Annotated in this window: 54 protein-coding genes; 21 read left to right on the forward strand and 33 right to left on the reverse strand. The window is 72.5% G+C overall.

Annotation, left to right across the window (positions count from 1 at the left end; all coding sequences use genetic code 11):
• The first annotated feature begins 83 nt into the window (after positions 1 to 83).
• The 3 genes from Sco07f_RS32580 (at position 84) to Sco07f_RS32590 (ending at position 3,149) form a co-directional block, all read left to right on the forward strand.
• Positions 84 to 1,010: an ABC transporter ATP-binding protein gene (locus Sco07f_RS32580; RefSeq protein WP_007389932.1), complete on the forward strand. Its 927-nt coding sequence runs from the start codon at positions 84 to 86 to the stop codon at positions 1,008 to 1,010.
• Positions 1,007 to 1,846, forward strand: coding sequence for an ABC transporter permease (locus Sco07f_RS32585; protein ID WP_007389933.1), 840 nt, complete (start codon positions 1,007 to 1,009; stop codon positions 1,844 to 1,846). The genes Sco07f_RS32580 and Sco07f_RS32585 overlap by 4 nt, the downstream gene beginning before the upstream one ends.
• 115 nt (positions 1,847 to 1,961) lie before the next feature.
• Positions 1,962 to 3,149 (forward strand): ParB/RepB/Spo0J family partition protein, encoded by a 1,188-nt coding sequence (locus Sco07f_RS32590; RefSeq protein WP_054102560.1) that lies wholly within the window; start codon positions 1,962 to 1,964, stop codon positions 3,147 to 3,149.
• Between the two features lie 229 nt (positions 3,150 to 3,378).
• Here Sco07f_RS32590 and Sco07f_RS32595 read toward each other — a convergent pair whose 3' ends face one another.
• Positions 3,379 to 4,218: a helix-turn-helix domain-containing protein gene (locus tag Sco07f_RS32595; protein ID WP_159107004.1), complete on the reverse strand. Its 840-nt coding sequence runs from the start codon at positions 4,216 to 4,218 to the stop codon at positions 3,379 to 3,381.
• Between the two features lie 197 nt (positions 4,219 to 4,415).
• Between Sco07f_RS32595 and Sco07f_RS32600 the strand changes: the two genes are divergently transcribed.
• The 3 genes from Sco07f_RS32600 to Sco07f_RS32610 are packed head-to-tail and all read left to right on the forward strand — an operon-like array spanning position 4,416 to position 5,961.
• On the forward strand, positions 4,416 to 4,838 hold the full coding sequence (locus Sco07f_RS32600; protein ID WP_007389938.1) for a VOC family protein: 423 nt from the start codon (positions 4,416 to 4,418) through the stop codon (positions 4,836 to 4,838).
• Between the two features lie 14 nt (positions 4,839 to 4,852).
• A complete protein-coding gene (locus Sco07f_RS32605; protein ID WP_108989949.1) occupies positions 4,853 to 5,323 on the forward strand; it encodes a helix-turn-helix domain-containing protein in 471 nt (156 codons plus the stop codon).
• A gap of 5 nt (positions 5,324 to 5,328) precedes the next feature.
• Complete coding sequence (locus Sco07f_RS32610) at positions 5,329 to 5,961, forward strand: VOC family protein (RefSeq protein WP_108989950.1); 633 nt, start codon at positions 5,329 to 5,331, stop codon at positions 5,959 to 5,961.
• 124 nt (positions 5,962 to 6,085) lie between these two features.
• Here Sco07f_RS32610 and Sco07f_RS32615 read toward each other — a convergent pair whose 3' ends face one another.
• Positions 6,086 to 6,502, reverse strand: a complete 417-nt coding sequence (locus Sco07f_RS32615; RefSeq protein ID WP_007389936.1) for an enediyne antibiotic chromoprotein — start codon at positions 6,500 to 6,502, stop codon at positions 6,086 to 6,088.
• Between the two features lie 781 nt (positions 6,503 to 7,283).
• Between Sco07f_RS32615 and Sco07f_RS32620 the strand changes: the two genes are divergently transcribed.
• Both Sco07f_RS32620 and Sco07f_RS32625 read left to right on the forward strand, forming a co-directional pair.
• A complete protein-coding gene (locus Sco07f_RS32620) occupies positions 7,284 to 7,904 on the forward strand; it encodes a hypothetical protein (RefSeq protein WP_108989951.1) in 621 nt (206 codons plus the stop codon).
• Positions 7,905 to 7,962: 58 nt separating this feature from the next.
• Positions 7,963 to 8,382: a helix-turn-helix domain-containing protein gene (locus Sco07f_RS32625; RefSeq protein ID WP_007389942.1), complete on the forward strand. Its 420-nt coding sequence runs from the start codon at positions 7,963 to 7,965 to the stop codon at positions 8,380 to 8,382.
• Positions 8,383 to 8,440: 58 nt separating this feature from the next.
• On the opposite strand, the gene Sco07f_RS32630 is transcribed toward Sco07f_RS32625, so the two are convergent.
• The 8 genes from Sco07f_RS32630 to Sco07f_RS32665 all read right to left on the reverse strand — a co-directional run bounded on the left by Sco07f_RS32630 (position 8,441) and on the right by Sco07f_RS32665 (position 17,487).
• Positions 8,441 to 9,070 carry a maleylpyruvate isomerase family mycothiol-dependent enzyme gene (locus tag Sco07f_RS32630; RefSeq protein ID WP_007389937.1) on the reverse strand — a complete coding sequence of 210 codons (630 nt, stop codon included), beginning with the start codon at positions 9,068 to 9,070 and terminating at the stop codon, positions 8,441 to 8,443.
• A 262-nt stretch (positions 9,071 to 9,332) separates the two neighbouring features.
• The gene (locus Sco07f_RS32635) at positions 9,333 to 10,121 is read right to left on the reverse strand and encodes a response regulator transcription factor (protein ID WP_108989952.1); all 789 of its coding nucleotides are present in this window, start codon (positions 10,119 to 10,121) and stop codon (positions 9,333 to 9,335) included.
• A 113-nt stretch (positions 10,122 to 10,234) separates the two neighbouring features.
• The gene (locus Sco07f_RS32640) at positions 10,235 to 10,639 is read right to left on the reverse strand and encodes a GNAT family N-acetyltransferase (protein ID WP_087793191.1); all 405 of its coding nucleotides are present in this window, start codon (positions 10,637 to 10,639) and stop codon (positions 10,235 to 10,237) included.
• The gene (gene purB / locus Sco07f_RS32645) at positions 10,623 to 11,909 is read right to left on the reverse strand and encodes an adenylosuccinate lyase (RefSeq protein ID WP_108989953.1); all 1,287 of its coding nucleotides are present in this window, start codon (positions 11,907 to 11,909) and stop codon (positions 10,623 to 10,625) included. The genes Sco07f_RS32640 and purB overlap by 17 nt, the downstream gene beginning before the upstream one ends.
• 64 nt (positions 11,910 to 11,973) lie before the next feature.
• On the reverse strand, positions 11,974 to 13,494 hold the full coding sequence (locus Sco07f_RS32650) for a type I glutamate--ammonia ligase (protein WP_108989954.1): 1,521 nt from the start codon (positions 13,492 to 13,494) through the stop codon (positions 11,974 to 11,976).
• A 59-nt stretch (positions 13,495 to 13,553) separates the two neighbouring features.
• Positions 13,554 to 14,942, reverse strand: coding sequence for an amidase (locus Sco07f_RS32655; protein ID WP_007389968.1), 1,389 nt, complete (start codon positions 14,940 to 14,942; stop codon positions 13,554 to 13,556).
• A 47-nt stretch (positions 14,943 to 14,989) separates the two neighbouring features.
• Positions 14,990 to 17,149, reverse strand: a complete 2,160-nt coding sequence (locus Sco07f_RS32660) for a hypothetical protein (RefSeq protein ID WP_174855449.1) — start codon at positions 17,147 to 17,149, stop codon at positions 14,990 to 14,992.
• 8 nt (positions 17,150 to 17,157) lie between these two features.
• Positions 17,158 to 17,487 (reverse strand): 4Fe-4S dicluster domain-containing protein, encoded by a 330-nt coding sequence (locus Sco07f_RS32665; protein ID WP_007389970.1) that lies wholly within the window; start codon positions 17,485 to 17,487, stop codon positions 17,158 to 17,160.
• A gap of 268 nt (positions 17,488 to 17,755) precedes the next feature.
• On the opposite strand from Sco07f_RS32665, the gene Sco07f_RS32670 reads away from it, so the two are divergent.
• Positions 17,756 to 18,838, forward strand: a complete 1,083-nt coding sequence (locus Sco07f_RS32670; RefSeq protein ID WP_108989955.1) for a methyltransferase — start codon at positions 17,756 to 17,758, stop codon at positions 18,836 to 18,838.
• Positions 18,839 to 18,938: 100 nt separating this feature from the next.
• Here Sco07f_RS32670 and Sco07f_RS32675 read toward each other — a convergent pair whose 3' ends face one another.
• The 8 genes from Sco07f_RS32675 to Sco07f_RS32715 form a co-directional block, all read right to left on the reverse strand.
• On the reverse strand, positions 18,939 to 20,468 hold the full coding sequence (locus tag Sco07f_RS32675; protein ID WP_108989998.1) for an FAD-dependent monooxygenase: 1,530 nt from the start codon (positions 20,466 to 20,468) through the stop codon (positions 18,939 to 18,941).
• 135 nt (positions 20,469 to 20,603) lie between these two features.
• Complete coding sequence (locus Sco07f_RS32680; RefSeq protein WP_108989956.1) at positions 20,604 to 22,118, reverse strand: FAD-dependent oxidoreductase; 1,515 nt, start codon at positions 22,116 to 22,118, stop codon at positions 20,604 to 20,606.
• 1 nt (position 22,119) lies between these two features.
• Complete coding sequence (locus Sco07f_RS32685) at positions 22,120 to 23,064, reverse strand: aromatase/cyclase (RefSeq protein ID WP_108989957.1); 945 nt, start codon at positions 23,062 to 23,064, stop codon at positions 22,120 to 22,122.
• A gap of 350 nt (positions 23,065 to 23,414) precedes the next feature.
• Complete coding sequence (fabG, locus tag Sco07f_RS32695) at positions 23,415 to 24,200, reverse strand: 3-oxoacyl-ACP reductase FabG (RefSeq protein WP_007389975.1); 786 nt, start codon at positions 24,198 to 24,200, stop codon at positions 23,415 to 23,417.
• 12 nt (positions 24,201 to 24,212) lie between these two features.
• A complete protein-coding gene (locus tag Sco07f_RS32700) occupies positions 24,213 to 24,488 on the reverse strand; it encodes a phosphopantetheine-binding protein (protein WP_007389976.1) in 276 nt (91 codons plus the stop codon).
• Between the two features lie 77 nt (positions 24,489 to 24,565).
• Positions 24,566 to 24,895: a TcmI family type II polyketide cyclase gene (locus Sco07f_RS32705; protein WP_007389977.1), complete on the reverse strand. Its 330-nt coding sequence runs from the start codon at positions 24,893 to 24,895 to the stop codon at positions 24,566 to 24,568.
• A gap of 77 nt (positions 24,896 to 24,972) precedes the next feature.
• Positions 24,973 to 25,668: an antibiotic biosynthesis monooxygenase family protein gene (locus Sco07f_RS32710; protein ID WP_007389978.1), complete on the reverse strand. Its 696-nt coding sequence runs from the start codon at positions 25,666 to 25,668 to the stop codon at positions 24,973 to 24,975.
• Between the two features lie 84 nt (positions 25,669 to 25,752).
• Complete coding sequence (locus Sco07f_RS32715) at positions 25,753 to 27,240, reverse strand: FAD-dependent monooxygenase (protein ID WP_054102548.1); 1,488 nt, start codon at positions 27,238 to 27,240, stop codon at positions 25,753 to 25,755.
• Positions 27,241 to 27,405: 165 nt separating this feature from the next.
• Between Sco07f_RS32715 and Sco07f_RS32720 the strand changes: the two genes are divergently transcribed.
• Positions 27,406 to 27,873: a nuclear transport factor 2 family protein gene (locus Sco07f_RS32720; protein ID WP_054102547.1), complete on the forward strand. Its 468-nt coding sequence runs from the start codon at positions 27,406 to 27,408 to the stop codon at positions 27,871 to 27,873.
• Positions 27,874 to 27,883: 10 nt separating this feature from the next.
• On the opposite strand, the gene Sco07f_RS32725 is transcribed toward Sco07f_RS32720, so the two are convergent.
• From Sco07f_RS32725 to Sco07f_RS32735, 3 genes are all read right to left on the reverse strand, one after another.
• A complete protein-coding gene (locus Sco07f_RS32725; protein ID WP_244942183.1) occupies positions 27,884 to 28,858 on the reverse strand; it encodes a 4'-phosphopantetheinyl transferase family protein in 975 nt (324 codons plus the stop codon).
• A gap of 35 nt (positions 28,859 to 28,893) precedes the next feature.
• Positions 28,894 to 30,708: an acyl-CoA dehydrogenase family protein gene (locus Sco07f_RS32730; RefSeq protein WP_108989960.1), complete on the reverse strand. Its 1,815-nt coding sequence runs from the start codon at positions 30,706 to 30,708 to the stop codon at positions 28,894 to 28,896.
• Between the two features lie 184 nt (positions 30,709 to 30,892).
• Positions 30,893 to 31,849: an aromatase/cyclase gene (locus Sco07f_RS32735; protein ID WP_237557358.1), complete on the reverse strand. Its 957-nt coding sequence runs from the start codon at positions 31,847 to 31,849 to the stop codon at positions 30,893 to 30,895.
• 395 nt (positions 31,850 to 32,244) lie between these two features.
• Between Sco07f_RS32735 and Sco07f_RS32740 the strand changes: the two genes are divergently transcribed.
• Positions 32,245 to 33,531, forward strand: coding sequence for an MFS transporter (locus Sco07f_RS32740; RefSeq protein WP_108989961.1), 1,287 nt, complete (start codon positions 32,245 to 32,247; stop codon positions 33,529 to 33,531).
• Positions 33,532 to 33,725: 194 nt separating this feature from the next.
• Positions 33,726 to 33,950: a DUF6059 family protein gene (locus Sco07f_RS32745; protein WP_007387456.1), complete on the forward strand. Its 225-nt coding sequence runs from the start codon at positions 33,726 to 33,728 to the stop codon at positions 33,948 to 33,950.
• A 68-nt stretch (positions 33,951 to 34,018) separates the two neighbouring features.
• On the opposite strand, the gene Sco07f_RS32750 is transcribed toward Sco07f_RS32745, so the two are convergent.
• The 5 genes from Sco07f_RS32750 to Sco07f_RS32770 form a co-directional block, all read right to left on the reverse strand.
• Positions 34,019 to 34,840: an AfsR/SARP family transcriptional regulator gene (locus Sco07f_RS32750; protein WP_007387423.1), complete on the reverse strand. Its 822-nt coding sequence runs from the start codon at positions 34,838 to 34,840 to the stop codon at positions 34,019 to 34,021.
• Positions 34,841 to 35,315: 475 nt separating this feature from the next.
• Positions 35,316 to 36,146, reverse strand: a complete 831-nt coding sequence (locus tag Sco07f_RS32755; RefSeq protein WP_007387424.1) for an AfsR/SARP family transcriptional regulator — start codon at positions 36,144 to 36,146, stop codon at positions 35,316 to 35,318.
• A gap of 341 nt (positions 36,147 to 36,487) precedes the next feature.
• A complete protein-coding gene (locus Sco07f_RS32760) occupies positions 36,488 to 37,114 on the reverse strand; it encodes a ScbR family autoregulator-binding transcription factor (protein WP_007387425.1) in 627 nt (208 codons plus the stop codon).
• A gap of 13 nt (positions 37,115 to 37,127) precedes the next feature.
• A complete protein-coding gene (locus Sco07f_RS32765) occupies positions 37,128 to 38,720 on the reverse strand; it encodes an acyl-CoA carboxylase subunit beta (RefSeq protein ID WP_108989962.1) in 1,593 nt (530 codons plus the stop codon).
• A 145-nt stretch (positions 38,721 to 38,865) separates the two neighbouring features.
• Entirely contained in the window at positions 38,866 to 39,075 is a 210-nt protein-coding gene (locus tag Sco07f_RS32770) for an acyl-CoA carboxylase epsilon subunit (protein ID WP_108989963.1), read from the reverse strand.
• Positions 39,076 to 39,429: 354 nt separating this feature from the next.
• Here Sco07f_RS32770 and Sco07f_RS32775 point away from each other — a divergent pair, with 354 nt between their 5' ends.
• Entirely contained in the window at positions 39,430 to 40,359 is a 930-nt protein-coding gene (locus tag Sco07f_RS32775; protein ID WP_240469310.1) for a ScbA/BarX family gamma-butyrolactone biosynthesis protein, read from the forward strand.
• Positions 40,360 to 41,038: 679 nt separating this feature from the next.
• Here Sco07f_RS32775 and Sco07f_RS32785 read toward each other — a convergent pair.
• On the reverse strand, positions 41,039 to 41,908 hold the full coding sequence (locus Sco07f_RS32785) for an NAD(P)H-binding protein (protein ID WP_108989965.1): 870 nt from the start codon (positions 41,906 to 41,908) through the stop codon (positions 41,039 to 41,041).
• Between the two features lie 158 nt (positions 41,909 to 42,066).
• On the opposite strand from Sco07f_RS32785, the gene Sco07f_RS32790 reads away from it, so the two are divergent.
• Entirely contained in the window at positions 42,067 to 42,735 is a 669-nt protein-coding gene (locus tag Sco07f_RS32790) for a ScbR family autoregulator-binding transcription factor (RefSeq protein WP_108989966.1), read from the forward strand.
• Here Sco07f_RS32790 and Sco07f_RS32795 read toward each other — a convergent pair.
• Positions 42,728 to 44,269, reverse strand: a complete 1,542-nt coding sequence (locus Sco07f_RS32795; protein ID WP_108989967.1) for an FAD-dependent monooxygenase — start codon at positions 44,267 to 44,269, stop codon at positions 42,728 to 42,730. The two genes, Sco07f_RS32790 and Sco07f_RS32795, sit on opposite strands and share 8 nt — an antisense overlap.
• 835 nt (positions 44,270 to 45,104) lie before the next feature.
• Here Sco07f_RS32795 and Sco07f_RS32800 point away from each other — a divergent pair.
• Both Sco07f_RS32800 and Sco07f_RS32805 read left to right on the forward strand, forming a co-directional pair.
• Positions 45,105 to 45,557, forward strand: coding sequence for a MarR family transcriptional regulator (locus tag Sco07f_RS32800; RefSeq protein ID WP_007387459.1), 453 nt, complete (start codon positions 45,105 to 45,107; stop codon positions 45,555 to 45,557).
• Positions 45,554 to 45,865, forward strand: coding sequence for a hypothetical protein (locus Sco07f_RS32805; protein WP_007387460.1), 312 nt, complete (start codon positions 45,554 to 45,556; stop codon positions 45,863 to 45,865). Before Sco07f_RS32800 ends, Sco07f_RS32805 begins: the two co-directional genes overlap by 4 nt.
• A 194-nt stretch (positions 45,866 to 46,059) precedes the next feature.
• Here Sco07f_RS32805 and Sco07f_RS32810 read toward each other — a convergent pair whose 3' ends face one another.
• Positions 46,060 to 46,518 (reverse strand): iron chaperone, encoded by a 459-nt coding sequence (locus tag Sco07f_RS32810; RefSeq protein WP_007387430.1) that lies wholly within the window; start codon positions 46,516 to 46,518, stop codon positions 46,060 to 46,062.
• A 374-nt stretch (positions 46,519 to 46,892) separates the two neighbouring features.
• A complete protein-coding gene (locus Sco07f_RS40255; protein ID WP_167468294.1) occupies positions 46,893 to 47,213 on the reverse strand; it encodes an SH3 domain-containing protein in 321 nt (106 codons plus the stop codon).
• 191 nt (positions 47,214 to 47,404) lie between these two features.
• Here Sco07f_RS40255 and Sco07f_RS32820 point away from each other — a divergent pair, with 191 nt between their 5' ends.
• The 3 genes from Sco07f_RS32820 (at position 47,405) to Sco07f_RS32835 (ending at position 50,983) form a co-directional block, all read left to right on the forward strand.
• Entirely contained in the window at positions 47,405 to 47,764 is a 360-nt protein-coding gene (locus tag Sco07f_RS32820) for a hypothetical protein (RefSeq protein ID WP_244942184.1), read from the forward strand.
• Between the two features lie 1,613 nt (positions 47,765 to 49,377).
• Positions 49,378 to 50,262, forward strand: a complete 885-nt coding sequence (locus Sco07f_RS32830) for an AAA family ATPase (RefSeq protein ID WP_108989969.1) — start codon at positions 49,378 to 49,380, stop codon at positions 50,260 to 50,262.
• On the forward strand, positions 50,150 to 50,983 hold the full coding sequence (locus tag Sco07f_RS32835; RefSeq protein ID WP_108989970.1) for a hypothetical protein: 834 nt from the start codon (positions 50,150 to 50,152) through the stop codon (positions 50,981 to 50,983). The genes Sco07f_RS32830 and Sco07f_RS32835 overlap by 113 nt, the downstream gene beginning before the upstream one ends.
• A 182-nt stretch (positions 50,984 to 51,165) precedes the next feature.
• Here Sco07f_RS32835 and Sco07f_RS32840 read toward each other — a convergent pair whose 3' ends face one another.
• Both Sco07f_RS32840 and Sco07f_RS32850 read right to left on the reverse strand, forming a co-directional pair.
• Entirely contained in the window at positions 51,166 to 52,152 is a 987-nt protein-coding gene (locus tag Sco07f_RS32840; protein WP_108989971.1) for a competence protein CoiA family protein, read from the reverse strand.
• A 1,326-nt stretch (positions 52,153 to 53,478) separates the two neighbouring features.
• Positions 53,479 to 53,982, reverse strand: coding sequence for a hypothetical protein (locus Sco07f_RS32850; protein ID WP_244942185.1), 504 nt, complete (start codon positions 53,980 to 53,982; stop codon positions 53,479 to 53,481).
• Between the two features lie 175 nt (positions 53,983 to 54,157).
• On the opposite strand from Sco07f_RS32850, the gene Sco07f_RS32855 reads away from it, so the two are divergent.
• Positions 54,158 to 54,337 carry a hypothetical protein gene (locus Sco07f_RS32855; protein WP_108989972.1) on the forward strand — a complete coding sequence of 60 codons (180 nt, stop codon included), beginning with the start codon at positions 54,158 to 54,160 and terminating at the stop codon, positions 54,335 to 54,337.
• Positions 54,338 to 54,439: 102 nt separating this feature from the next.
• Entirely contained in the window at positions 54,440 to 54,661 is a 222-nt protein-coding gene (locus Sco07f_RS32860; RefSeq protein ID WP_108989973.1) for a hypothetical protein, read from the forward strand.
• A 66-nt stretch (positions 54,662 to 54,727) separates the two neighbouring features.
• On the opposite strand, the gene Sco07f_RS32865 is transcribed toward Sco07f_RS32860, so the two are convergent.
• Complete coding sequence (locus tag Sco07f_RS32865; RefSeq protein WP_108989974.1) at positions 54,728 to 55,603, reverse strand: ComEA family DNA-binding protein; 876 nt, start codon at positions 55,601 to 55,603, stop codon at positions 54,728 to 54,730.
• Positions 55,604 to 55,744: the final 141 nt, after the last annotated feature.

Genomic DNA, 55,744 nt, shown 5'->3' on the forward strand with positions numbered 1-55,744 from the left:
ACAGATAGCGATCCTGCTATCCAGGTGCCCGGGGAGTTTTCCGCCCCGGCGAAACTCTCGCAGGCCATTCAACCGAGGTGACCATGATCGAGGCGAAGAACCTCACCAAACGCTACGGCGACAAGACCGCCGTGAACGACCTGTCGTTCACGGTCGAGCCCGGCCGGGTCACCGGCTTCCTGGGTCCCAACGGCGCAGGCAAGTCCACCACGATGCGACTGCTGCTGGGGCTCGACCGGCCCGACGCCGGCGAGGCCACCGTCAACGGCGTGCCCTACCGCGAACTGGCGCGACCCCTGCGGGTGGTCGGGGCGCTGCTGGAGGCACGCGCCGTGCACACCGGCCGCAGCGCCTACGACCACCTGCTGTGCCTCGCCCAGACCCAGGGCATCGGGCGGCGCCGGGTCGGCGAGGTCGTCGAGCAGGTCGGGCTCGGGTCGGTGGCCCGCAAGCGGGCGGGCGGCTTCTCGCTCGGCATGGGCCAGCGGCTCGGCATCGCCGCCGCGCTGCTCGGCGACCCCGCGGCGCTGGTCCTGGACGAGCCGGTCAACGGCCTCGACCCCGAGGGCATCCTGTGGATCCGGAACCTGATGAAGTCGCTCGCGGCCGAGGGCCGTGCCGTCCTCGTCTCCAGCCACCTGATGAACGAGATGGCCGTCACCGCCGACCACCTCGTCGTCATCGGCCGCGGCCGGCTGGTCGCCGACTGCTCCACCGAGGAGTTCATCGAGCGGAGCACGGAGCAGTCCGTCCTGGTCCGCACGCCCGACGGGACGCGACTCGCCGAGCTGCTGAAGGGCAAGGGGGCCACCGTCACCACCACCGGCGACGGGGACCTGGACGTGACCGGGCTGGAGGCCTCGCGCATCGCCGAACTCGCCGCCGCCGAGGGCCTGGTCCTGCACGAGATCTCGACCCGCCGCGGCTCCCTCGAGGACGCCTTCATGGAACTGACCAAGGACGCCGTCGAGTACGACGCCGGCGTGCCCACCGCCGGAGGTGTGAAGTGACCACCACGACCGTGCCCGTACCGCAGGCGGCGTCGGCCGCCCAGGAGCGCCCGGCGGGCTTCGCGGGTCTGATGCTCTCGGAGTGGACCAAGATCCGTTCCGTCCGCTCCACCGTCTGGTCGCTCGCCGTCCTGGTCGTGCTCACCCTGGTGTTCACCGGGCTCTTCATGAAGATGGGCATCGCGAACTGGGACGAGACCAACGCCGCCCAGCGGGCGGAGATGAGGACGGACCCGACGGGCACCATCCTGGGCAGCGGCATCCTGCTGAGCCAGCTGGCGGTGTGCGTCCTGGGCGTGATGGCGATCGCCTCCGAGTACTCCACCGGCATGATCCGTGCCAGCCTGCTCGCGGTGCCCCGGCGGGTGCCCGTGCTGGCCGCCAAGAGCGCGGTGTTCGGGCTGCTGGTCCTGGTGGTGGGCGAGGTGACCGCGTTCGGCTCCTTCTTCGTCGGCGCGCCGATCCTCGACGGCAAGGCGCCGGTCGCGCTCGGCGACGCGGGCGTCGTGCGGGCCGTCGTCGGCTGCGGTCTCTACCTCGCCCTGCTCGGTCTGTTCGCCCTCGCCGTCGGCGCGATCGTCCGGCACACGGCGGCGGCCATCACCACCGTCGTCGGCTTCGTCCTGGTGATCACCCCGATGGCGGGGATGCTGCCGGGCAGCGTCGGCGAGCACATCCACGCCTGGCTCCCGACGGAGGCGGGCTTCATGATCACCCAGCAGCACGCCCGCGCGGGCGACCTGCTCGGCCCCTGGGAGGGCCTGGGGGTGCTCGCGCTGTGGACGGCCGCCCTGATGGCCGTCGCGGCGGTGCAGTTGCGGCGCCGGGACGCCTAGGCGGCGCCTGCACCGGACGGTCTGCTTTCCAGGCAACGTCGACCTGCTCTCCACCGGGGCTGGAGACCCTCCTGCGACGCTCTTCCGCAGCGGCCGCAGAGAGGGAGTTACAGGAATGGCTCAGAGCAACGCGCAAGCCGTCTCGATAACGAGCGCATTCAGTCCCGTCCGGGTGGAGAGCGTCGAAACGTCGGCGCACAGTGAATTCGACCCGAGGAATTTCGAGCAACTTCCGGCACGTGAAGTCCCCGTCACCGCGCTGAGTGGCGGGGTTTTCCTGCGCCAGGGCGGAACGGACGCCGCTCACGTCCGCCTTCTCGTCGACGCGGCGGAATCGGCGGAACTCCCTCCCATTCTCGTCCAGCTGGACGGCTGCCGCGTCATCGACGGACTGCACCGGCTCGAGGCCGCCCGGCTCATGGGCGACGACAGCATCCGGGCGCGGTTCCTCGACTGCTCCAACTCCGAGGCGCTCGTCATCGCCATGCGGGCGAACGGCGCGCACGGCCTGCCGCTGTCGAAGACCGACCGCGTCGCCGGGGCCCAGCGGGTCCTCGGCTCCCACCCGGACTGGTCGGACCGCGCCATCGCCGGTGTCACCGGGCTGAGCGCGAAGACCATCGCGTCGCTGCGCGAGCGGTCGGCGATCGCCACGCCGCTGGGCGGCAAGCGCGTGGGGCAGGACGGCAGGCGGCGCCCGGTGGACGCGGGCGAGGGCAGGCGGCGTGCCGCCGAGTACATCGCCGCCCACCCGAACGCGCCGCTGCGCCAGGTCGCCCGGGCCACCGACGTGTCGCTGGGCACGGTGCACGACGTCAGCGCGCGGCTCAGGCGGGGCGAGGGTCCCGAACGGGGCGGGCGCCAGACGCAGGCCGCGCGCCCGCAGCACGTGCGGGCGGTGCGTTCCGTACCGCCGCCCGGCGAGCCGGCCGCACCGGCCGAGCAGGCCGCCGACGGCACCCACCGGGCGGCGCTGCGGGTGGCCGCCGCCCCCGACGCCGCGCCGCCGCAGCGCAGGAACCACACCGACACCCCGCCCACCTGGGGAGAGGTGGTGGCCAAGATGGCCGCCGACCCCGCCGTGCGCTACACCGCGGACGGCCGCGAACTCCTGCGCTGGATGCAGGCGCACGCCACCGAGCCCGGCGAGGACTGGCGGCGGCTGGTCGACGCCGTACCGCCGCACTGGCTCGGCGTCGTCGGCCCGATCGCCGAGCACATCGGCAGCCAGTGGTGCCAGCTCGCCGAACGCCTGAAGGCCCGCCAGGAACTGTGCCGCAACCCGTCACCGTCGGGCCCCTGACACCGCCGACGGCGACGACGCCACCACCGGCCCGCGCCCCCGTCACGCCCGGCCCACCCGGCCGCCCCCGGTACGACGACGGCCCCGGAGAAGCCGGAACCGCGCCCCGAGACGACAGCACCGCCCCGAGCCGCCCACCGGCCTGCGCGCCCGGCACGGCAGCACACCCGGCACGGCAGCACACCCGGCCGCCGTACGGCCCGCCGGGGCAGAAACCGCGCCTCGGCCCTCAAGCCCCGGGCAACACCGGCGCACCGGCCTGCGCCCCCGGCGCCGCGGCGCATCCGGGCTGCGGTACGACGGTGCGCGGAGGCCGGAGTTCGGGCAGGGCGAGCAGGACCGGCGGGTCAACGGGACTCGGCGGGCGCAGTCGTACCGCCGCGCCGGTGACGGTGCCGGCGGTCACGGCGACGGTCGCGCCCGTGCCGCCGTGGCCCCCGACGAGCGTGCTCCGCCCGGCCCGCGGGTCGCCACCGCCGGCGGCGGCCACCGCCACCGCCACCGCCACCGCGAGCAGGTGCCAGTCCCCCTCGGGCACGTCGCCCAGGCGGTAGCAGGAGGGACGGTCGCTGGGCACGTCGACGAGGGCCGCGGCGACGGCCGGGTACCGGACGACGGGGGTGGCGAACGCGCCCAGGTACACGCGCGCGTTGCCGTGCCCCGGCGGCAGCCTGATCGTGCCCGCGACCGCACCGCGTTCCACGCCCGGCTGCGGCCGGGGCCCCGGCGGCACCTCCCCCGCCTCGAGGCACAGCCGACGGAACCGGCCGGGAGACAGTCCCACGGCATCCGTGAAGGAATCGGCGAACGATTCCGCACCGCCGCCCCATCCGACCGCGTCGCGGATATCGGCGAGATCCGTATCGGAATCACCGATGAGCCGCTTCGCCTCGTGAATGCGGACGGCGGCGAGGAATTTCCCGGGACTCACCCCGGTCTCCTCCCTGAACGCGCGCGAGAAGGCGAAGGTGTCGTGGATCCGGACCGTTTCCGCGACGTCCGCGACGGTCAGTGGATCGCCGAAACGCGCGCGCATGTACTCGACCGCTTTTTCCACTGCCGCGTCCACGGCGCCACCTCACACATGTCGATGCACTCAACAGGATGGCTCGCGTCCGTCGCGATCCGCTCGGACCCTGCTCGAACCCCGCTCGAACCCGGCTCGAGCCGCACCCGGACCCCGCACCGGCACCGGCAGGGGGCCACGCCCCCAAGGCGTCAGGATCGGAGAAGCCCACGTCCCGGGCCCGCGTCTAGCGTGAATCCATGGACCTCACCCTTCGTACGAGTTCCCTGCCGCACGACGATCCGGACGCCGCCCTCGCCTTCTACCGCGACGTCCTCGGCTTCGAAGTCCGCGGCGACGTGGGACGGGGCAGGACACGCTGGATCACGGTCGGCCCGGCCGGACGGCCGGACACGGCGCTGCTCCTGGCCCCGGTGGCCGCCGACCCCGCGCTCACCGACGCGGAACGCGACACCGTCCTCGGGATGATGGCCAAGGGCACCTACGGCCGGGTCGTACTCGCCACCCCGGACCTCGACACCGTCTTCGACCGGGTGCAGGCGGCGGACGCCGAGGTCGTCCAGGAGCCGGTCCGGCAACCGCACGGGGTGCGCGACTGCGCGTTCCGCGATCCCGCGGGCAACCTGGTCCGCGTCCGGGAACTGCGCGCCGACGCCGGCTGAGAGGGGCTGGACCCGTGTGTCACCCCGCATGGCGGCAGGCGCTGATCGCCGAGCAGCGCCTGCTGGACTTCGCACGCCTGCGCCGCGTGCGCGACCGGATCGACCGGGAGTACGCGCGGCCGCTGGACGTCGAGGCGCTCGCGCGCGACGCGGGCATGCCGCCCGGGCAGCTCGCCCGGCGCTTTCTCGACGCCTACGGCCAGTCGCCGTACGCCTTCGTGACCGAGCGCCGGATCGAGCACGCGATGGCGCTGCTGCGGCACGGCGACCACGGCCCGGCCGAGCTGGGCCGCGCGGTCGGCTGCCCGTCGACGGCCGTGTTCGTCGCCCGCTTCACGGAGTCGGCCGGCATGCCGCCCGCGGAGTACCGGCGCCGCGCGGCCGCCGAAGCCTCCGGGCTGCCGTGGTGGCCGCTGCCGCCGCGGCGGCGTTCAGCACCGAGCAGGATCGGAGAAGCCCCGGCGAGCACCGCGGGGCTAGCGTGAATGTCATGACTTCCCTCACATCCGTCACCCTCGAAGTGGACGACCTCGCGGCCGCCGACCGCTTCTACACCGCCGCGTTCTCCCTGGGCCCGCAGGTACGGCTGCGGGCCTGCGACACGGCGACGAAAGGCTTCCGCGGGTTCACGATGTCGATCACGGTGTCCCAGCCGGCCGACGTCGACAGCTTCATCGGCTCCGCCCTCGAGGCCGGCGCCACGACGCTGAAGCCGGCCGCGAAGTCCCTGTGGGGCTACGGCGGCGTCGTACAGGCCCCGGACGGCACCATCTGGAAGCTGGCGACCTCAGCGAAGAAGAACACCGGCCCCGCCACCCGGAAGATCGACGACCTCGTGCTCCTGCTGGGGGCCGAGGACGTCAAGGCGAGCAAGCAGTTCTACGTCGAGCGGGGCCTGACCGTGGCCAAGAGCTTCGGCGGCAAGTACGTCGAGTTCGCCTCCGACGAGTCGGGCCCCGTCAAGCTGGCGCTGTACAAGCGCCGGGGGCTGGCCAAGGACGTCGGGGTGCCCGAGGAGGGCGACGGCTCGCACCGGGTCGTGCTCGGCGGCACCTCCGGGGCCTTCACCGACCCGGACGGGTTCGCGTGGGAGCCCGCGACGGTGACGTCGCCCTCCGCCTGAAAGCCGGGGGCGGCAGAACACGGACGAGCCCACCGAGCGGTGCCGGTCGCGGGCACCGCGCGGTGGGCTCGTCCGTGTCTCCGTGCGCTGGGCGCTGGACGCTGAGCGCTGGACGCAGGACGCCTCAGCCGAAGGAGATACCGGCGCCGACCGGGCCGGTGCCGTCCTGGTAGGCGACCAGCTGGCACTGCTGCGTGGCGCAGTCCACGGTCACGGGGGTGCCGGTGCCGGTGCTCCAGTCGGTGGCGGTGAACTCCCGGCGCACGGTGTAGGCGGCGCTGAAGCCACCGTCGGCGCCGACGGTGGCCGTCACCAGCGTGTCGGTGCACGTGGTGTTCTCCCGGCACTGCGACACGGCGACCTCGGTGCCCGCCGGGAAGCCGGTGCCGGTCACGGTCACGGACTGGCCGTCGGACAGGCCGCTGCCGGGCGAGACCGCCAGGGCCGGGGCCGCGGAGGCCGGGACCGCCGAGAAGGCGAGGGCGGCAGCGGCGGCGGCGCCCAGCAGGCCGGACTTGGTCAGGCGCGAGCGGATCTGCATGTTCGTCTCCCCAATGGGTGCGGTATGCGGAACGGCGCGTTCAGATGATCACGCCTCACCCAGAGTCGACCGGAACGCATGAGACCGGCTCGAGAACCGCTTGAGACCCTGCGGACACGCGGTCGGGCCCGTCACCGCCGCCCGGACTGACACCCGAGCTTGGGCCACCTGGACGCCCGGTGTTGGCACCAGCCACAGAACGGAAGCCCCGACACGGGAGCGCCGAAACTCGACGTGCGGAGGCACCGGAGCTGCACGGCCCCCCGGGCCGGGCGGCGGAACCACCCACCGACACCAGCCACGCTTCCCTGCTTTTGATCGTCACGGCCGAAACCGCCCGAGACTCAGAGCCGCTGCTGCTGTCCACGACCGGCACCGGACCACGGCGCCGCACGCGAAGCGAGCTCAACCACGGGTATCGGTTCCCTCGTTCGGATGATTTTTCGAGTCGCCAGGCTCACTGCTGCCAGCTGCTTGTGCTGCGCACAGCACCGCAGGCCGGGAGGGTTCGGGGGGGGGGAGCCGGGCCTCTCCTTATATATAAGAGGGCCCCGCGCTAAAACCGCCTCTGACCTGGGCCGATGCAAACCCGTTTGTTCTAGATATCTAGAACAAACGCGTCCTGAGTGTTCTAGATATCTAGAACAAACGCCCCTTAAAGCTGACGGGTCGTCAGGTACCTGTGAAACAGCGTTTGTTCTGCTCTCCCAGAACAAATCGGTTCACCTGGTGCTACCGTCCCCTCGAAAACGTTGATCGTCTCCGGAGGAGGACCGTGCCGATGGAGCAGCTGCCGATCGTCCGCCCCGGCGAGTGCGTTGTGGCACGATCGGACGGCAGAGGCGGCCTGGTCCTGGGTGTGGAGAAGGTCAGGGGCCGCGAGTTCGCCGCGAGCGCGGAGTGCAGCGGCTACGTGCTGGATGCCCGGCTGCTGATGGACGTCCTCGGTGGCCTCAAGATGCCCGGCTCGTGGTTCCAGGTATGGTGCAAGCTCGTGGCGCTGCAGAACGCCAACCGCGCCGACGACCAGTTCCGGACCGCCGCTCGCGGCTTCGTGAAGACCAGCCAGCGTGACCTCCAGGAACGCTGCAAGCTGTCGGCGGCCTCCGTGAACGAGGCGTCGCGGTTCTTCGCACACATCGGCTGGATGCGCACCGCCAAACGCGGCGTCCTCCAGCTGAACCCGTGGCTCACGGTGGCCGGCACCTCCGGCGAGCAGGAGAAGTGGCAGGCGCTGTGGAACAGCGCGAAGGGCCCTGCCTGCATCATCCCGCACGCCGACTACCCCACCGAGTGGCGCCGGGCACGCGTGACGGAGAAGAAGGCCGCAGAGTCCGCTCGCCGCAAGGAGAAGGTTGTTACGCTCCGACAGCGGTGGCCCCTGCGCAAGCTGAGCGCATGACTCCGCGCCGCATATCCTCAAGACGCAGCGTCGACCCGACCGGAAGCGGTGACGCCTCGTGAGCAGCTCCTACGCACCCAGCCCTCCCACAGAGGCGCCCCTCACGATCGCTCGTGACGCCCTGCGCCTCCTGTCCCTGGTCGACATCACCACCGCCGGCCGACGCGTTCTGGACCAACTGCTGTACCTGAGTGACCCGGAGACCGGTACGGCCGGAATCAGCCAGAACGAGATGTGCGCCGAGCTGGGCGCGAGCAAGCCGACCGTCAACCGCGGCTTCAAGGAGCTCCGCGCGTGCGGACTCGCCTGGAGTCTGGAGGATGGTCTCTACCAGCTCCACCCGCTTCTGACCGGCGGCGCGATCTCCTCCCCCGTCGCACACGTCCCGGAGATCAAGGCCGCCGACCCCGGACGCTTCACCGAACAGCGACGCGCCCGCTTCGCTGCTCAGACGGCCAACCTCGCCCTCACCGGCTGAGGGGGCACCACAGTCACTCATCAGTTCCAGCCCGCAAGCTGAACCCGCCCTTGCAGCGTCACCGGCACGCCGGCGCGAGCGTGGCGATTCCCGGCCCGTCAAGATCCTCCAGCGCCACCCGTCGCCCGGAGACGGCCAGCAGCAGGGAAAGCGCGGGTCCCCTGACTTCCGGACCGTCTCCGATGGACAGGTCGGTGTCCACTGCCGTGAGCCGGACACGGGCTGTCAGCTCCTTGGCGCCGCCGAAAAACGCAGGAGTACGAGCCTGCAGGCGCAGCGATCGGGCGACAGCCTCAGGCGGGTAGGAGCGGGTGAGTCCCAACGGCCTGCGGATGTCCTCACCGTGGACGACCTCCTCGACGAGCCGGCTGTCCAGGGGCGCCGGAGGGGTCGACCTCCGCGACGCCACCTGACGAAGCCGCTGCAACGTCTCCTGCGGTGAGGCACCACGCTCACGTTCCACAACGCGTGCGTTCTGACGGTCGAAGTCGAGCCGCTCCCGGACCAGGCCGACCACGAAACCGAGGCGTGTCGTCCGAGCCGAGCCGACCAGATGGGCGGCCACGTCATGCACGGTCCACCCCTCACAAAGCGACGGCTGCCCCCAGCGCTCGTCATCGAGGTGCGCGAGGTCGTCAATCAGCGCCGCACGCTCCGCATGCACCATCGGCCAGACATCGTTGTTCATTGGCTTCTCCTTCACACACCCACAGTTCGCCCCCGTGGGACTCCCGGCAACACGGGAACTCATCGCTCGGTGACCGGGACCAAACCTCGCGCTCCTCGCGCTGATGGGGGCGTCTGCCGCAGCGTGTATCGGAGATGGGGGGCCGTTCGCCGGCAACCCACAGGCCCTGTGCCGAGCGGCTGCTCGGATTCAGGACCGTCTCACCCCGCACCGTCACCCCTCGGCAGGGGCCCCCGCAATCTGCGTCTTCAAAAGCACGCTCTTACGGATTGCCCAGCATGAAACCCACGCCCCGCACGGTCACGACCCACCCGCTGTCGCCGAGCTTGCCGCGCAGGCTGCTGACGTGGGTGTCGACGGTGCGGCGGGACCAGGAGTCGCCCCAGACCTGCTGGAGCAGCCGCTTGCGGGGGACGACCGTGTCCGGGTGCGAGGCGAGCACGCACAGCAGGTCGAACTCCTTGCGGGTCAGGGCGACCTCCTCGCCGCCGACCAGGACCTCGCGGGAACCCACGTCGATGTGCAGGCGGCCGTGCCGGATCTCGCGGGCGGCGGCCGGCTGCCACGCGGCCCGGCGCATCACGGCCTCGATACGGGCCATCAGCTCGCGCAGGCCGTACGGCTTGGCGACGTAGTCGTCGGCGCCCGCCTGGAGGCCGAGGACGCAGTCCAGTTCGGAGGCGCGGGCGGTGACGATGATGACGGGGACCCGGCTGACGGCGCGCAGGGCGCGGCAGACCTCCAGGCCGTCCAGGTCGGGCAGTTCGAGGTCGAGGAGGACCAGGTCGGCGTCCTCGTGGACACGCAGCACGTCCTGGCCGCGCCGGACGCCGAGGGCCTCGTGGCCGTGCCGGCGCAACTGGGTGACCAGGGAGTCGGCACAGGCGGTGTCGGCGTCGACGACCAGGACCCGCCGGCCGGAGGGCATCGGCACGGCCGCGCCGTGACCGGTGACGGCCGGCTCGCGCTCCCCCGCGGGCCGCGGGACGGCCGGGGCGGACCCGGCGGGCGGGCGGACGTCGAGCAGCGCCTGTGCCGATGTGTGGGTCATGCCCTCCCCCGTGGTCCGGTCCTCGGCGCGGGCCCGGAGCCCGCCCCGACAGTGAATCTAGGCAAGCACGGTCGAGCCCCGGTACAGCCGTGCTGACCCGGCGGGGCCGGTGGCTACGGGTTGCGGACCCAGGCCGACTCGTGGCGGGTGAAGCCGATGTGGGGGTAGTAGTCGACGGCCGCCGGGGCCGAGAGGAGGACGAGTTTGGCGGCCGGGGCCTGGTCGTGGGTGGCGTCGAGGAGGGCGCGGCCGATGCCCGAGCGCTGGTGCTCGCGGACGACGGCGATGTCGGAGACGTAGGTGACGTAGGAGAAGTCGGAGACGGCGCGGACGATGCCCAGCAGGGTGCCGTCGTCGTCGCGGGCGACGAGGACGAGGTTGGCGTTCGCGACCATGGCCGCGAACCTGTCCCGGTCCTCGACCGGGCGGCGTTCGCCGAGGCCGGAGGCGTGGTAGACGCCGAGGACCTCGTCCAGGTCGAGAGCGGCGCCCTCGACGCGCTCAGTCTTCCAGCTCACGGAGCTTCTCCAATCGGGTGCGGATCACGTCGTGGTGGACCAGGAAGCGCTCGGGGCCGAGGCGGGCGGGGGCGATGCCCTCCTTGGCCAGGGACGCGCCGAAGTGCTCGCCCGTCGCCAGCGTACGGTTGGCCGCGGCCTGCACGCCGCGGTAGGCGCGTTCGCGTTCCATGCCGCCGCCGAGGAGGTCGGCCAGGACCGCGGAACTGTGCACGAGCCCGTCGGTCTGGTCGACGTGGGCGCGCATCCGGTCGGCGTCGACGCGGAGCGAGGCCACCAGGTCGGCCGCCCGGGTCACCTGGAAGTGGCCCGCGCAGAGGCTGTCGGGCAGGATCACCCGCTCCACGGACTGGTGGGCGAGGTCGCGTTCGTGCCAGAGCGCCACGTTCTCCAGGGCGGTGTCGGCGTAGCCGCGCAGCAGCCGGGCCAGTCCGCACAGGCGTTCGCTGGTGGTGGGGTTGCGCTTGTGCGGCATGGCGCTGGAGCCCTGGTAGGCGCCGGTGCGCCGCTCCTCGACCTCGCGGACCTCGGTGCGCTGCAACAGCCGCATTTCCAGGGCGAGTTGTTCCACGCAGGCGCCCAGCACGGCCACCGCCTGGAGGAGCTGGGCGTGCCGGTCGCGGGCGACGACCTGGCTGGGCGCGGGCTCGGCGGCCAGCCCCAGGGCGGAGAGGACGTGCTCCTCGACCCGCGGGTCGATCAGCGCGTAGGTGCCGACGGAGCCGGAGACGGTGCCGACGGCGACGGCCTCGCGGGCGGCGGCGAGCCGGGCCAGCGAGCGGTCGACGGCGAAGGCGTGCCCGGCGAGCTTGTGGCCGAAGGTGGTGGGCTCGGCGTGCACACCGTGGGTGCGGCCCACCGTCACGGTGTCCCAGTGTTCCAGGGCCCGTTCGGTCAGGACCCGGCGCAGCCGCCGCGCGGCACCGGTGAGCAGGTCGGCGGCGCCGGCCAGGGTGTGGCCGAGCGCGGTGTCGACGAGGTCGTAGCTGGTCATGCCGTGGTGCACCCAGCGTGCGGAGGACTCGGGGATGTCCTCGCAGTAGGCGGCGAGGAACGAGAGCACCTCGTGGTCGCGTTCCCGTTCGATCTCGGCGACCCGCTCCGGGTCCGGGACGCGGGCGCGGCGCATGTCCTCGACCGCCTCGTGCGGTACGTGGCCGAGGGCGGCCTGCGCCTCGGAGGCGAGGATCTCCACCCGTACCCAGGTGGCGTAGCGGTGCCGGTCGGTGAAGAGCGCGCCCATCTCGGGCAGCGTGTACCGGGGGATCATGCAGGGCCTTCCTCGGTGGGAGGGGGCGGGGCGGGGGCCTCGGCCGGGTCGGTGGGCGCCGAGGTCAGTAGGCGCCGAAGTACTCGCGCTGCTCCCAGTCGCTGACCCGTCCGGGTGTGGGCGGGGCCTGGAGGCACCAGGCCTCGTAGCGGCGCAGTTCGCTCTCCTTGAGCTTGGCCAGGCAGGCGGCGAGCGGCTCGCCGAGCAGCCGGGCGGCGCGGCCGGCGCGGAAGGCGTCGAGGGCCTCGCGCAGGTGCTGCGGTACGAGGCCGGGGGCGCCGCCGGGCGCGGGGGCGGCGGCGGTGGCGGCGTCCTGGGGCTCGGGCCGGGCGGTGAGGCCCTCGAGGCCCGCGAAGAGCTGGGCGGCGACGGCGAGGTAGGGGTTGGCGCAGGGCTCGCCGATCCGGTTCTCCAGGTGCGCCCCGGCGCCGTGGCCGACGACGCGCACCATGGCGCTGCGGTCCTCCTCGCTCCAGCCGGGCCGGGTGGGCGCGAGGGTGTGCTCGGCGGCGAGCCGCCGGTAGCCGTTGACGGTGGGCACCGAGAGCAGGCACAGCTCCCGGGCCCAGTCCAGCAGCCCCTCCGCGTACGCCTTGCCGTGCGGGGACAGGCCGCCCGAAGGGCCCTCGGCGCCGAACAGGTTGAGACCCGAGGCGAGGTCGGTGACCGACTGGTTGAGGTGCCAGCCGCTGGGGTCGGCGGCGTCGAGGAGCGGCTGCGACATGAACGAGGCGTGGTGCCCGCGCCGGGCGCACCAGCTCTTGGCGACCGTGCGGAAGAGCAGCATCGCGTCGGCGGTGTCCAGCGCGGACATCGGGCTGAACGTCGTCTCGACCTGGCCGGGCCCCGACTCGTGCTCCATCGACCTCAGCGGCAGGCCGAGGGCGAGCAGGTGCAGGGCGAGGGGGTCGGTGAGGTGGGCGACGCTGTCGTAGTGGCCGTCGAGGTTGAACTGGTAGCCGGCGTTCAGCGCGGCCACGCGCGGTGCCCGGCCCTGGAGTCCGAAGCCGTTGCCGGTGTTGCCCGGGTCGTCGTCGAGGCGGCGGGTGAGGTACCACTCGACCTCGAGGCCGAGGACGGGCGCGAGGCCCTGCCCGGTGTACCGGTCGACGACGCGGCGCAGCACGGCCCGCGAGGAGAGCGGGTGCGGGCTGCCGTCGCGCAGGTACTCGTCGCCGATCACCCAGGCGGTGCGGGCGTCGCCGCCGGGCAGCGGCTGGAAGGTGAGGGGGTCCGGGACCAGGACGAAGTTGCCGGCGCCGGCGATCTCGTCGACGCCGATGCCGTGGTCGCCGAGGAAGTCGACGGCGACGGCGTGCCCGGTGTCGAAGACGAACGGGCCGGGGCTGTAGTTCATGCCGTTGCGCAGTACGCCGCGGAACGCCTCGGCGGTGAGGGTCTTGGAGCGGGCCAGACCGTGCGGGTCGCCGAAGACGAGGCGGACGAGGTCGACGTCGGCGAGGCTCGCCTCGACCCGTTCGGCGGCGGCGAGGCGGGCCTCGTCCCACAGCCCGTGCCGGGCCACGAACGAGGGCTGCCCGACGCTGCCCTCCGCTGCGGGCGAGGACCAGGACCTGACGTACATGGGAACGTCCTTTCCACGGGCTTTCCTCGGGCTTTCCAAGGGCTTTCCAAGGGCGTGGGTCACCGGGCGGCCGCGGGCTCCAGGACCCGCGCGGAGTGCGGCACGGGCGTGCCGAGGTCCGACTCGAGGCGGCCGGCCAGGCCGAGGACCAGGTCGTCGCCGCCGACGGGGCCGACCAGCTGGAGGCCCACCGGCAGGCCGGAGCGGGTGAGTCCGGCGGGCAGCGACAGGGCGGGCTGGCCGGTCATGTTGAAGGGGTACGAGGCGGGCGCCCAGGCCAGCCACCGCAGGTCCCGCGGGTCCGCCGCCCAGGGCGGGCCGACGGCGTCGGCGGCGAAGGGTTCGACGGGCACGGTGGCCATGGCGAGGACGTCGTAGCGGTCCATGACGGTGCGCAGGGTGGCGCGCAGGCCCTGGCGGACCTCCTCGGCCCGGATCACGTCGGCGCCGCCGAGGGTGCGCCCGTGCCGTACGACCTCCAGGCGGCCGGGGTCGGCCCACTCGTCGTCCTCGGGGCGGGCCCCGGCGGCCTCGGAGGCGGCGAGGAGGTCGACGAGCGCGGGGTACAGCCGGGCGCAGCGCACCTCGACGTCCTCGACCAGGTGACCCTGGGCGCGCAGGGCGAGGCGGGCCTGCTCGGTGACGCGCCGGACCTCGTCGGTGGTGCCCTCGTACTCGATCCAGCCGATCCTCAGGACCCGCCCGGTGCGGGGTGCGTCCAGGGAGCCGAGCCCGGAGTCGGGGTCGCCGGGGTGCGGGCCCGCCATGACCCTCCCGAGCAGCGCGGCGTCGGCGACGGTGCGGGCGAGCGGGCCCTGGTGGGCGAGCCGGTCGGCGCTGTTGGGGACGTACGGGATGCGGCCGAGGGAGGGTTTGTAGCCGACGACGCCGCAGAACGCCGCCGGGATGCGGATGGACCCGGAGCCGTCGGTGCCCAGGGCGCCGTCGCACAGGCCGGTGGCCACCGCGGCCGCGGCGCCGCCGCTGGAGCCGCCCGCGGTCAGGCGGGGGTCGTAGGGGTTGCGGGTGGGCGGGGCGACCCGGCTGACCGTGGAGGCGCTCCAGCCGTACTCGGAGGTGGCGGTCTTGCCGACGACGACGGCGCCGGCGGCGCGCAGCCGGGCCACGGCAGGGGTGTCCTCGCGGGGCCGGTCGTTGGGCAGCAGCGAGCCGCGGCCGGTGGGCAGGTCGCGGGTCTGCAGCAGGTCCTTCACGGAGACGGTGACGCCGAGCAGCGGCAGGGTGTGCCAGGCGTCGGCGCCCAGTTCGCGGATCCGGGCGTCCGCGCGCCCGGCGGCGCGCAGCGCCTCCTCGCCCGCGACGGCGACGTACGCGTCGAGGGTGTCCCGCTCGCGGACGGCCTCCAGGACGGCGGTGGTGTGTTCGACGGCGGACAGCTCGCCCCGTCGCAGCAGTCGTCGGGTGTCGCCGACACCGCGGGCGGTCATCTGTCTCCCCCCTTCCCTTCCCTCTTCGCTTCTCTCTTCTCTTGCGTTCACGACGCCCGGCGGTCCGGGCCGGCCAGCGCGCCGGGCGCCGCGGGGCCGGCGCCGGTGACGGCCGTCCAGTGCCAGTCGGAGTCGAACGCGGTGACCTCGAGGCCGGTCCCGGCGGCGACGAGGGCGGCGGCGAGCGAGGTGGCGCGGGCGACGAACCCGGACACCCGGTGGGCGGCGAGCACGTCCTGCTCGCCGAACGGTTCGCCGGCGCAGCGCAGCAGCCGCAGGTCCATGAAGCCGTCGAAGCGGCGCCCGTCGACCTCGACGGGCTGCGGGGAACGCACCGAGAAGCGCACGTTGTTGTTGACGTGCCCGTGGTGGTGCTGGTCGGAGAAGTACGCGACGTCCGGGATGACGGGCGGCACGAAGTGGTCGCGGGCCACCACCTCGGGCTCGCGGGGCAGGTTGCCGGCGACGAAGTGCCAGGAGTTGTAGCTCATGCGCGAGGACATCGCCCAGGCGGCGTCGGCGAGGGCGGCCCGGGAGCCGCCGAAGTGGGCGGCGGCCTCGGGCCGGGGCACCACGCAGCAGAAGAAGTGCGTGATGTCCCAGTCGCAGATCGCCGCCCAGTTCTCGCCGCGCAGTGCGCGGACCAGGTCGGGCAGCGAGCGCATGCCGCGGCTCATCGCGAAGTCGGCGCCGAAGGCGTCGGCGCTCGCGGTGACGGTCTCGTGCACCAGGGACTCCAGGCCGGTGCCGAAGGCGCCGTGCGGTGCGGCGAGCCAGTCGGGCGCGGCGGCGAGGTCGCGGCCGAGGTCGGCGAGCGTACGTCCGCTCAGCGGCAGCCTCGCGCGCAGGTGGGCGGCGACGGCGTCCTCGCGGGCCCGGGCGACGGGTCCGGGGGCGGCGGCCACCCGCTCCACCTTGTGCATCAGCGCCCCGTGGATCTCGCGGTACAGCTGCGCGTGGCCGCTCACCTCGAGGCGGCGCTCGCGCAGGGCGACGGCGAGCCGGTCGAGGTCGGCGACGCGGTGCGAGGCGGCGGCGGGCACGGGTGCGACGCCGGGTACGGCGGCGTAGGCGCGGCGCACCCGCTCCAGCGTGTACGCGACGTGGTCGACGGTCAGCTGGGTGCCGTTGGCCTCCTCGACGCGGCCGAAGCCGGCCGAGCGGATGAGCAGGGTGAGGCAGACGACCAGCTGGGTGTCCTGGTCGGTCCACAGGTCCAGGGGCAGGTCCCGCAGCGCGCCCAGGGCGCAGTCCGGGTGGCCGGGCCACAGGGTCTTGCCGGTCAGGGTGTTGCGCTCCCGGAAGTTCGTGTACTGCGTGTCCTCCTGGTAGAGGACGAACGGGGCGGTGCGCACGGCCGCCTCCAGGGCCTGGTCGAGCAGCGCCCGGCGGCCCTCGGTCCCCTGCCCGGCGAGCCAGGCACGGCAGTCGGCGGCGCGGGCGGCGTTGCGTTCCCGGACCCGCCCGAGTTCGCGCCGGTAGGCGTCGAGGGCGGCCCGGTCGTAGGGCACCCGGCGCACACCGCCGACCAGGTCGCGGGGGTCGAGGGGGCGGCCCCCCGGAACCCGCAGCGCGATCCGGCCGTTGGCGGCGAGCCCGACCTCACCGACGAAGACGACGTCCGCGCCCCCGTCACCCGGGGTGTCCGCGCCGCCCGCGTCGTCCGCGCCGCGCCGGGCGGCACCGCTGCCGGACGCACCGGCCCCGCCGGCGAAGGCGGCAGACCCCGACGCCCTGGAGTCCGCCCGTACGGCAGCCTCCGGCGCGGACGGCTCCGAGGCCGCCGGCCCGGACGCCACCGCACCCGCGACACCGGCCTCCGCCGAGCGCCGGACGGCACCACCACTGCCGGACACACCGGCCCCGCCGGCGGCACCCGCGTCCCCGGTCGGCCCCGAGTCCGCCCGTACGGTCGCCGGGCCGCGCAGGGCGGTCAGGGCGGCCTCCTGGGCGGAGTTGAGGGCCCGCAGCTGGATGTCGGCGGGGACGTGGCCGTCGAGGGTGAGCAGGACGTCGAGCGCGGCGCGCAGGTCCTCGGTCCGCTCCGCGCGGCGCCACACCTGCCGCAGCAGCCCGGGGAACCCGGCGTCGGGGTCGGCGACCCGGTCCGGCTTGGCCGTGCTGCCGGCGGGGGTGCCGAGCCTGCTGGGACGGCGGCTCATCCGCTTTCTCGCGTTGGCGGCGCGGCGGGATTCCTGGCGTCCCACGGGCTCCTTCATGCGGCGCTCTCGGCGGTGAGTTCGATGTGGTTCCACATCGCGTCGTCGGTCGGGGACCAGTCCTCGTCGACGTAGATGCAGTCGACCGGGCACTCGAGCACGCAGGCCGGGCAGCCCGAGCACAGCTCGGGGACGATCACCACGTCGAGGCCCAGGTCGAAGACGGCGCCGAACTCCGCGGGACAGCCGCGCAGGCAGCTGTCGCAGGTGATGCACTCGGACGTCTCGATGCGCCGCGGGGGCTTCTTCCAGTTGCCGGCGCGGGAGCGCCGGGCGATGCGATCGGCGCGTTCCGACAGCGCTGCGGGCGAGGCAAGCTTCTTCACGGGATCGGCCCCCTCCGGGACTCTTCTCGGCCACGGCCGAGACGGACGGTCCCGATCGTCACCGTCCCCCCTCGACTGCCTCCGGAGCGCGGGTGGGAACCGGCTGGAGCCCCGCGCCGGCCGCTCGAGCCGGTCGCGAGCGCGGCCCGTCCGGGACACCGGACCGTGGGTGCCGGGGGCGCGCTCCGGTCCGTGAGCCGGGTACGCGCCGACCTGCCCGCCCGCGGGCACGCCGTCCGGCCGCCCGCCGTCCACCACGGAGGAACCCATGCCCCTGCCGCCCGCCCGCGTCGTACGGGCCGTCGAAGGCGTGCGCACCGGTTTGCAGCGGCTGGCCCGGAAGCTGGCCCCCGCACCGTTCTCACTGCTGGAGATGGTCCAGGGCGCCATGCTCAGCCAGGCCCTGTACGCGGCCGCCGAACTGCGCGTCGCCGAGGCGCTGCGGGACGGCCCGCTGTCCGCCGAGCGGCTCGCCGAGCGGGTCGGCGCCCACCCGCAGACGCTCCAGCGGCTGATGCGGCTGCTCGCCTCGAACGGCGTCTTCGCCGAGCGCAAGGACGGCGCCTTCGCGCTGAACCCGATGGGGGCGGCCCTGCTCGAGGACGCGCCGATGTCGATGCGGGGCATCGCGGTGCTCATGGGCCACCCGATCCACTGGGAGGACTGGTCGCACTTCGTCGACGCGGTGCGCACCGGCGAGCCGAGCCTGCCGAAGCTGCGCGGCATGACGGCCTTCGAGTTCATGGAGGCCAAGCCGGAGTACGGCGAGGTGTTCATGAAGGGCATGGGCGCCATGTCCGCCACCGAGACCGAACCGCTCCTTGCGGCGTACGACTTCTCGCGGTTCGGCACGGTCGTCGACTTCTGCGCGGGCCGCGGCGACCTGCTCACCGGGATCCTGGAGAAGTCGCCGGGTGTGCGGGGGATCCTCGCCGACCCCCGGGTGGCGGAGAACGGCGCGGCGGAGCTCCTGGCCGAGCGGGGGCTCGCCGACCGCTGCGAGGTGGTGACGGCCGACCTGTTCGGGCCGGTGCCCGAGGGCGGGGACGCCTACGTGCTCAAGCACATCGTGCACGACTGGCCCGAGGAGCAGGCCCTGCGGATCCTGCGCAACGTGCGGGCCGCGATGCGGCCGGGCGGCCGGCTGCTGCTGATGGAGATGGTCGTGCCGGACAAGCCGAACGCCGCGCACTCCTCGAAGCTGGTCGACCTGTGGCTGATGCTGCTCGTGGGCGGCATGGAGCGGACGTCCGCGCAGTACGGGAAGCTCCTCACCGAGGCGGGTTTCCGGCTGGAGCGGGTCGTGCAGACGCCGGGGGCGATCTCGGTCGTGGAGGCGAGTGTGCGGTAGTCGTCCCGGCCCGCACAGCACCGAGGGGTGCCGCCCGGTCGCCGGGCGGCACCCCTCGGTGCGTGCGTCGCGTCGCGTCGCCTCGCGTCGCGTACGCCGGTCAGTCGCCGGCGGGCGCGCCGAACCAGCGGGCGAGGGCGGCGCCGAGGCCGTCGTCGGCGCCGGTGCCGGTCCAGGCGACGTGCCCGTCGGGGCGGACCAGGACCGCCCCGGCGCCCGCGAACACGGCGCCGCGGTCGGCCGCGGAGGCGGTGGCCGTCACGACGTCGACCCGGCCGGCCCACCCGGCGGCGGCCTCGCGCACCGCTCGGTCGCCGGCGAGGTCGAGCAGGACGCCGCGCCCGGCGTGCAGCAGCCGGAAGGTGTCGCTCTCGCCGCCGGGGCCGGTCAGCGGGACCTTGCCGAGGCGGCGTCCGAGCAGCGGGTGGGCCCCCGCCGCGTCCTCCCCGTTCTCCCCGTCCCCGGCGCCGTCGGTGACGTCGTAGCGGATGTCGAGGTGGGAGACGACGCCGGCGAGGTGGCGGCGGACCACGTCGTAGCCGGTGAGTTCGGTGAGGATGCGGCGCAGCGGCTCGGCCGGGTCGCCGCCGAGGAAGACCATGCCCTGGGCGCGGGTGTTCATCAGCAGGCGGCGGCCCACCAGGTGGCGCTCGGCGTGGTAGGTGGCCAGCAGGTCCTCGCCGGCCCGGCCGGTGACGACGGCGGCGAGCTTCCAGCCGAGGTTGGCGGCGTCCTGCACGCCGGTGCTCAGACCCTGGCCGCCGGCGGGCAGGTGGATGTGGGCGGCGTCCCCGGCGAGCAGCACGCGGCCCCGCCGGTACTCGGCGGCCTGGCGGGTGGCGTCGCTGAAGAAGCTGACCCATTCGGCGCCGCCGGAGCTGATGTCCTCGCCGGTGATGTGCTCCCAGGCCTTGGCGACCTCCTCGAAGGTGACCTGCTCGTCGGCGCTGCGGGCGGCGGCGCCGTGCGGGCAGACGATGATGCGGTGCACGCCCTCCTTGAGGGGGGCGGCCATCACCATGCCGTTGGGGAGGGTCTCGCCGAGGTAGCGGGGCTTGAGGTCGAGCCCGGTCACGTCGGCGAGGAACATCGCGCGGGTCGCCTCGGTGCCGGGGAAGCCGATGCCGGCGAGCTTGCGCACCGTGCTCTTGCCGCCGTCGCAGCCCACCAGGTAGCGGGCGCGCAGCCGGCGTACGCCCTCCGCGGTCCCCACGGTGACCTCGGCGAGGTCGCCGTCCTCGAAGCCGTCGGCGAGCGCGAGGACCTCGCAGCCGTGCCGGATGTCGGCGCCCAGCTCCGCCGCCCAGGCGGCGAGGACCGCCTCGGTCTGGCTCTGCGGGATGCCGCGGGCGCCGAAGTGGGCGCCCTCCAGGGCGGTGAAGTCGAACTGGACCCCGCCGAAGTGGCCGACGGGGCTGATCTCCAGGGTCTCCCCCTGCCCGAAGCGGGGCAGCAGCCCGCGCTGGTCGAAGATCTCCATGGCACGGGCGGTGAAGCCCAGGCCGCGGGACTGGCCGGTGGGTTCGGCCAGCTTGTCGAGCACGATCACGTCCGCCCCGCCCAGGCGCAGTTCGCCCGCGAGCATCAGTCCGGTCGGGCCTGCGCCTACGACGATGACGTCGGCGTCCATCGTGGTGTCCTGCATGGTCGTGGATTCCCTCTCGGTCGGCAGTGGTCCGTGCGCGGCACGGGCGGGGGGGGGTGGCGAAGACGGGTGGGCCCGCACGGCATGCCGGAGCGGGATCTCAGGGGGCCTCAGGGGACCTCACGGTGAACCGAACCATCGTGCGACCGCCCGGCCGAGCCCGTCCCCGTCCCCGTCCGCGCCGCCCGCCCAGGCGACGTGGCCGTCGGGCCGGACCAGGACGGCGGCGGGCGCGCCCTCGAGCGGCTCGTCGGCGGCGGCGTGCGCGGTGACGGTGTCGACGCGGTCGGCCAGTCCGGCGGCGATCGGCGGCGGCGGTGCGCCCAGGCCCAGGAGCAGTCCGCGTCCGGAGCGGAGCAGTTCGGCCGCGGAGCAGATCATCTCGCCGGTGCGCAGCCTGAGGTGCGGCAGGCGGGCGCCGGACAGCGGGTGGGCCGGGCCGCCGACGTCGTAGCGGATGTCGAGTCCGCTGATCATCGCGGCGAGGCGGGTGCGCACGGTGTCGTGCGCGAGGAGTTCGGCGAGGACCGTGCGCAGCGGCTCGACCTCGGGGCCGCCCAGCAGCAGCATGGCCTGGGCGCGGATGTTGCCGAGGACGGCGGCGCCGACGGCGGAGCGTTCGGTGTCGTAGCTGTCGAGGAGGCCGTCGGGTGCGGTGCCGTCGACGGCGGCGGCGAGCTTCCAGCCGAGGTTGTGGGCGTCCTGGAGACCGAGGTTGAGGGCCTGGCCGCCGATGGGCATCTGGCGGTGGGCGGCGTCCCCGGCGAACAGGACGCGGCCGTGCCGGTAGCGGGCGAGGAGCCGGTTCTCGTCGTCGAAGCGGTTGACCCACAGCGGGGTGCCGCCGGTGATGTCCTCGCCGGTGACGCGTTTCCAGGCGGCGGTGACCTCGTCGAAGTGCGGGTCGCCGGCGCGTTCGCGGACCTGGGCGCCGAACTCGTGCACCATGACCCGGGTCACGCCCGCCGGGTTGCGGGCGGCAACGGCGAAGCCGCCGGGGAGCCGTTCGAAGCGCCGGTTCGGGATGTCGACGCCCTCGACGTCGGCGCGCAGCAGTTCCCGGGCGGCCGGGGTGCCGGGGAAGCCGGCGCCGGTCAGGCGGCGCACGGTGGAGTCCTGGCCGTCGCAGGCGACGAGGTAGGGGGCGCGCAGGGTGAGGGGGTCGCCGTGGCGGCCGGTGGCGGCGGCCTCGACGTGGGTGCCGCGGTCGTCGACGGCGTGCAGGGTGTGGCCGCACCTGAGGTCGGCGCCGAGGCCGAGGGCCCACTCCTCCAGCACGGACTCGGTCCTGGCCTGCGGGACCTTCCACTGCCCGGGGTAGGGGCCGGGCAGCGTCAGGTCGAGGGGGATGCCGCCGAAGTGGCCGCGCGGCTCGCGGGGCGGGCTGCCGAGGTCGGCGAGCAGGCCGCGGCTGTCGAGCAGCTCCATGGTGCGGGCGTGCAGCGTCGAGGCGCGGGACTCGGTGGTGGGACCGTGCCGGCGCTCGACGAGGGTGACCCGGATGCCGCGCAGGGCCAGTTCACCGGCGAGGAGCAGACCGACCGGGCCCGCACCGACGACGATCACCTGGGTGTCGACCGTCTCGGCGGGCCCGGTGCGCGGCGCGGGGCCGTCCGGATGCGGGGCGCCGGCCATGTCAGCGGTTCCGCTCCGCGTGATCCTTGGCGTGGCCGAGGGTGGCGAGGCTGTTGGTGCTCAGCGCGCCGTGCACGTAGGCGCGGGCGTCGGCGACGGTGGCCTCGGGGCCGAGGATCTTGGCGATGTTGTCGGTGTTGAGGGTGACGGTGTGCTGGGAGGAGGCGGTCGCGCCGCCGTCGTCGGTCTCCTCGAAGGTCCACACGCCGGTGTGCAGGGTCATCAGGGCCGGCAGGGTGACCTGCTTGTAGGCGATGCGGTGGTGGCCGACGACGACCCGGTAGGACTTGGTGGTGTGCGTCGAGCCGTCCTTGGCGCGGGTGTCCATCTCCAGTTCCTGGAGGCCGGGGGTGTCCTCGGTGAAGCGGACGCGGGCCACGTGCGGGAGCCGCTCGGGCCAGTGCCCGGCCTCGTTGACGAAGTCGAAGGCGTCCTTGGCCGATCCGTCGATCGTCACGGTGTCGGTGAAGGAGAAGGTCAGCTCCTGCGCCTCGGCGGCGTGCACGCGCTCGACGTTCTCCTTGAGGGCGGCGAGTTCGCTGGTGCTGTTGCGGTCTACGGCCCGTTCGATCCACAGCAGGTCGTGCGGGTCGTCGTCGACGGCCCGGTAGTCGTGCAGGAGCCTGACGCGCGAGGTGCCCTCGTCGAGCGGGTCGACGATCCAGGTCCCGCCCATGGCCGCGACCGGCGGCGCCGGCACCTCCTGGCGGAAGGTGATGCGCAGGGCCTCGGCGTCGAGGGTGCGGCGCGAGGTCCAGGTCTTGGGCTCGCCGTTGGCGGTGGCCCAGATGCGGATGCGCTCCCGGTCGCCGTCGTGCTCCTCGCGCTCGACGTGGATGGTGGGCGGGAAGATCCGCGGCCAGTTGGTCACCTCGGCGAGGAGGCGGTGGACCGCGGCGGCGGGCGCGTTGATGGTGATCCCGTGCTCGACCTCACGAGTCGTCATGACGGCTGCTCCTAGGTGGTACCGGCTTCGGTGGTACGGGCGGGGCGGACGGCGGGAAGGGGGGCCGGCCCTTGCCGGCCCCACCGGGGCGGGCGAGAGGTGGTGGCCCCTCCCCCGGGGCGGGCGGCTTAGGGGGTGTCGTTTGGATCAGGGCGGCTCCAGGCAACGGTGTCTTGTGGCTGGCCCGAGCGGGGTCTGGTGCGTGCAGCTGCAAGGCGGAGGAGGGCGGCAACGCGATGGGGGTCCCCCCGCGCGAGCGCAGTCGAGCGTGGGGGAGTTGACAACCGACGACAACGCCGCAGATGTGCGTGCCAGGCCCCGCGACCCCGGCAAGATCCAAACGACACCCCCTAAAAGTTGCCGAGGCCGCCGCAGACGTTGAGGGCCTGGGAGGTGATGGAGGCGGCGGTGTCGGACGCGAGGTAGCCGACCAGCCCCGCGACCTCCTGGGGTGTGGAGTAGCGGCCGAGCGGGATCTTGGCCTGGAACTTCTTGAGGATCTCGTCCTCGCTGGTGTCGTACGCCGCGGCGTAGCCCTGCCGCACCCGCTGCGCCATCGGGGTCTCGACGTAGCCGGGGCAGACCGCGTTGACGGTGATGCCGGTCGGCGCGAGCTCGTTGCCGAGGGCCTTGGTGAAGCCGACGACGCCGTGCTTGGAGGCCGAGTACGGGGCGCCGAGGACGACACCCTGCTTGCCGGCCGTGGAGGCGATGCTGATGATCCGGCCGCGGTCCTTGGTGCGCATGCCACCGGTGGTGAGGACCTCCCGGGTCATCCGGAAGACGCTGTTGAGGTTGGTGTCGATGACGTCGTCCCACAGCTCGTCGGTGATGTCCGCGGTGGGACCGCCGCCCGAGCGTCCGGCGTTGTTGACGAGCACGTCGACGGTGCCGAAGGCGGCGACGGCGGCGCGCACGAACTCCCTGACGGAGTCGGCGTCGCGGACGTCGAGCTGCCGGCCGTCGACGTCCAGGCCCTCCTCTCGCAGTGCCTTGGCGGTGTGCGCGACGTTGTCCGCGTCGCGGGCGCCGATGAAGACCCGGTGGCCCTGGCGTGCCAGCAGGCGGGCGGACTCCAGGCCGATGCCGCTGGTCGCGCCGGTGACGAGGGCGACCCTCCGGTCGGTGTCGGACATGGGGTGCTCCTCTCAGGCGGCCTGTGCCCCGGACAGGGACAGCTGGGCGTTGACGACGTCGATCAGGTCGCGCGGCGTGACGTCGTCGCCGAGGTCGTCGTCGTCCAGGACGATGTCGTACTCGCGCTCGATGCGGCCGCCGGTCTCCAGCAGTGCGATGGACTCGTAGCCGAGCACCTCGAACGTGGTGTCCAGGATGTCTCCGGCGAGGTCGACGTTCTCGTCCGCGCCCGCGGCCTCGATGAGGATCCGCCTCAGGTCGTCGAGGGTGAACTGGATACTGGCCATGGGGTACTTCCTTCGGTTCTCGCCGGCGCTCGGGCCCCGGCTGATCGTCACTGGTGGTCCGGGCGGCTCACCGCCGTTCAGGCGGAGGCCTCCCACCGGTAGAAGCGCTGTGCCATGGCGTCGGCCGGGGAACGCCAGGTCGCCGGGTCGTAGGGGTCGATGAACGGTTTGAGGTCGTCGCTGATCCGCACGAAGCGCGGGTCGTCCTTGGCGCCCTGGATCAGCTCGCCGCCGTTGTCCTCGTCGAAGTCCTGCAGGTGGAAGTACAGGCCGTTGAAGGCGAACAGCTGGCGCCGCCGGGTGCCCATGCGGTGCGGCATGTCCGTCGCGTCGAAGTCGCCGAACAGCTGGGCGACGTCCGCGCTCGAACCGGGCGCCATGCGGGCCACGATCAGCGTGCTGTGCATAGGTCTTCGCTCCTTGGCAAGGTCCGGTGGGCCGGCTCCCGGCGGGGAGGCGCCATATCGGCCGGCGGGGAGGCGCGCTACTCGCCGGCGGCGCGCGTGTGCACGACGCGGTAGGTGTTCGTGTCGGACTCGACGGTCAGCTCGGCGACGCGCTCGTCGTTGGTGCGGCGGGGCCGGGGCTTGCGCTCGTGCGGCAGGTCGCGGAAGGCCTCGTAGCTCTCCCTGCTGTCCCACTGCGCGTAGACGACGGCGAAGGCGCCCTCGACGAACATGGCGCGCAGGCCCTTGAACACGCTGTGCGAGCGGTAGCCGGGGACGTTCACGAGCCAGTCCTGGCCCTCGCCGAGCAGCTTGACCAGCTCGGCCTGGTCGGCCTCGCCGACCCGGTGGACCTCGATGACCGTGTAGTCGTCGCGGTCCGGGGAGACCTCGACGGCGTCCCCGAGGCCGGGGCGGGTCTGGGAGAAGACGATCTCGTTCTGGAGCAGCCGGATGGCCGTGGTGATCTCGCGGAAGACGGGCAGCGTCCGGTGCTTGAACTCCTCGCCGGCGTACCGCTTCTCCAGGTCCTCGCCGCTGCGCCACTGGATCAGGTTGGCGGTCCCGGGGGTGTCCTGCCCGGCGTGCACGGTGGAGGAGATCCACCCCTCGTAGGCGGCCGCGTCGACGATCTTCCCCATCTCGGTGAGCAACTGCTCCTGGTGCTCGGGGGTGTCGGTGGTGAACAGGTTGAGGACGGTCAGGTAGTTGTCCTCGGTGGAGATGATCGGCATGGTCCTTCGCTTCCTTCGCTTCCTCGGGACTCGGGACGGACTCCTGACGGAGTCGCGACGTGGGTGCGGGTCGGGCGGGGCCGGTCAGGCGGCCGGGCCGAACCAGCGGGCGAGCGCGTCGGCGAGCGGCGTGCTCGTGGCGCCGGCGGCGGGACCGTCCCCGGCGCCGCCCACCCAGGCGACGTAGCCGTCGGGGCGGACGAGGATGCCGTCGAGGCCGCAGTCTCCGTCGGGGCCCGACACGGTGACGGTGTCGACCCGGTCCGACCAGCCCTCGGCCGCGGCGCGCAGTGCGGCGCCGCCGGCGAGGTCGAGCAGCAGGCCGCGCCCCGGCTCCAGGAGGGCGAAGACGCTCTGCTTCACGCCGTCGCGGGTGATCTCCTTGTCCTCCAGGCGGCGGCCGAGCAGCGGGTGGCCCTCGCAGCCGACGTCGTGCCGGATGTCGAGGCCGGTGACCATGCCGACCAGGTGGCGCTGCACCTCCTCGTGCCGCGCCAGCTCGGTGAACACCTGGCGCAGCGGCCCGGCTTCCTCGCCGCCCAGGTAGAGGGTGCGCTGGGCGAGGGTGTTGGCGAGGATGCGGGCGCCGACCGGGTGGCGTTCGGCGTGGTAGGTGTCGAGCAGTCCCTCGGGGGCCAGGCCCTTGATGTCGAGGGCGAGCTTCCAGCCGAGGTTGACGGCGTCCTGGATGCCGGCGCTCATGCCCTGGGCGCCGATCGGCAGGTGGATGTGGGCGGCGTCGCCGGCCACGAAGACGCGGCCCCTGCGGTACTCGGCGGCCTGGCGGCTGACGTCGGTGGTGGAGGAGACCCACAGCGGCGTGGCGCCGCCGATGTCCTCGCCGGACAGGCGCTGGAATGCCTCGGCGACCTCCTCGAAGGTGATCGGGCCCGGGGTGGTGCGCATCGGCTGGGCGCGGTCGTAGTAGATGACGCGGCTGCGGTCCGGGCCGAGCGGCAGCACCATGACCATGCCGCCGGGCACCGGTTCGCCGCTGAAGCGCGGGCGCAGCTTCACGCCGGTGATGTCGGCGAAGCGCAGTTCGACGGTGGGCTCGGTGCCGGGGAAGTCGATGCCGGCGGCGGTGCGCACGACGCTGCGGGCGCCGTCGCAGCCGACGACGTGGCGGGCGCGGAGCGTGCCGGTGCCGTCCGGGGTGGCCGTGTGGACGTCGACGCCGTCGTCGTCCTGCTCGACGCCGGTGACCTCGACGCCGCGGCGCACCTCGACGCCGCGCTCGGCGAGCACGCCGGCGAGCATCGCCTCGGTCCGCGACTGGGGGATGCCGCGGGCGCCGTACGAGCCGTTCGGAAGGACCCGGAAGTCGAGCGGCACGCCGCCGAAATGACCGAAGGGAATGACATCGACGTCACCGAGGCGGGAAATGAGTCCGCGTTGTGCGAATTCCTCGATCGTGCGCGCGGAAAAGCCGAGGGCGCGGGATTCCCTGATGGGTTCGGAAAGCCGGTCCAGGACCAGGGCGGAGACTCCGTTGAGACTCAACTCGCCCGCGAGCATGAGTCCGGTGGGACCTGCTCCGACTATGATCACGTCCGCGTCAAAGGTGTCCATCTGCCCTCTTCCGACTGGTGTTTGATGAGTATCGCCGGACCACGGAGAAACGGTAAAGCGAGTGCGGTACAGGCTTTGCGCAATCCACTACAGAACTCTGTCGGCAATGTCAGATCTCTGGCAGGAATCTGGTCCGGCGGGCACGGTCGGCGCCATGCTCGGGCGGTGACTTCCAACCATTCGCCCGCCGTTTCGGCCACGGTCGCCGAATCCACCGACGCCGCCCTGGTCGCGGAGCTCCTGGGCCGCTACCTGGTCACACTCGACGACGAGGAGCCCGACGACGCGTGGGCCCGCGGCCTGTTCACCGAGGACGCGGTCGTCACCTTCCCGATGAGCCGCCACGAGGGGCGCGCCGGGCTCGCCGAGTGGCACCGCGCCTCGCTCGCGGCGTTCGCGCGCACCCAGCACCTGGGCTCGCCGGCGGTGGTCACCGTCAGCGGCGACCGGGCCGTGCTGCGCGCCAACGTGCTGACCACCCACGTCCACCACCCCGGCGGCGACCGGCCGCCGCTGTTCCGCGCGGGCACGCTGGTGCGCGGCGGGGCGCGCAGGACGGCTGCCGGGTGGCGGCTGGACGAGCTGTCGTTCACGGTCCAGTTCACCGAGGGCCGGCCCCCGGCGCGGGACTGACCGGCCGCGCTCAGAAGTCCGCGACGGGGCCCCGCTCCCCGGGCGGGCCCTGGTCGCCGCCCGGGCCCTGCTCCCCCGGCGGGGTCATCGCGGTGAGCAGCCGCCGGTCCAGCATGGTGCCGACCGAGGTGTCGCCGTCCGGGTCGAGCCCGGCGTCGTGGCACGCCGTGCTGACCAGGTAGCGGCCGAGCACCGGGTGGGTGGCGAACGCCCACTCCTCGCCGGTGGCCGCGGCGCCGCCGGGGGTGCGCAGGCCGCCCTCGCCGAGTCCGAAGCCGAACTCGGTGAAGGCCAGCCGCATGCCCTGCCCGAGCGCCTTGGTGTACGCCTCCTTCAGCGTCCACAGCCGCAGCAGGCACGCCGCCTGCTCGTCCCGCGCCAGCACGGACAGCTCGGCGGCCTCGGACGGGGTGCACATCCGGCCGCGCATCAGGTCCAGGTCGAAGCGCCGGTCGGCGCACTCGGCGTCCAGACCGATCCGGCCCACCCGGCTGATCCCCACGGCCATCAGCTCACCGGTGTGCGTCAGGGCCACCTCGATCTGGTCGAGGCCGCGCAGGTAGGGACGGCCGCCGAGCCGGTAGGCGATGTCGATGTCCTCCGGCCCGATGCCGAGCGCGGCCGCCGCGGTGTACTTGATGAGCAGCCGGGACGCGGCGAACCGGCAGCGGACCGCCGGGTCGCGGGTCGCCGTGTAGCGGTTCCAGTCCCGGCCGAGCAGGGGCCGCAGCCGGGGCGTGGTGAGCACCGCGGGGAACCACTCGGTCCAGGTCGCGTACGCCACCGTGACCCCGCGGTCCAGCAGGTCCTCCCGCAGCCGCAGCCACGAGCTGTCCGGACGCGGCACGTGCACGGGCGGCGCGACGGCACGGCCGTGCGCGGTGACGACGACACCGAGGTCGCCCAGCCGCCGCAGGGTACCGAGCACACCACCGGCGTCCCGGGCATCGATGTCGTCCGTGACGCCGGCACTCCCGCCCCGCACCGGCGGAGCCGAATCGTTTCTGTCGAGGTCGGGGCTCACGTGAGCCGCATTCCGTAGAGGTCGAAGCTGCGTCCGTCGCGGTAGCGGTCCACGAGGCGGGCCGCGAGGTCGCGGGCGACGCCGTCCGGCAGGTCGGGCACCTCCAGGCCGAGGCGGCGGCCGAACCGGGTCAGGGCGAGCAGCGCCCAGTCGGGTTCGGCGAGCAGGCCCCCGTCCCCGGCCGCGGGGTCGGCGTTCTCGCGGACGGCGAGGCAGGAGGCGGCGGCGATCAGCAGGCAGTACCGGTCGACGAGGACGTACGCGGCCGGGGCGAGGCCCCCGGTGTCCGGGCGTCCCAGCAGCGCGGCGCACCGCTCGCCGAGGTGGCGCACCTCGGTGGCGAAGACGCGGGCGAGGTCGGCGAGCGCCGCCCACCGGGGGCCGCGCCCGCGCTCGCCGTCGAGCCGGGCGGCGGCGCCGAGCAGCGCGGCGAGCAGCCCGTCGCAGCCGTTGTGCGGGTCGCGGGGCTCGGCGTCGAGCCGCCGGAAGTCGAGTGCGGCCTCCTCGGCGCCGGGCGTGAACAGCGCCGCGGGCGCCTCGTGCCCCGGCTCGCCGCTCCGGGCGGTGTGGGCGAGGGTGCGCAGGTGGGGGACGAGCACGGCCTGCGTGTCGGCGGTGCCGGCGTGTCCGAGTCCGGCCACCGGCAGGTCGCGCACGAGCTTCTGGAAGCCGCCGTAGGTGGGGCCCCGGTCGTAGCCCCGGGCACCGAGCACCGCGGCGAGTTCGTCGAGGTCCTCGTGGAGCAGCGCGGACACGGCGTACTTGACCGCCGCGGAGGGGACGAGCGCGTGCTCGGGCGCCAGGTCGAGCAGCCGCAGCCCCGCGACGGCGAGGCTGTCGCAGGCCAGCAGGTCGGCGAAGACCCCGGCGAGCACCCGGCCGCGACGGCCGTGCAGCACCAGGCCGCGGCGGGACTCGCCGGCCGCCCGGACGGCGTAGCGCAGCGCGCTGTCCATCCCGCCGACCAGGGCGCCGCCGGAGACCAGGGCCCGGCTGACCTGGAAGGTGCGCAGGGCCAGCGAGACCCCCTCGCCCTGCCGTCCGACGAGGGCGTCGGCGGGCACGGGGCAGTGCGTGAGCTCGAGTCCGGCGTAGTGGGCGCCGCGCATGCCGTGGGTGCGGGCGCGGGGCAGCCGGCGTACGGCGCGGGCCGGGAGCCGGCCGGTGTCGAGCAGGAACACGGAGTGGCTGTCCGGGCCGTCGCCGGGCGCGGTACGGACGTAGGAGACGAAGACGTCGGCGCGGTCGGCGTTGATGACGACCTCCTTGCGGCCGTCCACCACGTAGCCGCCGCCGGGCACCCCGCGCGCGGTGTACTCGCCGCGCAGGATCGCGTTGGCGTGGGCGAACTCGCGGTGCAGGATGGTGAACCGGCCGCCGCCGAGCAGGCGCAGCGCGGTGTCGCGGCGCTGCCGCTCGTCACCGGCGGTCCACACCACGGACGCGGCGAACAGGGCGGTCATCCCGGCACCGAAGCCGAGCGCGACGTCGCGCCGGAAGACCGGCCGCAGCACCTGGGCGAGCCCCTCGACACCGGTGAGCCGTCCGCCCAGGTCCCGCGGCACGAACTCGGCGGCGAGGCCGAAGCGGTGGAGCAGTTCCTCGGTGGCCGAGGGGACCTCGCGCCGTTCGTCGGCGGCGAGCAGCGCCTGCTGGCCGTGCGGGTTGCCTGCGTCGAAGGGGTCGCCGAGCAGGTCCTCGACGTACCGGGCCCGGGCCGGCCCGTCACCGGGCACCCGGAGGGCACGGGGGCCGGCGGGCGGCCCCTCGGTCAGGGACGTGCCGGCACCCGCGGTCAGGCTGTCGTTCACTGGGACCTCCAGCTTCAGCCCGTCCGGCGGGTGCGGACGGGCGCGTTCGGCACGAGAACACGGGGGCCGCGAGGGCCGACCCGGTGCCCGGGAGCACGGAGTACGGGGATACGGAGGTATGGGGGTACGGAGGTGAGGGGGTACGGGGTCTCGCCTCCGGGCGGCGGCGCCCGCGGGCGCGGGCTCAGGCTCCGTGGGCGGCCAGTGCCCCCTCGGCGTGCTCCTTGGCCAGCCGCAGCGCGGCGGCGCTCTCCCGGGCGAGCCGTGCGCGCAGCGCCTCCCGCGCGAGACGCACCGCGTCCGCGCCGTCGCCGTACCGCTCGCGCACGCCGTCCTCGTCGAGCACGGCGTGGTGCCGCGCGACGACGGTGACGCCCGTTCCCCAGGGCTCGGGTTCGACCGACCACTCCCCCGCGTGCGCGGCCAGCAGCGCGGGCTGCTCGCTGTCCCGGACGTCCTTGTAGACGATGCGCCCGGCGTGCGGGAAGCCGATCCGGACCGATTCGGTCGTCCGCGCGGTGCCGTCGGCACCGTTCAGGCGCACGGTCATCAACTGCACCCCGGGTGCCTGCTCGGCGATGTCGATGCCGGTGGCGCCGGGCACCGCGTCCGGCCGGTCGCCGAAGCGGTGCAGGAAGTCGTACACCGGCTCGACCGGCGCGTCGACGCGGGTCGTGTCCTCGAAGGACAGGACGAGGTCGTCGAGGCGGCGCCAGCGCTCGGCGAGCCCGCGCAGATTGGCGAGGGCGGCACGGCTGTTGGCGGTGGTGGCCCGCCTGACCCAGTCGACGTCGGCGCGCGCGTTGCCGTCCACGGAGAAGTCGTTGCGCAGCGTGACGAGGGACCGCTCGGGGCCCCGCGGCTCGACGGACCAGCTGCCTCCCATGGAGGTCACCGGCCGGGGCAGCACCTCCTGGCGGAAGTCGACGCGGTGGGCCACGGGGTCGAGGACGCGTCGCGTCGTCCAGGACCTGATCTCGTCGTTGGCGGTGACCCACATCCTCAGCCGTTCCGACTCCCCGTCGAACTCGAGCTGTTCGACGTGGACGGTGGGCGGCAGGAAGACCGGCCAGCGCAGGGCGTCGGCGATCAGGCCGTAGAGCACGCCGGCCGGTGCGTCCACCTCCGTGTGCTGGGCCATACGGTGCACGGGCGCGAGATACATCCGTCACACCCCTCTCGTCTCGGACGTCCCGGGGCCGGGCGGACGGCCATGGGACGCCGCGACCCGCCGGCCCGTACAGGCTCGCCATGGACTGTGTCCTGATCCGGTGGAGGACGGCTCGCCCGTTCCTCGAACCCCGCTCGAACCCGCAGCGCGGGACGGCGCCCCCGCACCGCCGACGGCCGGGCCCGACTCCGGCTCGATCCGCACCCGACCGGGCCCTGTCCCGAGGCGGCAACAACGGTCCACGGCCGTCGCGGCGCTGCGCGGCAGTCGGGGCGCTGCCCGGCGGTCCCGGCGCTGCGCGGCCGTTTGGGCGGTCCGCCGAACGATGACTACTCTGAGCGGCTTCACACCCGCGGGAGGATCGGTTGTCGGTACGGCGGAGCGTGCCCGGGCAGGGCTTCCGGTGGTTGTGGGGCGCCTACACGGTCAGCGCGGCGGGCAGCGCCGTCGGCATGGGGGCGCTGCCGCTGGTCGCCCTCCTGGTGCTGGACTGCTCGGCGTTCCAGGTCTCCCTGCTCGCCGCGCTGTCCGCGGTGGCCAGCGGGGTGATCGCCCTGCCGCTCGGTGTGCACATCGAGCACCGGTACAAGCGGCCGGTCATGGTCACCGCCGATCTGGCCCGCGGTGCGGTGCTGGCGAGCGTTCCCGTCGCCATGGCCTTCGGCGCGCTCACCTTCGCCCACCTGTGTGCCGTCGGCATCCTCCAGACGGCGGCGTCCGTCGCGTTCGACGCGGCGAGCGGGGCGCACCTGAAGACACTGGTCCCGTCCGAGCACCGGCTGCACGCCAACAGCCTGTTCGAGACGACCAGATGGGTCAGCGTCAGCGCGGGACCGCCCGCCGGCGGTCTCCTGATCGGGGCCCTGGGCGCGGCCGCCACGCTGGTGGCCGACGCGCTGTCCTTCCTCGGGTCGGCCCTGTGCATCCGCCGTATCCGGCAGCCCGAACCCGCGCCGCCGGCCCGCGCCCCCGGCTCCCGGCCGGGCCGCGGCATCGCCGCCGGCTGGCGGTACCTCCTGCGGCACCCGGGGCTGCGGCCGCTGTTCTTCAACTCGCTGCTCTTCGGCGGAGCCGTCATGATGACCTCCCCGCTGATGGCCGTCCTCATGCTGGACGACCTGGGACTGGCACCGTGGCAGTACGGGCTCGCGCTGGGACTGCCGTGCCTGGGCGGGGTGCTGGGGTCGCGTCTGACCCCGCCGCTCACCCGGCGGTGGGGGCCGCGCCGCGTCCTGCTGCTGTCCGGCGTGGCACGCTCGCTGTGGACGGTGCTGCTGCCCCTGACGCCGTCCGGCGCCCTCGGCGTGTGCGTCATCGTGGCCGTCGACTTCGGCCTGCTCTTCTCGGCCGGGGTCTTCAACCCGTCGTTCACGACCTACCGCATGGCGGCCACGCCGGACGCGTTCATGGCCCGGGTCGCCACCTCCTGGTCCGTCGGCCAGAAGACGTGCCAGGCCGCCTTCATGATCGCCGGTGGAGTCGTCGCCGCGGCGGCGGGGGTGCGCGGCGCCCTGCTCGTCGCCGGGCTGCTGTGCCTGGCGAGCGCGCTGCTCCTGCCGTGGCGGCAGACACCCGTCGCCGTCGGGGAGGTTCCCGCCCCCGCGACGGAGGCGCCCGCTCCGGCTCCGGCCGCGGAGAGCCCCTCCGCGTAGGGCCCGTCCGCGTAGGGCCCCTTCGCGTAAAGCCCCTTCACGTAAGGCCCCTTCGCGTAAAGCCCCTTCACGTAAGGCCCCTTCACGTAGAGGCCCCGCTCCACCCGGTCTCGAGCGCACGTCGGCCGGTTCTCGAGCGGGCCGACCCAGCCTGACCGGGCGGTGTCGACAATCCTCGGCCCGAAGGAGGCGTGATGGTGTTCGCCCGGCGTGTGCGGCGGCTGGCCCGTGCCCTGATGACCGACGTCTGGCAGTGCCTGGTCGCCGTCGGCGCCACCCAGCTCGCGGGCGAGACGGCCCGCTCCGGCGCCCACCCGGTGGACGTGCCGCCGCCCGGCCATCCCGAACGGCTGCGCCCCGACCTGCCGTTGACGGCACTGGAGCGCGCCCTGCTGAGAGACATGGGCCGGGTGGGCTGACGGCCGCGGGACGAGCGCCGCAGCGCGTGCGCCGCGCGGGCGGACGCCGCAGCGCGTGCGCCGGGGGTTCAGGCCGCGTACAGGTCGAAGGTGGAGCTGCGCCGGGGCCCGGCCGCCAGGTCCAGCTGGGGGTCGACGGCGAGGATCGCCTGGTGCAGCCGCTGCAACTGCGGTGAGGGCTCCACGCCCAGCTCGTCCACCAGGCGGCGGCGCAGCCGGTGGTAGACGTCGAGCGCCCCCGCCTGCCGGCCGGAGCGGTACAGCGCCACCATGGCCTGCGAGTGCAGCCCCTCGTGCTCGGGGTGCCGGGCGGTCAGGTCCATCAGCTCGGCGGTGACCTCCGCGTGCCGGCCGATCCTGAGGTCGGCGTCGATGCGGCGCTCCCGCGTGACCAGCCGGCTCTCCTCCAGCCGCATCGCCTCTATCTCCAGAACCGGGCCGACGGGTACGTCGACCAGCGCGGGCCCCTGCCACAGGTTCAGCGCGTCGCGGTAGGTGCGGGCGGCCCGTTCGTCCTCGCCGTGCTCGAACGCCTGCTGGCCCTCGAGGACGAGGCGTTCGTACTCGTGGACGTCGACCGCGTCGGCCGGTATCTGGAGCAGGTAGCCGCCGTGCCGGGTGGCGAGCACGTCCTTGGCGGTGCCGGGGGCCCCGGGCCCCATGGCGGTGCCGAGCCGGCGCCGCAGCTGGAGTATGTAGGTCTGCAGCGTGGTGAGGGCGCTCTGCGGCAGATCGGTGCCCCAGATCTCCTCCATCAGCGTGGGCACGGGCATGACCCGGCCCGGGTAGAGGGCGAGCAGCGCGAGGATCTGGCGTGGTTTGCCGGCCGTCGGAACAATCGACATGCCGTTGACGTCGGCACTCAGTGGACCCAGAACACGAATCTTCATGGTTTCCCTCCCCGTACCACGACGGCTGAACCCGGTTTCCGAGCCGGTGTGCGAATCGGCACCCGAGGTTCGTCGATATTGCGCCACTCGGGGGCCGATGTCCTCGCCGCACGACGTATGCACGAGGCGCACCGGATCCGGCCACGACACCGCCCTCGGAAATCGTCGAGGGGTCTTCGAGCCGTCGTGTTGCGTCGTCGCGCCGGGTTTTCCCGGCGCGTCCCTGACGTGCGACTGACCGTGCGACCGACTGTGCGACCGACCGTCGCGGAGGAATTCCGTCGATCGCCTTTCGGGGTGGTCCCCTTGCGCCCGAAAGAACGGCAAGGGCCCCTGTGGAACGGCTCCGGGCGTCCGGGAGGAACGCTGGAGCCGTACTCGCGCGCGCCACGGCCGTGGTCCACGCGGGTACGGGCGCGAGTGCGGGTTCTGGCGCGAGTGCGGGTACGCGCGCCGGTGCGGGAGGTACGGCGCGTCAGCCCACCGGGGCGGCCACGGCCCGGCCGGTGGCGTCCCCGCCGCGGGCCGCGACGGCCTCCGGGGCGGCCGTCAGGATGGAGCGCTGAAGCCGGCTGATCATCGCCGAGGGCTCCAGGCCCAGCTCGCGTACGAGGGTGGTGCGCAGCCGCTGGTAGACGCTGAGGGCCTCGCCCCGCCGGCCGGATCGGTGCAGGGCCACCATGAACTGGCCGTGCAGGCTCTCGTGCATCTGGTGCCGGTTGACGAGCACGGTCAGCTCGGACAGCAGCTCGCGGTGGCGGCCGAGCCGCAGATCGGCCTCGATGCGCTGGTCCAGCGCGCACAGCCGCGCCTCCTCCAGGCGCTTGACCTCGAGGCCGATACGGCTGCCCGCGGTCACGTCGGCGAGCGCGGAGCCCGTCCACAGCGTCAGCGCCTCCCGCAGCCGCCGGGCGGCGCCGGTGAAGTCCTCGGCGTCCATGGCCCGGTAGCCCGCCCCGGCCTGCTGCTCGAACTCACGGAAGTCGATCCGGCCGCCGCGGGTGTCCAGGCGGTAACCCCCGGGGAGGGTGACCAGGAGGTCCTTGGCGGTGACGCCCTCCTCCCCCGCCTTGGCCAGCGCCTCGCCGATCAGCTCTCGCAGCTGGAGCACGTACGTCTGAAGGGTGGTGCGTGCGCTGCGCGGCGGCTCGTCGTCCCACAGCTCCTCGATCAGGGAAGAGACCTGGACCACTCGGTCGGCGTGCAGAGCGAGCAGGGCCAGCACCTGCCGCGGCTTCGGAGCCGTCGGCGTGATCGAGATGCCGTGCTCGCGGACTGACAGCGCGCCCAGAACTTCGATGTCCACTGTCTTTTCCCCCTTGTGTCCATGCCGGGTTGCATACGGATCCAGGCCGTGAGGGCCGCCGCTGGTGCGCCGGGACGGCGCTCGACGACTCCGGCTAGAACACGATTAAAAAAACAGCACAGTCGGTTTGTCAATGGGAAGGACGCGTGTCGACCCGCACGAGTCGCTTCTTCCTGGGTTTTTTGGTCGCCCTGGAGGGCCAACAGCCCCGATTCAAGGGCAGTTTGGATCATCGGCGAGGCCGAGCAGGCTGCACGGCGGGTGCCGTCACGGCACCCGCCCCGATGGTCCACCTGAAGACAAAAGGGATAATTAGCAGCCTTAACAAACCACGCGGTCTGTTATGGTCGTACGTGGGGCCGGCTCCCGGCCGCCACCAGGTCGCCGAGGACGGAGGGATCGGCCAGCCGGGGCAGCAGCAGCCGCCAGAACCTGGTGATCGTGCGATGGGAGAGCCATTCCGGGTCCTGCGGGCCCAGCACCTCGAATCCGGTGGTCGCGGCCACCACGGACGTCGCCGCGTCCTCGGGCTTGACCTGGTTGAGCACGCCTTCGCCGGCGGCGCGCTTCAGCGCCCCCTCGACCCACCGGTGCCACTGCTGGTACAGCCCCGGCCCGCCCTCGCGGACCTGGTCCCGGCTCAGCTCGAACCCGGCCCGCAGCACCACGTCCGCGGTGAGCCGGCGGGCCAGTTCGTGCGAGGTGTTCACCAGCAGCTGGAGGGCGTTGGCGGCCTCCTCCTCATGGACCGTGACGATGTGCGCCAGCCGCTCCGCCGCGGCCTCCTCCACCGAGTCGGCCAGGGCCGCCTTGCTGGCGAAGTGGAAGTGGAGCGCCCCGTTGCTCACTCCGGCCAGCGAGCTGATCGCCGTGAGGGAGGCCACGCTGAAGCCGTCCCGGTCGAAGACCGTGGCGGCCGATTTGATCAGCGCCTCGCGGGTGCGCAGCGCTCGCTCCTGTTTGACCATTCAAAGTGCTCCATTATTGCGGCGGGTTGCCGTGCTTGCGGGAGGGCAGGTCGGCGTGCTTGGTGCGGAGCATCGCGAGGGAGCGGATGAGCACCTCGCGGGTCTCCGCGGGGTCGATGACGTCGTCGACCAGGCCGCGTTCGGCCGCGTAGTAGGGGTGCATCAGCTCGGACCTGTACTCCTTGACCATGCGCGCCCGCATGGCCTCCGGGTCCTCGGCCTCCGCGATCTGCCGGCGGAAGATGACGCCCGCGGCACCCTCGGCGCCCATGACGGCGATCTCGTTGGTCGGCCAGGCGTAGGTGAGGTCGGCGCCGATGGACTGGCTGTCCATGACGATGTAGGCGCCGCCGTACGCCTTGCGCAGGATGAGCGAGATGCGCGGCACGGTCGCGTTGCAGTAGGCGTACAGCAGTTTGGCTCCGTGGCGGATGATGCCGCCGTGCTCCTGGTCCACACCCGGCAAGAACCCCGGTACGTCCAGGAGCGTCACGATCGGAATGCTGAAGGCGTCGCACATCTGGACAAACCGGGCGGCCTTCTCGCTGGCCTCGATGTCCAGGACGCCGGCGAGCACCTGCGGCTGGTTGGCGACGATGCCGACGACCTGGCCGTCGAGGCGGGCCAGGGCGCAGACGATGTTGCGGGCCCAGCGCTCGTGGACCTCGAGGTACTCGCCGTCGTCGACCAGCTCCTCGATCACCCTGGCCATGTCGTAGGGACGGTTGCCGTCCGCCGGGACCAGGTCGAGGAGCACCTCGGAGCGCCGGGTCTGCGGATCGGCGCACGGGACGCGGGGCGGGAACTCCCGGTTGTTCTGCGGGAGGAGGGAGAGGAGGTAGCGGACCTCGGCGAGGCAGGTCTCCTCGTCGTCGTAGGCGAAGTGGCTCACGCCGGAGGTCTCGGCGTGGACGTCGGCGCCGCCCAGGCCGTTCTGGGTGATCTCCTCGCCGGTGACGGCCTTGACGACGTCCGGGCCGGTGATGAACATCTGCGAGGTGTCGCGGACCATGAACACGAAGTCGGTCAGGGCGGGGCTGTAGGCCGCGCCGCCCGCGCACGGGCCGAGCATCACGCTGATCTGCGGGATGACCCCGGACGCCCTCGTGTTGCGCTGGAAGATGCCGCCATAGCCGGCGAGCGCGGAGACGCCCTCCTGGATCCGGGCACCGGCACCGTCGTTCAGCGAGACCAGCGGGGCACCGGCCGCGATGGCCATGTCCATGATCTTGTGGATCTTCGTCGCGTGCGCCTCGCCCAGCGCACCGCCGAAGATCCGGAAGTCGTGCGCGTAGACGAAGACCGTACGGCCCTCCACCGTGCCCCAGCCGGTGATGACGCCGTCGGTGTACGGCTTCTTCGCCTCCAGACCGAACCCGCTCGCCCGGTGCCGGCGCAGCTGCTCGACCTCGCGGAAGGAGTCCGGGTCCAGGAGCAGCTCGATGCGCTCACGTGCCGTCAGCTTGCCCTTGGCGTGCTGCGCCGCCGTCGCCTTCTCGCTCGGCCCGGCCAGCGCCTGCGCACGGATCCCGTGCAGCTCGGCCACGCATCCGCGGCCGCCCGACAGGTGCGCGGACACCTGAGGAATGTCGTTGAGGACTGTCACGATGCCTCCTCCCTCATGAGCGCGGCCGACAGGGCCCCTCAGGTTAACAAACCGTCTATGCGGTTTATAAGGGGGGCGTGTGGCACGCGCATGAATAAGCCCTGGTAAGTGCTGCCGGGCCGGTGCCCGGTGGGTCCGGTGGGCCCTATCGCCAGCAGTGGGGCGAGCGGTAGGCCGCGCCGGACCGGTCCGCCCGCCGCCACGACGGATGACCGGAGGGCTCCGGAGCCTCGTCCGCCGCCGCCCGCCCGGCCAGTACGGAGCACAGCACCACGGCCAGCGCGGCCAGCTCGTCCGCGTCGGCCCGACCGCGTTCGATGCGCAACGCGGGCGCCATGGCGCCGGATTCACCCATGTCGGCTCCTTTCCACCCCGGCCACCGTGCGGCACACCGCTACAGGAGGGCCTCAGCACCGCTTGAGGAACGCTGGGGCGGCGGCCGCACGGCGGCGGGGCCGCGCGCCGGCGCTCCGTGAGGCATGAGCTGGAGAAACACCGGAGCAGGGTCGACCCCGCCGGAACCCACCCGTACGTCCCCACAGGGCGACTCGGAACGTTCCTGGGCGGAGGCTGCAATTCCTCTGGAAATCAAACCGGTTGGTCTTTACTTTATGGGCCTCCGCACCACATCCGATCTCACTCTGGGGGAGCGATGACCGCGAGCACGTTTCGGATGGAAGGTCCGTCGATCGAGCAGGCGGCGGAAGCCATGACTCAACCCTCCCGGGCGGCACTGCGGCAGGGCCCCGTGTCCACCACCGTCCCCAGGGAGCTGGTGCACCGCGCGGCCGTCGCCGAGGTCATGCTCACCGACTGGCAGCGACTGGACGACACGCACTTCGCGATGGCCGCGCAGTGGCCGCGGAGCCACAGCTTCTTCACCCCCGTGGGGGTGCACCACGACCCGCTGATCGCCGCTGAAACGATCCGTCAGGTCGGCGCCCTGCTCGCCCACGCCGAGTTCGGCGTCCCCTTCGGCAACCAGTTCCTGATGGAGAACCTCACGCTCACGATGCGTCCCGAGGAGACGCGGATCGACTGGACACCGGCCGCGCTGGACCTCGACGTCACCTGTACGGAGGTCCGCAGGCGCGGCTGCCGGCTGTCCGGCCTGACGTACGAGACGACGGTCCTGCGCGAGGGGCGGCCCGCCGGGTGGGGTCGGATCTCCTTCACCACCCTCGCCCCGGCCGTGTACCGGCGGCTGCGTCCCCCGCACGTGTTCGACGCCGGGCACCGGCCGATCCCGCTGACGGCTCCGGTGGCGCCGCAGAGCGTGGGGCGCCTGTCCCCCTCCGACGTGGTGCTCTCCCCCACGGGAGACCCGGGGCGCTGGCAACTGCGCGTGGACACCCGGCACCCGGTCCTCTTCGACCACCGGGTCGACCACGTTCCCGGCATGGTCCTGCTCGAGGCCGCCCGCCAGGCGGCGACCGCGGTCCTGGCCAGACCCTCGATCCTGCCGGTCGGCCTCGAGTGCGAGTTCACCAAGTACGCGGAGCTGGACCAGCCCTGCCTGATCGACGCGGTACGCCTTCCCGCGTCCGGCCCCGACGCCCCGGAGTCGGTCCTGGTCACCGGCCGACAGGACGGCCGGCCCGTCTTCAGCACCACCGTGACGGCCGCACCGGAGGCCTGACAACCACACGTCCCCGAGTCCCCTGAGGCCCGCCCGCGTCGCCCCTTCCCGGGCGGACCCGGACGGGCCTCAGGCATGAGCGCGGGCGCCCCCCCCGGTCGGAGAACCACCGGTGCGGGCAGAGCGGTTGTCAGCGGGCGTCGGGTCCTGGACCGGGGCCGGGGCCGGGCCCTGGACCGGGCCCTGGACCGAGGCCGGGGCCGAGGCCGGGGCCGGGGCCGGGGCCGGGGCCGGGCGACAGCCCTGGTGCTGGAGGCGGGACCAGGGCCGGGAGTGGGACTGGGACCCAGACTGGGGCCCTGACTGGGACCCGGGAGTGGGACCCGAGCTGGGGTTGGGGCTGGGTGATGGTCCCGGGACCGGACCGAGCAACGGGCCGGGCCCGGCACCGGACCAAGCGATGCACGCGGCTATCGGAACTGGACCAGGCGATCCACGCGGACCCGGCGCCGGACCGAGCAACGCACACGGCTATCGGCGCCGGACCAAACGACGCACACGGCTATCGGAACCGGACCAAACAACGGACCGGAACCGGAACCGGTCGCGGCAAGGCCCCGGTCCGCCCGCCCCCCTCGTCACCCCCGGCGAGGGCCCCGGAAAGCCCGCCGGGAGAAGGCCCCCAGGAGAAGGCCCCTGGAAAAGACCCCGGAACAGCCCGCCGGAAGAAGTCCGCCCCCTACCGCTCCCCGGCGGACAACGGCACGGCGCCGAACGCCTCGAGGTGGTCCTCGGCCCACGTCCGGTAGGGCCGGGCCGCGCGGCCGGTCAGCCGCAGGACCGTGTCCTCGACGCCCGCCTTGGCCCCGGCGTGCTGCCGTTCCGCACTGGCCAGCAGCGCCTCCGCCACGGCCTCGGGATGCCGCCGGCGCAGCACGGCACGCGCCCGGCGGGGTGACAGCTCCTCGAAGCGCAGCGGACGGCCCAGCAGCCGGCCGAGCTGCGCCGTCTGCTCGGCCGCGCTGATCGGCTCCGGTCCGGTCAGGGTGTGCACCCGCCCCTCGTGCCCGTCCCCGGTCAGCGCGCACACGGCCGCGGCGGCGACGTCGCGCGGGTCGACGCACGCGTTGACCGAGGTGCCGTACAACCCCCGTACGACCCGTTCGGCGGCGATGGACGCCGCCCAGGAGAGCGTGTTGGACATGAAGGAGCGCGGGCGCAGCAGGGTCCAGCGCAGGCCGGAGTCGCGCAGCAGGTCCTCGTTCGCGCGCTGCCAGCGGGTGACGAGGTCGTCCGCCCCGCGGTCGGCCACGGCGGCCGCGGACACCTTGACCAGGTGCCCCACCCCCGCCGCGCGCGCCGCACGGACGAAGCGCGCGTCGTCGTCGCCGCCGACCCGGCAGGTGACGACCAGCGCGCGGTCCACCCCCGCGAGGGCGCGCTCCAGCGAACCCGTGTCGGCGTAGTCGCCGGCCACGACCTCCGTCGCGCGGTCCCGCGGCGCCACCCGCGAGGGTTCCCGGGCCAGGACGCGCACCGCGAGTCCGGCGGGGAGCATGCGCAGGACCTCCCGTCCGACGGTCCCGGTGGCGCCCGTCACGAGAATCACCGATCTTCCCCCTTCGCCGAAAGGGCCGGAAGCGGTCTTCGCCTCGTCTTGAGGTCAACCACTGCACCGGCTGTAAGATACATACTGTGCGGTTTTTTTGCGGGGTCGCCGAAGCCTCCGTCCGCCGAAGCGATCGTCAGGAAGAGGGAGGACCGCAAGTGGTGAAGCAGGACCGTGCCGTCCGTACGCGCAAGAACATCCTCGAAGCGGCGGCCAAGATCTTCGAGGAGCGCGGATACCAGGCCGCCACCATCGCCGAGGTGCTCAACGCCGCAGGCGTGACCAAGGGAGCTCTGTACTTCCACTTCGAGTCGAAGGAACAGCTGGCCCAGGGCGTCCTGCACGAACAGGACCAGCGGTTCGTCATCCCCGGCCGCCCCTGCAAGATCCAGGAACTCGCCGACGTCGTCCTGCTGCACGCCTACCGCCTGCAGACCGACCCGATGGTGCGCGCGGGCGTGCGGCTGACCATGGACCAGCACGCGGAGGGCCTCGACCGCAGCGGCCCCTTCCTGCGCTGGAGCGTCGTCGTCCGGGAACTGCTGGACACGGCCCGCAGCCAGGGCGAGCTGCTGCCCCAGGTCGTGCCGTCCGTGACCGCCGACGTCGTGGTGGGCACGTTCGCGGGCGTGCAGTCCATGTCCCAGACCGTCAGCGGCTACCAGGACCTCCAGAGCCGGTCCTCCGCACTGCTGCGTCATCTCTTCCCCAGCATCGCCGTGCCCTCCGTACTGGCCTCGCTGGACCTGTCCGAGTCGCGGGGCGAAGTCGTCTACGACGAGATCCGGAGCCGCTTCGAGCAGCAGCCGGCGGCCGCCGTCAGCTGAGCACCCCGGCGCCCGTCATGACCGCCCGCTCCCCGGACCGGGGCGACCGCTCGCCGAAGTACAGCGACAGCGCGTCCTCCAGACGGTCCCCGTCCGGGGCGGCGGCCCAGGCGACGTAACCGTCGGGCAGCACCAGCAGGGCCTCGCACGGCACGTCGGGCGTGGGCGCCACGTGGACCGTCCGCACCACGTCCTCCCACCCGCGCGCCCGCTCGGCGTGCCGCCCGCCCGCCCATCCGAACAGCAGCAGCACCGGCCTGCCGGGCCGCAACAGCCCGATCACGTCCGTCCGGCCCGCGCCCGTCCTCAGCCCCAGGTTCTGCAGGAACCTTCCCGTCCATGCGGAGGGCCGCCGCGTACGCCCGGGAAGCACCGTGTCCTGACCGCTGATCAGGTCGCTGAGGTGGTGGCTCTCCCGGTCGGCCGCCACGAGCCCGCAGAACAGGGCGCGCAGCGAGTCGGCGCCGGGCTCCGAGCGCATCAGGGCGAGCTGGGCCACCGTGTTGTCGATGACCCGCCGGGCGGCCGGACGGCGTTCCTGGTCGTAGGTGTCGAGCAGGTCACCGCCCGCGTGCCCGCGCACGGCGAGCGCGAGTTTCCAGCCCAGGTTGAGGGCGTCCTGGACGCCGGTGCTCAGCCCCTGGGCGCCGACCGGGAAGTGCAGGTGCGCCGCGTCCCCGGCGAGGAAGACCCGGCCCAGGCGGTAGGAGCGGGCGAGCCGCGCGAAGTCGCTGAACCGGCTGAGCCAGCGCGGCTCCCGGAACGCGATCTCCCGCCCCGCGATCCGGGCCAGCTCGTCCCGCAACTCCCCCGTGCTGGGCGGCAGGTGACGGTCGGGATGGGGACCGGAGCAGTCGAGGGTCCTGACGTGGGTGCCGGCGCCCGGGATGTCGTGCGCGACGATCCAGCCGCGCGGGGTGCGGTGCCAGCCCGGCGGCAGCTCCCGGGCGTCCTCCAGCGTGACCAGCGCCGCCAGCCCGGACGTCGTGGCCCGGAAGCTCTCCGACGGCACCCCCGCCAACTCCCGTACGGTGCTGCGGCCGCCGTCCGCGCCCACGAGGTACCGGGCGGCGTACTCGACGCACCCCGCGGGCCCCTGGACCGTGACCCGGACGCCCCGCTCCTCCTGGACCACCCCGGTCACGCGGCGCCCGCGCAGGACCCGCACCCCGACCGCCCGTGCCCGCTGCTCGAACAGCCGCTCCAGTTCGGCCTGGGGGCACTTCAGGACGGGGCCCGGCTCCGAGGCGGGCGCGGTGATGCACAGGCCCGGTATCCCGGCGAACCGGAACGGAGCCTCGGCCTTCTCCCCCGCCGGCGCCGTACCGCCGACGAGTTCGGGGAAGTACCCCCGCCTGGCCAGCCCCTGGAGGGCCCGTGCGTGCAGCACCCTCGCCTTGGGACGTTCCGAGACCGAGGCCTTCGTCTCCAGCACCACGGTGTCGACTCCGCGTTCCCCCAGTTCGGCCGCGAGCAGCATGCCGACGGGGCCTCCTCCCACCACCACGACCTGCGCGTGCAGACGATTTCTCACCGTAGGACCTCCCCTTGGTCTCTAGGGCGTTGCCGCAGGGGCGTACCGCCCGCCTCCGTCGAGCGGGGCGGCGCGAGGCCACAAAATAAACCGAATGGACGGTTCTTTTCAAGAGGAGGGAACGGGCCACGATCCGGCCGCCGGGATTCCGGGCTCTGACCTGCGGCCGCACGCCCCCTCCCGCCCCACACCCGCCCCCAACCACCTTCCTGCCGACATGACATGGCCGGCCCCGGTGGGGGTCGTCCGAGACACACGCGCGCCTGGGAAGTCGAGCGCGGGCGCGTCGTGGCGGGCTTTCGGTGGTACAGGTCCAGACGGCGTGCAGGGGTGCTCGAGGCCGTGTCCAAAGAGCCCGTACGGGAGGTGCCTCGACGCACCTCGCGACGACCGCCCGGGAGCGGACCACCGACGCAGCACCGCGCGGCACCGGGTCCCCCTGCGACCGTCGTTTGAAAGCTGAAGAGGGCGCCGCCTCCGAACCGCGTCCGGCCTGCGAAAACACTGTTCAGGACCCAGATCCTGCGAACTGCCGGGCAGTTCGCAGGATCTGGGAGGACGTTCCTGAGAACTGAGTACCCGGTTCCTGCGGACTGCCACCACGTCCACAGGAACCGGGTACCACGATCCCAGGAACGCCCTGGATTGCTCTCACGTCAATGAGCTGCCCCGGTAGATTGCCGTTCGGGCCGCGTCCGCAGAGCAAGCGGCACGGCAAGCGACACGGCCCGTGAAGCCGAGTTGATTGACTTCCTGCTCATGTCCGTTAGGTTCATCGAGTCAGTGCCCGGCCGTCGCACGAACACATCCACCACCCCCGTCCACGGAGGGTCCGTTGGGAGCAGTACGCAGACTGGTCGACGCCGACACGGGCGAGGTGGTCCCCTACGCGCCGTACGCCTTCTCGGGCCGGCACACCCAGGTGGACAAGGCCCGCGTCGAGGCGATCACGGAGTCCAAGGCGTTCACCCCGAGCCAGAAGTTCCTGGTCCTGTGGTGGATCGGCGTCTCCCCCGAAGGCATGGACCCACTGAGGTCGACGGGGGCGGACATCGCCCGACGGGTGGGAATGTCCACGGATGCCGTCGGGAAGATCAACCGTAAGCTGGTCAAGCACCGCATCCTGATCGTGCGGGGCCGCATCGGCAACTACAACCTCTACAGGATCAGCCCCTACATCGCGTTTCACGGGACTGGTCTCGAGCAACGTGAAGCGGTGAGGACGTGCAAGCCACCGGACATCCCCGGCTTCAACGAAATGACCCCTGCACGGTGGGAGGCGCAGTGACCAGCGACGACAAGCAGAGGAACCTGGAACTGCTGCAGGCCACCGCCGGCATGACCGCCAACCAGCGCCTCGTCGTCATGCTCTACGCCCTGCACCCCACGGACCGCGCGGGCGCGGTCACGGAGACCGCGGCCAACCTGGCCGCCCTGGTGGGCATGTCCGCCCCCGTCTTCTCCCGCACCCGCAAGCAGGTCATCGAGTCCGGCTGGCTCGAGGAGTCGGACCGGCTCGCCCACATCCGCTACTACCGCCTCAGCCCCAAGGCCCTCGGCGAGAACGTCGTCGTCCCACTGCGCCGCGCGACGTGACCCGTCCCCCGGGGAGCGCTGCTCATTGCCCTGACGTCAATGAAGAGCGCTCCCAGGGACGCCTTGATTGACCCGACGCACATGCGGCGAAGGCGTCCGTGACCATGCGATACAGCGGCAAGACGGAGGCAAGGCGGAGGCAAGCAAGAGGGCCCCGCCGCGAGAACGGCGAGGCCCTGACGGCTGCGCAGGGATCAGCCCTGGCTCACGGCCTGCTTCACCAGCTCGGCGATCTGCTTCTCCACCGCAGGCGTCACCTTGGCCAGGGCGAAACCGGCCGCCCACATGTCGCCGTCGTCCAGCTTCGCCTGATCGCTGAAACCGAGCGTCGCGTAACGCGCCTTGAACTTCGCCGCGCTCTGGAAGAAGCAGATCATCTTCCCGTCCAGGGCATAGGCGGGCATGCCGTACCAGAGCTTCGGCGCGATGTCCGGCGCGGTCTCCGTCACGACCGCGTGCACCCGCTCGGCCATGACCCGGTCCGAGTCCTGCATCTCCGCGATCTTGTCGAGCACGTCCTGCGCCGCCAACGCCGCCTTGTCCGCACGCGAGCCGCGCCGCGCCGCCGCCTTCTGCTCCTTGGCGTGGTCCTTCATCGCGGCACGTTCCTCGGCCGAGAAGCCTTCGTACGTGCTGTTCTCGGTGCTGCTCATGGTCCCTCCCGTAGCCCGTGGGTCTGCTCGCCCGACCCGGTACGTCTCGCGAGCCCGGTCACACTCCCAGTACAACACCCGCCCCGCACACAGCCCTCGAGATCCACTCGAGCCTGCCTCGAATGCCGCACGCGGTACGCCCGAAGCCGGGGGCGGGCCGGTGGCCGGTGGCTCGGCTCGCACCGACGGCTCGAAGGATGCCCGGTGCGGCGGCCCTGCCCCATTCGTCCATCACAAGGGAGGTGTACCCGGCCAGCCGAACGGGAGAAGGGGCCGCTCTGCTAAGTGCTCCGAGCTCAGTCAGCAGTACCTGCGCACCCGCCCGGGTGCTGAACCCGAGATTGCTCCGCGCCACGACCTGCCTGACCACCGGTTCAGTCCAGCTGCATACACACCGACTTACTGAGGTAGGACGCCTTGACCCACCCCGTCTTCCCGGCCTTGATGCCGGACGCGGTGCGGTCCATGGTGAAGGTCTTCCACCACCCACTCCGCTTCTCCTTCGGCGTACCCAGCCGGTCCCCCTCCCGCAGAAGACCGAGCGACACGTAGCCGCTGCCGGGACCGGAGCGGAAGTGAACCGTGGTCGTGGCCGTGTACCCGCATCCGGCCGCCGTGGCGGGCCCGGGACCGGCGAAGAGGATGGCAGCGGTGAAAGTGGCTGCCGCGGCGGCAGCGATCATCAGTCGTCTCACGCCACGCCCAACTGTGGGCACGGCCAACAGACACGCTCCTTGATCGATGATCACCTGGCCGGGACGCCGCAACGCCGATGCGCCTCTTAAAGAAGTAAATCAAGGAGTGAAGGGCAGAACGGGTTCGGCCGCGTGGGTGATCATGGTGGACGCGGCGTCCCGGAACGGCAAGTGCATCAGTTGGGCGGGTCATGAAGAAGCTGATGCTGGCCGCCGTGGTGGCGGCCCTCACGGTGTCCCCGGTTGCGGCCGCTCCGACGATGGCGGCACCGTCTGCAGTCTCCACACCGAGCGTGAAAGCGTGCGCGAAGAAGTGGGAAGTCACCGGCAAGAAGGTCGCGGTACGGATGCCGGAGGACAACAAGCCCGTGGCGTCACCGGACTCTCCGGTCGTGCGCTACCTGCACCGGGGGGACGTGGTGACCTCGTGCATCGAGGCGATCGCTCGCACATGGAGCGGCCCGGCCTACCGCAAATGCGGTCGGGAAGGGCACGTCTGGAGGATCGTCCGTGGCGGCCAGGTGCCCGCCACGTGTCTGAAACGAGCGTAATTGCATCTCATCGGGCGCAGCACGGTCCTGCCGCAGACCGCCGGCCGGGGCGGTCTCGAGGCTGCTCTCCCGGGCAGAGGCAGGCGCCCTTGGACAGGATGAACGTTCTGCGGTTCGCACTATCTCGCTGCGGCTTCCTGTGCTCCTGACCCCGAGCCTGCCTCAAGAGGTGAGGCAGGGCGTGCCTGTCTTGGAATGGAGTGCACCGTGATCGTGCGATTCGCAGGCGGGTCTCTCGCCGGACGCGTCCTGTGCACGTACTGGACTGGTTGGTCCGGCGGCTGGCTCAGGCCCGAGGGAGGGGACTGGTCGCTGTACCGCCCCGCCCACCGTGACCAGGCGAGCGGCATCGTCCTCGCGGAGGTCCAAGAGACAGGGGCGGTCGCGTCCGGTCGGGGGGTCCCCACCCCCGAAGGTCAAGGCTTGAGCTTGCCTGTGCGGATCTTCTCCACGCAGGCCGGGCAGTACGTTTTCGATGAAGGCCTGACACGCCCGCATCCCTTGCACGTCGCCTTTTTCGGGGCGCCTGGAATCGAGGCGCCCGGAGTGCCTGCGGAGAAAGCGACGAGCTTCTTGGTCTGTTGGCGCCATGACGGGAAGTGCGTTTCGTCCAACTCCCTAATGGCCTCCGAGTCCGGGTCCGGGCTAGCGAACCTGGCACCGCGGATCTTCTGGATGGGGGAAGCGATCCGGTTTTTACGCGTATGTGCGCGCTTGCGTGCCATGCGAGCCCTTCTCCCTGGCGTGGCTGGCCGCAGTGGGTGTGGCCAGGTCGCGGTATGACGATCGGTATCTTTCCAGGCTCTCGGCGTAGGCGGCTTCTGCGCCCTACCTGAAATTTGAAGGCGTCTTGCATCGCTGTCCGCCCCACCAATAAGCGGAATCATCACTACCGTTAATGGCTGCGGGATTGATCCTCACGGCCGGGTGCGGTCAAGGGATGGCTGGACGCCCTCCTGGCCGCCCGGCACGGCGGACCCGCACGGTTACCCGGGTCCGCCTCCGCGACGGCTGCCCTGCCTTGGTGTACGCCGTGGAGTGGGGCGAGGGCGGCCCGCCCGTCGCCGGCGAGGATGCCTCGCTGGAGGACAAGATGCGGGTCTCCGCGAAGACGCGCCGCGCCAAGCACGCGGCGGGCGCGAACGGGAAGCGGGCCAGCTGGCGGGAGCGCGCCGAGGCCCTCGGCATTGACGTGGACGCGATGCTCGCCGCGGCCGCGCCCGGCCCGGACGGTGGAGCATCTGTCGACGGGCCCGGCGGCCCGCGCATCCCGCCGCCCAGCGACATCGCCGCCGTGGTGTTCGATCCCGGCACCGGCGTCACGGCGACGAAGAAGGCGTTCACCCGTGCCGAGCTGATGGCGGCCGTCGTCAACGCGCTGCCGTACGGGTTCGGCGGCGCGGAACTCACCGAGCTGCAGCACCTGGTCGACGACGTCCTGCGCGTCGAGGGATACGCCGTGCCGCTGCGGCACCTCGGCTCCACGGTGATGTCGAGCACCGACCGTACACCACCCGCGACGTCCTGGCCGCCGAGGAGGTCGCCGTCACCAGGCCCGGGCGCGGGTCGGCGACAACACCGTCCGCCTGACCCCGGAGAAGGCCGACGCCGCCATGTCGGTGTTCGCCGTGGCGGCCGGTTTCGAGTTGTCCGAGCAGCAGCGCGAGGTCGTTACCCGGCTGCTGACCGCCGGGAACGGCATCGACGCCGTCGTCGGTGTGGCCGGCGCGGGCAAGTCCACGCTCATGGACGCGTGCCGGATCGCGTGGGACGCCACCGGCACCATGTACGCGGGTGCGTGCCTGTCAGCGGTCGGCGCGCAGGGACTGCAGGACGCCTCCGCCATCCCCTCGCGGACCGCGGCCTCCTGGCTGAAGCGGATCGAGTCCGGCGAGGGCCTGACCGGGATCGACGTCCTGGTCGTCGACGAGGCGGTGATGACCGACGACCGTTCCGCGGCGAAGCTGCTGACCGAGGCGGCCCGCACCGGCACGCAGGTCCTCGCGATCGGCGACCCCAAGCAGCTCCAGGCCGTCGGCATCGGCGGCTGGTTCGCGGAGGTGCACCGCCTCGTCGGCGGCCTGACCCTCGACGAGAACCGCCGCCAGCGCGACGACGCCGAGCGGGCCGCGCTCGACATCTGGCGTACCGGCGACCACCGCAAGGCCCTGGAAGTGCTTGCGGCCGCCGAGCGCGTGCACCCGGCGGCCACCGCCGACGAGGCCCGCTCCCAGATGCGCCGCCCGCCGCGCCGAGCTCGCCAGCGCCGAGCAGGAGCGCCGCCAGGACGACGTCGAGCTGCCCGCGTACGACACCGGGGAGACCGGCGCGGACGGTCCGCAGTGGTCCGAGGAGCACCAGGCGCGGCTCGACGAGGACCTCCGCGTGCAGGAGCTGCGGGCCATCCCGTCCGCAGCCAAGCGGCCGTACGGCGACCTGTCCGACAAGGAACTGCGCACCCGGATGGGCCTCTACCTGGAGGCGGCCGAAACGGCTGAGGCTCTGGCCGCCGAGGCCCGCGAGGAGTACCGGCAGCGGCACGAGGCCCTGGAGCGCGACGCCGAGGCCATCACCACCCGCGGCCGCGAGTTCGCCACCCGGGCCGACGTCGTCCTCACCGCCGCCGAGGCCCTGCTGACCCGCGCCCGTGAGGAGACGGACGCCGCCGCCGAGGCGGCGCAGAAGGCGAAGGAGCTCCGCAGCCAGTACGACAAGACGGAGACCGCCCGCAGGGTCGGCCGCGTCACGCTCGCGCTCACCTTCACCACCAAGAAGGCCGTGAAGAAGGCGACCGACAAGCTGGTGGAGCAGCGCATGGAGGCCGAAGCCGAGGAGATGCGCGCCAAGCGGGCCGCCGCGGACGCCCGCGCTCAGGCGTGGGACACGCTGACCGAGGCCCCGGACGCCCGGACGCTCGGGGCCACCGGCTACCGTCCGGCCACCGTCGAGGACCTCGCCACCAAGCTGCAGGAGCTGCGCACCGCCCTGCCGGATCGGGCACAGGCGATCGACACCGGCGACCTGCGCCGCCGCAACGACGCGCACGGCCGCATCCAGTCCTCGACCCGGAAGGCCGCCGAGTTCCGCGGCTACATCGACGCCGTCCGCCAGGAGCAGGCGTACCGCAGGACGATCCGGGAGCTCAGTCCCGACCGGCACGACGAGGAGGCGCGCTACCGAGCCGACCAGGCAAAGCAGAACCGCCAGGTCCAGCACTAGGCCGCCGCGCCCGCCGTTCACCCCAACCAGCAGCAGAGGCGAGGACAGAAGCGCTGAGCAGGGACCAAGATATCGTCACTCCGCGCCGGTACCAGGACCCTCATAGACCTGTTGGACCCAATGGGGCCAACGGCTACTGAGCCGCAACGAAGAAGCCCCCGGCGGCGCCGGGGGGGGGCCGGTCAGCACAGGATGTGCCGCCGGTTCTTCGCCAGTAGCGGGTCCAGCGGACGGCGGCACACCTCGCACCGCAGCCCGCCCGCCGGCACCGGCGGCAGAGGCATGGGAGCCGGTGCCCGCGCCACCCGTTCCCGGGACTCACGGACGGCACGGGCGTACCGGGCCTCACTGTCCTTGCGCCGCTTCGCTTCCTCCCGCGCCTCCCGCTGGGACTCGGCTAACCGCTGCTGCAGATCCTTCGGCAGCACCGCGCCGCCCGCCCCCAGCCCCAGCGTGCCGAGCGGCATCGTCACCCGTTCCAGCTCGTCCAGCGCACAGGGCGGATGGTGCAGCCCGAACACCGACAGGTCCGGCGCCTGCCACCACTGGTGGACCTGCGCGTGCGGCCGCCCCAGCGACGTCGCCGCCTCCCGCTTCGAGACGGAGTAGAACCACACCGGCAGGCCCTCGTCGAGCACGACGTGCGGGAAATGCACCCCTGGCCGCCAGAACCAGACGTCGACCACGCCCTGGCGCGCGTAGTCCCGGTGGCGGGCCCGCCACCCGTCGTCCGTCATGAGCTTGCGCTGCGCCTCCAGCGCGATCTTCGTGCCATCCCGCAGCAGCACCTCGACGTCGGCCCGCCGGTCGTGATCCTCCGTCCACTGCTCCAGACGAACCCGGTCGACCCCGGGCCTTGACCATGCCCAGGCCGCCAGCAGGTGCTTGGTCGTGATGTGCCAGACCGTCTCCGGGCTGTGGCCTCCAACCGGGGCCTGCCCGGGCGGGTGCGCGAAGTGCCGACGGACCTTCCCGCCCAACCGCCCCCGCGTCACCAGCGGCACCCGGGAGCCCGCCGGGGCCTCGAACCCGTGGAAGCAGTAGAAGCACACCAACTGACCCGTCCCGCCGTACCCGACCCGCTTCCAGTGCTCCGGCGCCCGCTCCGAGACGTGCACCTCCCGACAGGTCTCCAGGTCGAACCCCACCACCAGTAAGTCGTCATGCACGCTCTGCCCCTCCCCTTCGCCTCCCCCGTTGCTGCCGTTGGTGGAGCCCGAGGAAACCCGCCGCCCCACAAGACTTGCGGCACCGACTGGTGTTCGCCGCCCTGCTGCACCGCCGCGTCCTCCGCCAGGTGGTGGACAACATCTGTTGCCGCTGGTGTCCGCTTCGCCGGTCAGCCTGCCTCCAGGGCCACCACGGACCACGTGGCGGTGCGCCAAGTAGAGGGAGGGAAAGGGCAGTGGAGGCGACGGTGAAGCCGGGAGCGGCGGAGAACATACCGGGAGCGGGCGGAGCGCCGGAGCATCCATACGGCAGCGCGGCGCGCGGCTCCCGCTATCAGGGGTAGCGCGGGCCGACCGCCTCCCGGTCCTGGCAGAACTTCCACCGCACGGAGATCCCGGACCGGCAGGAACCGCAGTGATGCCCGTGCCGCCCTGGCCGCCGGGGATCTCCTGGAACGAGGATGGCCCCCGCCGTAGCGGGGGCCATCGTGGATCTGTTCGCGGTCAGTGGCGGCTCTGCCACCAGACGACGAGGAGGCTCACGGCGCCGCTCCCGACGCCGTACGACACGCCTCGGATCATCTGATCCTGCACGGTACGACCGTGACGTGCGGCCCATTTCCGCAGCCAGGGCATCCATGGATGCCCTGGGGTGGGGTTGTTGCTACGCTCCTTCATAGGTCACCTCTTACGTATGTCGCGTGGTTCGTGTCCTCGCAGGGGAGTCCTGTCGACAGGTTCCTAGGCCTGACGTCGGCAGGGGCTCCCTTCTGCGTTGCTGGAAGTCTAAGGGGGGCTGCGGGGGTTGAAACCCCTAGATCACAATGACGGTTGGCCTCCTCGTCCATCCGGATGAACCCGCCGCCACGGGACACCACGGAACACCACGGGACGCGGCGAAACACCACACGAACGTGTGAACCAGCACCCGCCAGATGTGGCGGGGATCACGTACGCGAGTGGTCCGATCGCCCAACGTCGCGGCCTCCTCCTTTAGGTGCGGGTGACGGCAGTGAGAGCACCGTAGGACAGATCGAGGGTTGCGCGTGCGGGGGGTCTGCAATTCGCGCCGCTCGAGGACCGTTCCGGCGTCACCGCAGGTCACGGCCGGGCAGTCAAGGGAATCGATGGGAACTCGGCAAGTTCCTGCAAGTAGCCGCGAGTATCTGCAAGGTACTGCCAGGTACCTCTAGCCTGCGGCTTCTCGGGTTGTCCGGTTCTCGCCGGGCGGTAGCGTGCATGACGGCGCCCCCGGCCACTGATCCTGGTCGGGGGCGCCGCTGTGTTGTCTCTGCAGGCGCCCGCTGTGGCTGGGCCTGTCGGCTACTACCAGTCGCGGGAGGTGTTGTTGATGGCCATGCGGAACACGCTGGTGAGGTGGTCGGGCATTCGGTAGCCGACCACCTTCCCGAAGCCGGGGCCCTGGGCCTGGATCGGCGCCTCCATGCCGTCGGGCCACCAGCCCTCCCGGATGCCGCGGTCGAGGATGCGCTTCAGGGCCGCGCTGTGGCCGCGCAGGCTGCTGTCCTCGCCCTCCCGCAGGTCGTCAGCGCTGACGTAGCCATCCCGGCTCGCGGCTTCCTTCAGGATGCGCTGGGCGCGGGCCGGCAAGGCGAGGTAGTACCGCCGGGCGCGCTCACGGTCCCAGGTGGTGTCGACCTCGACGTGGGCGGCGTGTTCCGCCAGGAGTTCCAGCAGGCGTTCCTGAAACTCCTGGGTCGGCTGGTCGACCGTGACGGTGATCTTGATGGCGCACTCCCGGTTTGATCGAACGTGGATAGATGCCGTTCTTACGAGAGTGACGGTAGGGCGGGCAACCTCTTTAGTCAACGGTCTATCCACGTTAGAACTGACGAGCTTGGAGGGGAGGGCGTCATTCCTCCGGAGAGGGTCGTTCCCTTGCCGACTCTTGATGACGTCGACAAACCCGACCCCTACGGCCTGGACGTCGGCGGTGGGCTCGCCGTGCTCCTGAGCCGTCGGGCCGTGCGGGCGGCTCCTGGTCGTGACCAAGACCGCAGTCCTGGCCGCGCTGTACGACTTCGTCCTCCACGACGTAGTCGGCAATGTCATCGCCGGGCTGGTGCTGCTGGCCGGCACCACCGGATGGCAGCGCATCCGCACTCGGCAGCAGGCGTGCCGGACGCCTCCCAGCACGATCGAAGGGGAGGAGCCGCCCAGCTGACCTTCGCCAGGTCCAGGGAGCCACCACCGACCGCGTCGGATAACTGCGGAGTTATCCGACGCCACCTCGGGCGCCCCCTCAGTCGAGTCAGATACTGAACGGATGACCGACACCCCTGAGCGCAAGCCAGACGTCACACGCTCTGCCCCGGTAGGGTCCGTTGACCTTCAAGCCTTCGACGACGACGGAACCCCGTACGAGATCCAAGCCTGCCTCGACTGCTACCCCTGGTACGCGGAGGTCGCCCTTGCGGAAGGAGAGATCCTCGTCCGCGAATGGCACGCTGTCGAATGCCCGACGTTCCTACGGCTCATTGCCGACTGAGGCCCGCGCTGGACCCTCGGGGGGCAGTCGACAACCGCGTGACTAGATGTCGCGGCTTTCCCGCAGTCACCAGGGAAGGACAACCGCCCGCTCGTGCACCAGTTGTTCCTCGCGCGGGCTGAGCTCGGCATACAAGACCATTTCCTCGACATTGGTGAAGGTCCCACCCAAACGTGCTCGAGCCCCAACGATCCTGGACGCTGCGTCGGCCGAAAGACGGAAAGTCCGTCTCAAGGTCTCCGCATCCACACCGTTGATGTCGATGAGACCGCCGTCGTCGAAATCGGCGTTTCGACCAGGATCGCCGATCCCGAGCTCAAGAGCGAGGCGAGGGTTCTCCAGTGCGATCCGTTTGCCCTCATCTCGTTTGCGCATCTCCGCCTCGACTGCGGCAACCGTTACGGCAGAAGCACTCTCCGAATGTGACACAGCCATTTCCTTGGCCACAGCTGCTGGAGCGGTCCTGCTGGGGGTTCCCCCCAGACGGCCCACCCATACACTCGACAACGTAGTGAGGCTGGGTTCAAGGTAAATCTTCGAATCAACTTCAACACGGTCTCCCCATCCCCGCTGCGCAGCGAATACGAAGTACGCGGCCAGGCGGCGTCCTGGATGAAGTACTACGTCGAACAGAGCCCCGTCCATGACGTCCAACCCTGCTGCCTTACGCGCCGGGTTGCCAACGCGCGCATAGTGGTACTGGTAGTGCAGGTCGAACTTGAGCAGTTGGGACCCGACGTTCTCCACGATGGCATCGACTTGGAAGAAGTTGAGGGTATCCGTCGTCCCTCGCATCCCTTCGTCTCTGACCATCTTCTTGAGGGTCTTCTCATCGAGATCGGGTGCTTGCACACCGGTGAAGCACAGCTTCAACCCGCAGTCGAAGCTGTGTGATTCCCCGATGTTCAAGAGGCTTGGCGCCGTCTCGTTTTTCTTCCCCATGCCGGTTTCCTCCCCCAGGCAGGACAGAAGCGCCTGCCTTGGTCCGATTCACTCTGTAGTTGTACGCGGTCGTCGTGGGAGAGCATGAGGCAGGCCCGCGGGTGTGCGACGTCGGTCTGCTGGTGCCGCACGACTTCGGCG

Source organism: Streptomyces coelicoflavus, from assembly GCF_003112555.1.
GTDB lineage: Bacteria > Actinomycetota > Actinomycetes > Streptomycetales > Streptomycetaceae > Streptomyces > Streptomyces coelicoflavus.

Excerpts from the sequence above, each read along its gene's own strand:
- Sco07f_RS32860 (WP_108989973.1), top strand. The coding sequence starts at position 54,440 with ATGACCGACACCCCTGAGCGCAAGCCAGACGTCACACGCTCTGCCCCG.
- Sco07f_RS32760 (WP_007387425.1), bottom strand. The coding sequence starts at position 37,114 with ATGGTCAAACAGGAGCGAGCGCTGCGCACCCGCGAGGCGCTGATCAAA.
- Sco07f_RS32770 (WP_108989963.1), bottom strand. The coding sequence starts at position 39,075 with ATGGGTGAATCCGGCGCCATGGCGCCCGCGTTGCGCATCGAACGCGGT.
- Sco07f_RS32745 (WP_007387456.1), top strand. The coding sequence starts at position 33,726 with ATGGTGTTCGCCCGGCGTGTGCGGCGGCTGGCCCGTGCCCTGATGACC.
- Sco07f_RS32700 (WP_007389976.1), bottom strand. The coding sequence starts at position 24,488 with ATGGCCAGTATCCAGTTCACCCTCGACGACCTGAGGCGGATCCTCATC.
- Sco07f_RS32650 (WP_108989954.1), bottom strand. The coding sequence starts at position 13,494 with ATGTACGTCAGGTCCTGGTCCTCGCCCGCAGCGGAGGGCAGCGTCGGG.
- Sco07f_RS32710 (WP_007389978.1), bottom strand. The coding sequence starts at position 25,668 with ATGCCGATCATCTCCACCGAGGACAACTACCTGACCGTCCTCAACCTG.
- Sco07f_RS32620 (WP_108989951.1), top strand. The coding sequence starts at position 7,284 with ATGGAGCAGCTGCCGATCGTCCGCCCCGGCGAGTGCGTTGTGGCACGA.
- Sco07f_RS32735 (WP_237557358.1), bottom strand. The coding sequence starts at position 31,849 with ATGGCCCAGCACACGGAGGTGGACGCACCGGCCGGCGTGCTCTACGGC.
- Sco07f_RS32590 (WP_054102560.1), top strand. The coding sequence starts at position 1,962 with ATGGCTCAGAGCAACGCGCAAGCCGTCTCGATAACGAGCGCATTCAGT.
- Sco07f_RS32675 (WP_108989998.1), bottom strand. The coding sequence starts at position 20,468 with ATGGACGCCGACGTCATCGTCGTAGGCGCAGGCCCGACCGGACTGATG.
- Sco07f_RS32750 (WP_007387423.1), bottom strand. The coding sequence starts at position 34,840 with ATGAAGATTCGTGTTCTGGGTCCACTGAGTGCCGACGTCAACGGCATG.
- Sco07f_RS32685 (WP_108989957.1), bottom strand. The coding sequence starts at position 23,064 with ATGACGACTCGTGAGGTCGAGCACGGGATCACCATCAACGCGCCCGCC.
- Sco07f_RS32670 (WP_108989955.1), top strand. The coding sequence starts at position 17,756 with ATGCCCCTGCCGCCCGCCCGCGTCGTACGGGCCGTCGAAGGCGTGCGC.
- Sco07f_RS32820 (WP_244942184.1), top strand. The coding sequence starts at position 47,405 with ATGAAGAAGCTGATGCTGGCCGCCGTGGTGGCGGCCCTCACGGTGTCC.
- Sco07f_RS32615 (WP_007389936.1), bottom strand. The coding sequence starts at position 6,502 with ATGCAGATCCGCTCGCGCCTGACCAAGTCCGGCCTGCTGGGCGCCGCC.
- Sco07f_RS32705 (WP_007389977.1), bottom strand. The coding sequence starts at position 24,895 with ATGCACAGCACGCTGATCGTGGCCCGCATGGCGCCCGGTTCGAGCGCG.
- purB (WP_108989953.1), bottom strand. The coding sequence starts at position 11,909 with ATGATCCCCCGGTACACGCTGCCCGAGATGGGCGCGCTCTTCACCGAC.
- Sco07f_RS32610 (WP_108989950.1), top strand. The coding sequence starts at position 5,329 with ATGACTTCCCTCACATCCGTCACCCTCGAAGTGGACGACCTCGCGGCC.
- Sco07f_RS32810 (WP_007387430.1), bottom strand. The coding sequence starts at position 46,518 with ATGAGCAGCACCGAGAACAGCACGTACGAAGGCTTCTCGGCCGAGGAA.
- Sco07f_RS32680 (WP_108989956.1), bottom strand. The coding sequence starts at position 22,118 with ATGGCCGGCGCCCCGCATCCGGACGGCCCCGCGCCGCGCACCGGGCCC.
- Sco07f_RS32715 (WP_054102548.1), bottom strand. The coding sequence starts at position 27,240 with ATGGACACCTTTGACGCGGACGTGATCATAGTCGGAGCAGGTCCCACC.
- Sco07f_RS32635 (WP_108989952.1), bottom strand. The coding sequence starts at position 10,121 with ATGACCCACACATCGGCACAGGCGCTGCTCGACGTCCGCCCGCCCGCC.
- Sco07f_RS32865 (WP_108989974.1), bottom strand. The coding sequence starts at position 55,603 with ATGGGGAAGAAAAACGAGACGGCGCCAAGCCTCTTGAACATCGGGGAA.
- Sco07f_RS32775 (WP_240469310.1), top strand. The coding sequence starts at position 39,430 with ATGACTCAACCCTCCCGGGCGGCACTGCGGCAGGGCCCCGTGTCCACC.
- Sco07f_RS32630 (WP_007389937.1), bottom strand. The coding sequence starts at position 9,070 with ATGAACAACGATGTCTGGCCGATGGTGCATGCGGAGCGTGCGGCGCTG.
- Sco07f_RS32655 (WP_007389968.1), bottom strand. The coding sequence starts at position 14,942 with ATGACCGCCCGCGGTGTCGGCGACACCCGACGACTGCTGCGACGGGGC.
- fabG (WP_007389975.1), bottom strand. The coding sequence starts at position 24,200 with ATGTCCGACACCGACCGGAGGGTCGCCCTCGTCACCGGCGCGACCAGC.
- Sco07f_RS32830 (WP_108989969.1), top strand. The coding sequence starts at position 49,378 with ATGTCGGTGTTCGCCGTGGCGGCCGGTTTCGAGTTGTCCGAGCAGCAG.
- Sco07f_RS32600 (WP_007389938.1), top strand. The coding sequence starts at position 4,416 with ATGGACCTCACCCTTCGTACGAGTTCCCTGCCGCACGACGATCCGGAC.
- Sco07f_RS32580 (WP_007389932.1), top strand. The coding sequence starts at position 84 with ATGATCGAGGCGAAGAACCTCACCAAACGCTACGGCGACAAGACCGCC.